Raw genomic sequence first — 57,671 nt, 5'->3', positions numbered from 1 at the left:
AAAGACAAGCAGGCGTAATGCTAAGCTCGGTGGCTGAGTTGGTGGAAAAATTAAAGCATGAAGCAAAGGTGATCTAAATGGCCATACTCCTGATAGCAGAACATGATAACGTCTCGCTCAAAGCCGATACCGCAAAAGCCTTAACCGCCGCTAAAGCCATGGGTACTGATATCCATGTATTAGTCGCAGGCTTTGAATGTAGCGAAGTGGCTAAATATGCTGCGAAATTGGTGGGCACTGCGCAAGTGTTAGTGGCCGATAACGCCGTTTACGCAAAGCAATTACCTGAAAACCTTAGTAAGTTAATTGTCGACATCGCCGCGAATTACACTCACATAGTGGCATCAGCGTCTAGCATAGCCAAAGACTGTTTACCTCGAGTGGCGGCGTTACTGGATGTCGCGCAAGTGTCTGAAATTATCGAAGTGCTTGATAAAGATACCTTCGTGCGTCCAATTTATGCGGGTAATGCCTTAGCGACAGTCAAAAGCTTGGACGCCGTCAACGTCATTACTGTGCGCGCTAGTGCGTTTGCTGCCAGTGCGAGCCAAGATAGCCAAGCGCCTATTCAAGCGCTTGATAAAGTGTTTGCGCCTATGAGTCAGTGGTTATCCCAGGAATTAACAGTGTCAAGCCGCCCTGAACTCGCTAGTGCCAACATAGTGGTCTCTGGTGGACGCGGTGTGGGTAGTCGTGAGAACTTTGCTTTGCTTGAGCAATTGGCCGATAAGTTAGGTGCAGCGCTCGGTGCCTCGCGCGCGGCAGTGGATGCGGGTTTTGTTCCTAATGATTTACAAGTCGGTCAAACCGGTAAAATTGTGGCGCCAAGCCTCTATATTGCTGTCGGTATTTCTGGCGCCATTCAGCATTTAGCCGGTATGAAAGACTCAAAAGTGATAGTTGCTATCAACAAAGATGCCGACGCGCCGATTTTTCAAGTGGCTGATTACGGATTAACCGCTGACTTGTTTGAAGCTATCCCTGAGTTGATTAATTCCATTTAATCTGTGACATTAGTCACGTTAAGCGGTATTGGGTTAGCAATTGCAATACCGCTTATGTTTTTATGTGCGTCACGTCGTTTTTCAGACGTCCTTTGAAGTAGAGGTTGCGCTAGCTAAAAGTAGTGAACATTAGGGTGATGCCTAAGAGTGTTCATAAAAGGAGTTAGCGCCGAAGTAGTTGTACTCATCAAGGTCGGCTACTGGGGTTGTGTCCGAAAGGAGCAACACTGCCATAGTATTCCTGTCAGGGTGATGGGGTTTATTTACTATGGAGCGCTATTGATAGGACAGGTGTTTGATCACTCATAATCATCCCGATTATTTGAGCGATACTGTGTCACCAGTTCAGTTGCCTCCATTCGTATTCAGCGAAGACAATAATAATGACAGTATTAACTTATGCCGATTCGGCACTTTCACTTTTGCCTCCTGTGGTTGCAATCTTACTGGCGGTAATTACCCGCAGAGTATTAGTTTCCCTTGGTGTGGGTATTATCTTGGGCAGCTTACTGCTCACCGATTTCACCCCTATGACCAGTGCCAGTTATCTTGCGAGTAAAGTTACTGCGTTGGTATGGGTTGATGGCGCATTCAACAGCTGGAATTTATATATTCTGGGCTTCTTAGTTCTGCTCGGCATGATCACCGCATTGATTACTGTTAGCGGCGCCGCTCGCGCCTTTGCTGATTGGGCGCGTGCGCGTATTCGCAGCAAACGTGACGCCAAATTATTAACCATATTGCTAGGCTGTGTGGTGTTTATTGATGACTACTTCAACTCACTGGTCGTGGGTAGTGTGTGTCGTCCGTTAACTGACCGTTATTATGTGTCGCGGGCTAAATTAGCCTATCTGCTTGATTCTACTGCGGCGCCTGTGTGCGTGATTTCGCCTGTGTCTAGCTGGGGCGCTTATATTATTGCCTTGATTGGCGGTATTTTAACGACTCATGGCATTGCCGACTCTGGTCATTTAAGTATCTTTATCCAAATGATACCAATGAACTTCTACGCCATTTTCGCCTTGTTACTGCTGATTTGTGTGGCCATGTTTGGCCTAGATATCGGCCCAATGCGTCGCCATGAGCAACTGGCACAAAAAGGTGAGCTGTGGGATGAAAGCAAAGGTACGCCGCCAGGCGCCAATATGGATTTACCTGAGGCAGATACAGGTAAAGTACTGGGGTTATTCTTACCAATAGGCTCATTAGTCGCAGCCACCTTGTATTTTATGGTGAGCTCTGGCGCTGACGTACTGACTGAAAAAGGCATAGCTTTTGATATCATCAAAGCCTTTGAAAATACTTCAGTAAGTTCATCGTTATTCTTTGGTGCCTGTTTTGGTTTTGTGGTCACTCTGATTGGCGTGATAATGCAGAAGCTAGATACCAAGTTAGTGCTTAAGGGCATGACTCAAGGCGCGCTTTCTATGCTGCCTGCGATTTATATCTTACTGTTCGCTTGGACTATTGCTGGCGTAATTGGTCAGTTAGAAACAGGTAAGTACATGGCAAGCTTAGCTAATGGCAATATTCCATTTGCCATGTTGCCAGCAGTAATGTTTGTATTGGCAGGCTTAACCGCTTTTGCTACTGGCACTAGCTGGGGCACCTTTGGCATTATGTTGCCAATTGCCGCCGATATGGCCATGGGCAGCCATGTGAGCATGATGCTACCTATGTTAGCTTCAGTGTTAGCGGGCGCCGTATTTGGCGATCACTGTTCACCGATTTCTGATACCACGATTTTGTCTTCCACAGGGGCGGGTTGTCATCATATTGATCACGTAGTGACTCAGTTGCCTTATGCGCTGATAGTGGCTGTGATCAGCATGGTAGGTTATACCGTACTTGGTTTCACTGAATCTGTGGCGGCGGGTTTTGTGACTTGTAGCGTCTTGTTTGTCTTGAGTGTGATTGCCCTTAAAATTAAGGTAGGTCGCAGCTAAGCGCTCGATTTAGAAAACGATTCAAGCCGTAATCACTGCTCAACGCTTTCAATAAAAACGCAACCCTGAGGTTGCGTTTTTTATGGATGCTAGTTACTGATGATCGCTATCTGTGTCTTTCCCTTTATTGGGTCAGGCCGCGGCGCTCAAGTAACCCTTGTGTGGTTGGCGCTTGGCCGCGGAAGTTTTGATAAGCTTCCATGGGCGCTACTGAGTTACCGACTTCCCGAATAGTTTTACGAAACTTCATGCCGATATCGCGATTCAAACCGCCTTGGGTTTGCACATAGGCAAAGGCATCGGCCGCTAAAATCTCACTCCACATATAAGCGTAATAGCTGGCGCTATAGCCTCCGGCAAAGGTGTGGGCGAAAAAGGCTGAGCGATAACGTGGCGGCACGGCTTCAATGGCTAAACCGTGCTTTTTAAGGGCATGGGCTTCAAAGCTTGCGACATCTTGCAGCGGCGCATCCGCTGGCAGTGAGTGCCACTCCATATCCACTAAGGCTGCAGCCATATACTCTAAGGTATCAAAGCCTTGGTTAAAGCTGCGTGAAGCTAAGAGTTTTTCTAACAACTCTGCTGGCAGCGGTTCACCGGTTTGATAGTGCTTAGCGTAATTAGCTAGTACCTTAGGGTGCGCAGACCAATCTTCTTCAAAGGTCGATGGAAATTCTACGAAGTCGCGTGATACCGCTGTGCCCGATAAGCTTGGGTAAGTCACTTTAGAGAACATACCATGGGTGCCATGACCCATTTCGTGGAACATGGTACTGACTTCATCATAGCTAACAAAGGTCGGCTCACCGTCCGGCGCTTTCTTAAGGTTCATCACGTTAACTACCACAGGCTTATTACCTAATAAGCTTGATTGATTCACGAATGAACTCATCCATGCGCCGCCACGCTTGCCTTCACGGGCAAAGTAATCGGCATAGAAAATCGCCATGCTAGTGCCATCGCTATCAAACATTTCATAGGCTTTAACATCAGGGTGATACACAGGTAAATCCGGTCTTGGCTGCATAGTGACACCATAGAGTTGCTCTAAGGTGAAGAACACGCCATCGGTTAAGACCCGCTCAAACTCAAAGTAAGGCTTGATGCTGGCTTCGTCGAGATCAAACTGCTGTTGACGCACTTTTTCGCCATAGTATTCCCAGTCCCATGGCTTGAGGGTGAAATCGCCACCTGTGCTTTTTATCATGGCTTGAATGGCAGCGGCTTCTTGCTTGGTATTAGCTACTACCGCCGGCACCATAGAGCCAAACATGGAATACACAGCTTCTGGCGTTTTAGCCATTTGCGGCGCTAAGCGGTAACTGGCCCAATTATCAAAGCCCAGTAACTGCGCGCGCTCGCTGCGTAACTGCGCTAAGCGTGACACTATAGATGCGGTTTCATCATCACCACTTAAGCCGCGCTCGGCCGATGCTTGCCAAATTTGCTGGCGTAACTCGCGGCTATCAAGGTTTGCCAATATAGGTTGGCGCGTCGTGTTGGTGATTTGCAGCTGGTATTGGCCATCAAAGCCAGCGGCTTTAGCATCGGCCGCTGCCGCGCGAATTTGTGCATCAGTTAAACCTGCGAGCAAATTCTTATCAGTCACTAATACCGCCGCACTTTTACTGCCGCGCATAATGCGTTGACCAAATTCATTGGTGAGGCTGGAATGCTCTTTATTGAGCTCACGTATTTTAAGCTTTTGCTCTTCATTCAGTTTGGCGCCCGCCAAAACAAAATTCTGATGATAGACCTCAACTAAGCGAATTTGCTCAGGGGTTAATCCAGAACTTAAACGCTGATGGTACAGAGTTTCAATCCGCGCAAAGAGCTCAGGGTTGAGGTTAATATTGTCAGAATGCGCGGCCATTTTTGGTGCCATGTCAGATTGCACTTGGCGCAAGACATCATTAGTGTTGGAACCGGCTAAGTTATAAAACACCGCGGAAGCGCGAGTTAATAGGGCGCCGCTGCGCTCCATCGCCACTAAGGTATTGTCAAAGGTTGGCGCTGCAGGATTGTTGGCAATAGTCAGAATTTCTGCGTATTGCTCTGCCATGCCTTGAGTTAAGGCCGGGGCGAAATGCTCATCGTTAATTTGGCTAAAGTCAGGCGCTTGGTATTGCAAGTGACTGACTTGAAGGAGTGGGTTTTGCTGCATTTGTTGCACCTGTGCGGGTGAATTGGCTTGGTTTACTTGGCAAGCAGTAAGGCTTAACGCTGCGCCTATGGCTAGCGCAATCAAGGTTTTATGCATGAGAGTATACTTCCGTTCTATGATTTTTTTTAAGACAGCATAAGATTTATGTGTCGCACTCTTTTTTATCGGTGCTTAGTGAGGTTAACACGGTAACTCGGCAATGTTAATTATGTAATCAAACATCACATCTTGTTGTTTTACTTGTGCGAATTTAAGAAGGTTTGATTTATGTATGTTCTGGCAATAAAAAGATGGTCAATATCGTGAAATAGCCAGTCATTAACGCGGATGATTTATTGCGGGCTTGTGGTTACAATAGGGCATTAGAGCGAGAGGAGTCGGCCATTGGCACAGCTATATTTTTACTACTCGGCGATGAATGCCGGTAAATCTACATCATTACTGCAATCATCTTATAATTACCGCGAACGTGGCATGCACACCTTAGTGATGACGGCATCCATAGATAACCGTTACGGCGTGGGTAAAGTGGCATCCCGAATTGGTATCGAGTCTGAAGCGCAAGTCTTTAGTGGCGATGATGATTTAGTGAAATTAATTGGCGAGTCGCATCAGCAGCAGCACATTCACTGTGTGTTAGTGGATGAGAGCCAGTTCTTAAGTAAAGAGCAAGTGCGCCAATTAGCCTATGTGGTTGATAAGCTTGATATCCCAGTATTGTGTTATGGCCTGCGCACCGATTTTAGGGGCGAATTGTTTGTCGGTAGCCAATACTTGTTATCTTGGGCCGATAAATTAGTTGAATTGAAAACCATTTGTCATTGCGGCCGTAAAGCCAACATGGTGGTGCGTCTTGATGGTAATGGCAAAGCGTTACGCGAAGGCGAGCAAGTGGCCATTGGCGGCAATGAAAGCTATGAGTCTGTGTGTCGTAACCATTTTCGCGAATTGATTTGGGACGATATTCAAGGCTAACCTTTATATTAAGTTAAGCGCGCCAGGATGGCGTTCTTCGCCGGTCGCCTGCGAGCATCACCAATAAGGATAGCAAGGTGATTAGACAAGCATATATTCAAGGGCTAGCGTTAGCGGATGATGCGCCCTTACTTCTCTATTTACGTAGCCATGCTTGGCACGTACAAGTCTGTGAATACTGGCCTCAAACCGGTTTACTTATCTTAGGGATAAAATCCCCTACTATCCCCATAGATGCCATAGTGCAAACCATGAGCCTGTTAACTCCCTTCCTTGGCAATAATAGCCATTTGCTGGCCAATCATAGTTTCTTGATAGTCACCAGTGGCAATCAACCTGAGATATATGGCGTAGATCCATTATCTATCGAAGCGTTAGAGTGGCCATCGCGGGATAGTCGCACTGTGCTCGCGCTTGAAACTTGGTTGATAAGTCATTTTGGCGATGTGAATCGGCTTGATACACTTAGGCTCAGCCAACTTAAGCCTTTAGTCGCGCAGCAAGTATGGCGGCAGTGGCGGTGGCGTGATCACTTTGGTCAAGTGCAACACCATTATGGCCAATTAACGGCAGTGTATCGCCGTCAAAGTCAGCATTTTGTGCGTATTGATAATGACTTAGAAATACCGGTAGAGCAGCTTATTGGGCTGGAATAGAGGTCACTCTAATCGAGTGACCTCTGCTGTGGCTGCTGTGATTTAGACCTGCGAAATCAAGGCTGCTTAGTACCAGGAATAAGCTCAAAGTTAGGGCTAAAGGCCACCATCAAACTTTGTAAATCCTTAAAGTGCTGCAATTCCCCGCTATGTTTTACCTTGCCTGCCTTGATTTGATCGTCAAAGCTTTGGCTCGCCATGATGACCGCTTCTAAATCGCTGCGCTTGATGGTTAAAGTCAAATCTGGCTCCTTAGCTTGCACCCCTTTGATATTGGTGAGTGTGCCATTGCTAAGTTCTATGACGTATTGCTCGCGCACATCAGGCAATATCAGATTAATAACAAACTGTTTGGCTTCGGCTTTTTTGCTATCAAGCATCACCCCTAGAAAATCTAACCATAAGTCCGTTGACATGGCCTTAGTTAAATCTGGGCTGGCGGTTTTGGGCGCATTACCTTGTGGAATGCCAGAGCGTAATTCATAGGTGGCAGCTAAAAAGCTGTTACGTACACTGCTACTTTCTTGCTGATAACCAATTTGCTCAAACACATCGGCGAGTAAATTTTTAGCCGGGCGGTTATCAGGCTCAGCGTATACCAACTTATTTACTATTTCTTGCGCGAGCTTATAGTCACCCTTGTCGTAAAGCTCTTGACCTTTAGCCAAAATTTTAGCACTTCCACCCATCATTTCGACATATAAGGGCGCTGAGTCTGACGGTGACAATGGAATTAAGGTGGCTGGATTGCCATCCCAATAGCCTAAGTAACGATTAATGACCGCGCGGCTATTGTGGGCTTCAGATCCATGATAACTATGGGCAGCCCATTGTTCTTGCAAACTCTTAGGCGGTTTATATTGGTTGTGGATTTCATTAATGGTGACGCCTTGGTTGGCCAAGTGCAGCACTTCATTATTAAGATTGGCATAAATGTCGCGCTGGGCGCGCATGATTTCTTGGATGCGATCATTGCCCCAACGTGGCCAGCTGTGTGATGCAAACATCACATCGGCGTTGGTGCCGTAGCGATACAAGGCTTCATTGATGCCTTTTGACCATTGCAGTGCATCACGCACTAATGCGCCGCGCAGGGTATAGATGTTATGTACTGTGCCTGTGATATTCTCCGCCGCCCAAAACGCATTCAACTGCGGAAAATAAGTGTTCATTTCCACGGGCGCTTCTGTGCCCGGCGTATTTTGAAACTCCATAGTAATGCCATCGATAGTCAGGGTTTCAAATGGCTCACTGATGGTAGTGTTAGGGGCGATGAGGCCAATATTACCGGCGGCAGTATTTTTACCTATGGCTTGGTCGACATGACCAAATGGACTGCGCGGCAGTAATACGCCGTATTGGAAAAACATGCGGCGGGTCATAGCGTTACCCGCATAGACGTTTTCTGATACCGCATGTTGCAAAAAGCCCTCGGGGGCTATGACTTTGACCTTGCCAGATTTAACATCGGCCTCATCCACCACGCCGCGGACACCACCAAAATGGTCGGCATGAGAATGTGAATACACCACGGCCACCACAGGGCGCTCGCCTAAGGTTTGATTGATAAATGCTAGCGCTGCTGCCGCGGTTTCTTTCGCGGTTAATGGGTCGAAAACTATCCAGCCGTTATCGCTCTTAATAAAGGTGATATTGGCAAGATCGAAGCCGCGAATTTGATAAATTTTATCCGGCATGACTTCATAAAGGCCATAAGCCATATTCAATACCGCTTGGCGCTGCAAAGAAGGGTGAATGCTGTCAAATTCTTTGCCCTCTAATAACCAATCGTAACTGCCCATGTCCCAAGCCACTCCGCCTTTTTCGGCTGGGATTTGCTTATATTCTGGGGCGGCGATAAAGCCGCGTTTAGCTTCGTCAAAATCTCGGGTGTCGTAAAGCGGCAGACTGGCTTTATTGTCCGCTCTTTGCTTGAGTGTGGTTTCAGTTGGCAGCTTACCTTGCGGATGAAAGTGTTTATTTAAGGCGGCATTGGGGTCGACGGTTACAGCGCCGCTAGCTGCGGCCAAAACAGAAGATGAGAGTAAACAACTACCTGTTAAAATGAGGGATATCCATGGTTTCATGATGAGCGTCCTTGTTAAAATCAACTTTGAAATTAACATTTTGCCAACGCAAGTCAACTTTCTAAGGCTCAAGATGTTTGTTACTTCACTCAGATAGCTTTTATTGTAACTCTCTAATTTGTAAGCGAACTTGCTGACGATTTTCTTCTATGGCCGCCACAATGGCGGTAACACTCGTTTCTTCCTTATTAATGCCTTGCCACTTTTGTTGCCATTGCTCGCGCAATGCTTGGCTAGCGCTGCGCACTGGCGGGCTTGCTATCATAGCTAAATCATTAATTAAGCCGACTTTGACCTAGCCTTGGCGCGGATTACCAAGGATGCGGTCTTGATCGTAATAAGCGGCATACACAATCAGTTCTAATTCAGATAATTGCTTAAGCATTTCAAAGCTAGCATCGCGAATATTGGCGTTGTGCTCTGTGACCTCCATGCGCCACACATTGTAAGAAAACCCCAAGAAGGCAAACATTAAGCTAAAGATTGCGGTTAACTGAAACCAATGTCGTTTTTTCCATGTCATTGCAGTGCTCTTTATGGACTCGGGTGGGGATTAAGTTGTCTTGTGCCACACTTACTCTGTATTAAGTCCTAACTTGGTTAGTCGTTAAGCCGCGGTAAGGCAACAGTAAACATGAGTTAGTCATTGATTATAGCCGCTTAAAGGAGAGGGGATGGCAAGCTGGTGGCAAAGGGGCGCGCTCTTAGTGTTGATACTACCTATGCTGGCAATGGCTGAGCCTTGGCGGCAACCTAGTTATATTGAGCAAGCTTTTATGACAGTCGCTTTAGGGCGCGAGTATCAACAAGATGTTGATTACTTAGTTAAATGGCAGCAAGGCTTGCGGGTATTTATTCGTCATCAAGTAAAAGTTGAGCCGCTGCATGTCACCCTCGTCACCTATCATCTTGAACATTTGGCTGAGATCACAGGCCTTAACATTGATTTAGTGACCGAAGAGACTGCTGCCAATGTAGTGATTACTTTTACCGAACAAGCTAAGTGGCAGCCCTTGATAGCCTCTGAGCTTGGGCTTGATACCAGTAAGCTACTGCATGGCAGTGTGTGCCTTGCTAATATCGCGGAAAAAAATGGCCGGATTGAATTTGCCCGCGTCTATATTCCGGTGGATTTAGCGCGCTTTCATGGCAAATTAGCGGCGTGCGTAGTGGAAGAACTCACCCAAATCTTGGGGCTTCCCAATGATAGTGACACAGTATTCCCATCAATTTTTAACGATAACAGTGTCAATAATCTACTGACTGGGCTGGATTGGCTGCTGCTAAGACTCTTATATCAGCCTGAGTTAGTGGTAGGGAGTCGCTATGGCGCAGTGCAAGTGCAAACTCGCGCCATTTTGCTGCGCTGGCAACAAGATGGCACGCTTGTTAACGCCGTTCAGGCGGTACGCCGCGGAAAGTTATATCCGTTATTAGGTTATTAGCTTTAAGACCCAAGCACTTAGACCTAAGCCCCAATACCTAAACTTCAATACCTAAGCCTCAATACCTAAGCCCCAATACCTAAACTTCAATATCTAAGCTTCAATAACTAAGCCCCAAGATCTAAGCTTCAACATCTAAGCATTAGACGGATAACGCCTGCCAAGATAACTTAAACGAGGGCTTAAGCTAGGCGTTAATCGAGCAAGGCTAACTGCTTCACTAATTCACTAACGCTTGGCCGCGCACTTAATGGCACTTGCCAGCAGGCATTGCGAATAGCGAGCAGTTCGGCATCGCTGTCATTGCATACACTCAGTAAATCATCTATCACGCAGCCTAAGGCACGCACTTCAATGGCTTGAATGGCAGTAGCGTGCTCGTTACTGAAACGAGCTAAAGGCGTTGCCGCTCCCATATCCCCAAGCATTAGCTCATGGTCTTGATTAATCAGCATGTTATGGGCATAAATATCGCCATGTGTCAGGCCTTGCTGATGTAAGTGATTAATGACATCCACGGTTTGGCGAATTAAATGCCGCACTTGCTTTTGGCTGAGCTTGATATCGGGCGCAAAGGTATCGCGGGTGCAAGTGACTAGGCTCGGCGGTAAGCCCAAATTGTAATAATTGGCGGGCACTAAGCGCAAAATTACCCCAGCTTGCTCACTGTCTTGTTCGGCTTGATTATTGGCCTTGATGCTTGCCAAAGTGCTAATGAGGTTAGGGTGCTCGCCTGCTTGAATGCAAGCGGCTAATTCATCGCTTGGGTAACCGTCGCTGGTGACTTCGCCTTTAAACAGCTTGATGGCGACATCCATGCTTTTATCTTGTCGCTGCCACACGCCCTGATATATCACCCCTGAGGCACCTTGACCTAATACATGGCCTAAACGCAGCGCTGAGTGCTCAACTTCTGGTAAAACGCTATTAACGGCACCAGTTTGGGTGCAAGGATTACCCGCCAGCGCCAACCACGACAGTTTAGGTAAATTCAGTAAAAACTCTGGGATTTCGGTCAGTTGATTGGCAGATAGACGCGCCAGTTGCAACTCAGTGCATTGACTCATGCTTGCTGGCAAATGCGTGATTTGATTGCCAGCTAAGGCTAATTTTTGCAGTCTCCTACAAGAGCCTAAGCTTTGTGGCAACTCATTAATTCGATTATTAGTTAAAATTAACCAACGGCATTGGGGCGGAATTGACGACTCGCTCACGGTTTTAATCTGGTTAGATTTGAAGCCGATCATCTCAAGTTTAGGGCATTGGCCTAACACATCTGGCAAGTGATCAAATAAGTTGTCTGACATAAACAGGATTTTTAATTCAGTCAGACAAGCAAACTCGGCAGGCAAAGTGCTCAGTTGATTTTGCGATAAATCAAGCCGCTGCAAGCTATCGGCGAGTTTAAATATTTCAACTGGAAATTCAGTCAGTTGCTCATGGATTCTGATGTCAGTGGCGCCATCTAATAGGCCAGTTCTAAGTTGTTCTAAGGTATGCAAGTCGCGCTCCTTGAATTAGCAAGGCCGACAGCCTAAATGACCGCTGCCTATGGGTCAAATCTTGAGACCTAATTATCTAGGCTATCTAGGCTATCTAGGAGGGCGCGCGAAGTCGTCACTTGAGGCGCATTATGATCGCACTAGCAGAAATGTAATTTTATACCACTTTGTGCGGTGTAGATGACAATTTGATGTGCCAAAGGTGTTGTTAAGTTACATTTTGGGGTGAAATGTGACGACCGCAACGGTATATGCATGAACAAAGATTTACCATTAGCCATCTCAAAGTTAAGTGGTTGAAAGATATGATGGCAGGGTCGGTAAACCAGATTATTACGATCAAAAAAGGCTTAGATTTGCCCATTACAGGTGCACCTGAGCAAGTGATCATCAATGCCAATGTTCCCAAGCAAGTAGCATTACTTGGTGAAGAATATATTGGCTTGAAACCCACCATGTTGGTGGAAGTCGGTGACAAGGTCAAAAAAGGCCAAGTCTTGTTCGAAGATAAGAAAACCCCTGGGGTGATGTTTACAGCACCAGCAGCCGGTATTGTGAGCGCGATTAATCGCGGTGAACGCCGTGTATTGCAATCGGTAGTCATAGATTGCGACGGTGATGAAGCGATTCGCTTTACCCAAACCGATGATATAAAAAGTTTAACTGATGATGAGATTAAAACTAACCTCATCCAAAGTGGTATGTGGACTGCGCTGCGCACCCGCCCATTTTCACGCGTACCCGCATTTGATGCTAGCGCGAGCGCCATCTTTGTCACTGCGATTGATACTAATCCGTTAGCGGCAGATCCACGCGTAGTTATAGCCACTCAAACTAAGGCGTTTGCCTTAGGTCTTGAAGCCTTGTGCCGTCTGCAAGCATGCCCAGTGTATGTTTGCCAAGACAGCGGTAGCGACATTATCGCGAATGCCCCAAGCGCTGTGCAGCTGCGCCGTTTTGCGGGCGTGCATCCAGCAGGCTTAGTCGGCACTCATATTCACTTCATTCAAGCGGCTAGCATTGAGCGTCCGGTATGGCATATCGGCTATCAAGATGTGATTGCTTTTGGTCAGTTATTTTTATCTGGCGAGCTGTATCAAGAGCGCATAGTCGCCTTGGCAGGCCCTGGCGTGATTAAGCCCACCTTAGTGCGCACTCAGTTAGGCGCTAACTTAGGGACCGTAACCGCTGGCGCTATCAAGTCAGGCGTTCAACGTGTGGTTTCAGGTTCTGTGCTTTCAGGCCATACGGCTACTGGCGTGCAAAACTACTTAGGTCGATTCCATCAGCAAATTTCTGTGCTGGAAGAAAACAGTCAGCATGAAGTTTTGTCATGGGTTAAAGGCGGTAGCGATAAGTTCTCTATCACTCGCGCTGTGTCCTCAGGCTTTGGTTTAGGTCGTAAATTATTTGAATTTACCACTCATGCCGGCGGTGATGCTCGCGCCATGATGGCCTTTGGTCAGCTCGATAGAGTGATGCCGCTTGATATTCTTCCAACCTTGTTGGTGCGCGATTTAGTGGTACGCGACACCGATGAAGCCCAAGCATTAGGGGCGCTGGAGTTGGATGAAGAAGACTTAGCCTTATGTACCTTTGTCTGCCCAGGCAAATATGATTTTGGTAAAGAACTTCGTGCCTGTTTAGATATCATCGAGAGAGAAGGGTAATGACTACACCATCTAAAAAGCCTGATTTGCAGGATGACTACTACGCGCCAGGACACGCGATTAAGGGCTATCTGCGTTCGCTATATTTAGCCAACGGCCGTAGCACTCAAGGCCAAGTTCATGTGCGTGATGCCATTGATGTTAAACGTACCATGACCTTAGTTGGCCTGTGTTTACTGCCAGTGATTTTGTTTGGTATGTATAACTTAGGACTGCAAGCGCAGCTGGCTTTGGCCGCAGGCGCGCAGCCATCGACTAACGCAACGTTAGCGATTTTTTATGCCTTATTTGGCCAATTAAACGCTGATAGTGGCCTAGTGGCGCTGTTTGCTTATGGCCTGAGCTGCTACTTGCCTATCTATCTGACGGCCTTAATCGTCAGTCTGTTTTGGGAAGGGGTATTTGCTAAGGTGCGTAATCAGCAGTTACACGAAGGCTTCTTCGTTACTGCCTTGCTGTTTACCTTGATTATTCCAGTGGGTACGCCGTTATGGCTGGTGGCCATGGGCATTACCTTTGGCGTTATCGTGGCTAAAGAAGTCTTTGGCGGCATGGGTTACAACTTCTTAAACCCAGCTTTAGCCGGTCTTGCGTTCATCTACTTTGCTTACCCAACCCAAGTAGGGCCAGCGGCGCAGTTAGTGGCGGTTGATGGTTTTAGTGGTGCAACTCACTTAATGCAAACCGCAGCGGGCAAATTAAGCTTTGCTGATTACGCCTGGTATAGCGCCTTTACGGATGCCAACTGGTGGAATGCCTTCTTAGGTTTTACTCCGGGCGCCATTGGTGAAACTAGTACCTTAGCCATTTTAATTGGCGGTAGCTTATTACTGTTAAGTCGTCTGGCTAACTGGCGCATTGTGGCGGGTGTGTTTGTGGGCATGGTGTTAACCGCCAGCTTATTTAACCTGATTGGTTCTGCTAAAAACGACATGTTCGCTATGCCTTGGACTTGGCATTTAGTCACGGGCGGCTTTGCGCTGGCCATGATGTTTATGGCGACCGATCCTGTGACTACCTCGTATACCCGTCAAGGTAAGTGGGCTTATGGCTTGTTAATTGGTGCTATGGCGGTATTCATTCGCGTACTTAATCCAAAGATGTCTGAAGGGATTATGTTGGCGATTTTATTTGCCAACCTGTGGGCGCCCATTTTCGATTACTTAGTCGCGCGCGCCAATATCAAACGGAGACTGAAACGCCATGGCCTTTAATAAAGACTCGGTGCTTGGCACCATGGTTTTTACCATCAGCTTATGTCTGGTGTGCTCATTTATGATCACCGGCACTGCCGAAGTGCTTAAAGAGCGCAAGCTAGTTAAAAAGCGTGATGAACTGCAACGCAATGTGTTGATGGCCGCTGACATTAATCTTGATGGAAAAGATTTCAGTGACGTATTTAACAGCCAAGTTACCCCTATGCTGGTGGCGTTAAATACTGGCGACATAGTGCCCCAGGACAACTTGTTAGATTTTGATGAGCGCATGGCCGCCATTAATCCTGAAACCTCAAGCAAGCCAAAGAAAGACACGGCTAAAATTCGCAGCCGCGCAGATGCGGTGCGGGTGTTTGAAGTGCTGGATGATCAAGGCAAGCTAGTGACCTTAGTCGTACCTATTTACGGTAAAGGCTTATGGTCGATGATTTATGGCTATGTAGCGCTGGAATCAGATCTTAATACCATACGTAACGTGCTGTTTTATGAGCATGGTGAGACTCCTGGTATTGCTGATTTCGTGACCGACCCTACTTGGTTAGCCCAATTTAAGGGCAAGCAGATGTTCGATGCTAAAGGTCAGGTTGCCCTTAAGATCATCAAAGGCGGCGCGCCTGAAGGTGATGTGCATGGGATTGATGCCGTGAGCGGCGCGACAGCAACGGGTCGCGGTATTCAGCGTACCTTAGAGTTTTGGTTTGGTAAGGAAGGCTTTGCCACCTACTTTGATAAGTTAACTAAGGCGGGGGTGTAATATGAGCAGCTCAGTGTCGACGCGGGAGATCCTCACCAGTCCGATTTTTGCCAACAACCCAGTAGCCATGCAGGTACTTGGGGTATGTTCGGCGTTAGCGGTCAGTAATTCAATGCAAACCGCTGTGGTCATGACCTTGGCCGTAACCTTTGTATTAGTGTTCTCCAACTTATTTATCTCATCGATTCGCCGCTTAATTCCTAATAGCGTGCGTATTATTGCGCAGATGACCATTATCGCTTCGTTAGTGATCATAGTGGACATGGTGTTGCAAGATGTTGCCTATGAACTATCAAAGCAATTATCTGTATTTGTGAGCTTGATTATCACTAACTGTATCATCATGGGCCGCGCTGAAGCGTTTGCCATGAAGCATCCACCGCATTTAGCTGTGATTGATGCGTTAGGTAATGCCATGGGTTATGGCGTGATCTTAGTTGGCGTAGCCTTTGTGCGTGAACTGCTAGGTTCTGGCACCTTATTTGGTCATGAAATCTTAACCACAGTTGAAAATGGCGGCTGGTACTTAGCAAACCAGATGTTTACCTTGCCACCGAGCGCCTTCTTCCTGATCGGTTTTATGATCTGGGGCATTAACGTGGTGCAGCGCAAGCGCAAATAAGGAACCGAGATGGAACATTATGTGAACCTGTTCATGCAGGCTATTTTTATCGACAACATGGCGCTGTCGTTCTTTATGGGCATGTGTACTTTTTTAGCTGTGTCCAAAAAAGTATCCACCTCATTTGGTTTAGGTGTGGCGGTAATTGTGGTGATGACCATAGCCGTGCCGCTTAACCAAGTGATTTTTGTCAATGTCTTAGCCCCAGGCGCGTTGGCGTGGGCGGGTTTCCCAGAACTTGATTTAAGCTACTTGCAGCTCATTACCTTTATCGGTGTGATTGCCGCATTAGTGCAAATTTTAGAAATGGTGCTGGATAAGTATTTACCTAGCTTACATCAGTCATTAGGCATTTTCTTACCGTTACTGACAGTAAACTGCGCGATTTTTGCGGGCGTGATTTTTATGGCGAACCGTAATTATAACCTAGCTGAATCCGCCGTGTTTGCTATGGGTTCTGGCATAGGTTGGGCGATGGCGATTGTATTGCTGGCAGGTCTGCGTGAGCGCATGAAGTTCAACGCAATTCCTGAAGGCTTACAAGGTATAGGTATCACCTTTATCACCACTGGCCTGATGGCTTTAGGGTTTATGTCCTTTGCTGGGATCACCTTTTAAGGGATCGGCGTGCAAGAGTTAACATAAGGGTTTTTTTATGGAAATGGCAATTGGCATCGGCATGTTCACCTTTGTGGTGAGTTTGTTGGTGATGGTGATTTTAATCGCCAAGAGTAAATTAGTCGCCAGTGGCGATGTGCATATCGGCATTAATGATGATGCCGACAAAGGCATAGTGACTCAAGCCGGCGATAAGTTGCTGGGCGCGTTAGCGAGTAAAGATATCTTTATTCCATCGGCATGTGGCGGCGGCGGTACTTGCGGTCAGTGCCGTGTGACTGTGAAATCCGGTGGCGGTGAAATTCTGCCGACAGAACTTGATCACATCACCAAGAAAGATGCGAAAGAGGGCTGTCGTTTAGCCTGTCAAGTAGCAGTTAAAGGCGATATGGAACTTGAAATTGAAGAGGAAATCTTCGGCGTCAAGAAATGGCAATGTGAAGTTATTTCTAACAATAACCAAGCAACCTTCATTAAAGAATTACTGCTGAAATTGCCAGAAGGTGAAGAAGTTCGCTTTAAGGCTGGTGGTTATATTCAAATTGAAGCGCCAGCCCATGTGGTGCGTTACTCAGACTTTGATATTTCGAGTGAATATCGCGGTGACTGGGAAAAGTATGGCCTGTTTGATCTAGTATCAACTGTCGATGAAGACGTGCTGCGCGCCTATTCTATGGCGAACTACCCAGATGAAAAGGGTCGCATCATGCTCAACGTGCGTATCGCTACGCCGCCAAGCAATGACTTACCGCCAGGCAAGATGTCATCTTATATCTTCAACTTGAAAGCCGGTGACAAGGTCACTATTTCAGGGCCGTTTGGTGAGTTCTTTGTTAAAGAGACTGACGCTGAAATGGTGTTTGTGGGTGGGGGCGCCGGTATGGCACCTATGCGCTCACACATCTTTGATCAGTTAATGAGTAAGCATACCAAGCGTAAAATGAGCTTTTGGTACGGCGCGCGCTCGACTCGCGAAGTCTTTTATCAAGACGATTTTGATAAGCTGGCCAGCGAAAATGAAAACTTTGTGTGGCATGTGGCTTTATCCGATCCTCAGCCAGAAGATAACTGGAGCGGTTATACCGGCTTTATTCATAACGTCTTGTATGAGCAATATTTAAAAGATCATAAAGCGCCTGAAGATTGTGAGTTCTATATGTGTGGCCCTCCAATCATGAACTCGTCAGTGATTAACATGCTGGAAAGTTTAGGGGTTGAACCTGAAAACATCTTACTCGATGATTTTGGTGATTAAGCTGCGTTAATTCTCGCAATTTATTAAGCGATATAACAATCCGCCTTAGGGTAATGCCGTTCACTTAGTGTGAACGGCATTTTTTTTAGGCTTAATGGAATACTTGTTTTTACTCATTTTTAACGCACGTGGATAGGCTCTATCCCGTTTCCCATCTAGCTTGAACTGACTCGCATTACGCACTATGTCCAAGACATCTCTCGGAACATTCCCTGGCGTTTGAGATGGCAGCTGAGTTAATTTTAAAATGATATAACTCGACGCATCTCTAAAGCTTAATTGGTTCGGATGTAACGACGGTAAGCTTTTAGCCATCAACACCATCTTGTATCTGATGAGGTTATAGGCCAACAGTACCCCCCACAATTCTTGGATAACCAGCTCTGGCAATTGACTGCGTAGCGTAAAGCGACTCTCCAGCAGATGCTGCTTCATCTCCCGATAGCCCACTGCTATCTCCCATCGATAGGCATATAAATCCACTATCTCGGCCCCCGGATAACGTAAGGGGTCAGTTAATGAGGTCAAAATGGAAACCAACTTACCTTTTACCGTCTTCGTCAGTAAGCGAGCTTCAATATTGTCAGGCAATAGGCCACTTCTTTCTGGCTTGAGCTGTGGTGGTTAACTGCACCAGTTGGTCGTGTTTTCCTAAAGAGCGTACCACTTCATATTGTGTGCCTTTCTTCAACGGCAGCAGCCAGTGGCTGTTAGGTTGAGCCTGTTGCCAGGCGTGCAAAAGCCCCAACGAATAGAAGCCTCTGTCAAACAGAGTCAGGCAGTTATTGGGTATGCTGGATATCAGTTCGGCGGCTAAATTCATTTCACTGACAGCAACAGAATCAAAGGCACTGTTCAATACCAAGTGGCTGCTTAATTCCATCATGCAAACCATACGAATTTGAGGATAGGCAGCATCACCAGCAGCATTGGCGGTTTTGGCAAAGGCCTGGTTGTTTTGCTCACTATCAGGTGTTCGCCACACGACACCATCGACACCGTAGAGGTTGAGTCCACACCAATGAGGATGCTCTGCTCTCTCATGCCAGGTTTTGGCACTTTGCTTAAACACATCCTGAACAACGTCAGAGCCCAGCCGCTTGCGCGCTTGCGTGACAGCACTGCGAGCCACGTAATCCACCTCTTGAGGTAAGACGATATCAAGCTTATTGATGAGAGAGCGGACGGACTCGCCTCTGAACAGAGCCATACCAATCACCGCCCAAATCATGGCATCCATAGGTAACTTACGTCGCCGTAAACTGGCAACACCATGTGAATCAAGGCACGACTGAATTAAATCAGGCTCAAGCACATCGGCCAGACAGGTGAATTCGGTATGGCGATTGATATGAGTACGCGCCAAAGCGTCTGAAAGTTGCATAAAAAATCCGATGACATGGGGTCATCGGATTTTGATCCTTTCAGTGAGATCGTCAAGCAATCTGTCTTAACTGATCGGCATTACTCCCAAGCGGAGGCCTTTTTATTGGGATGAATGCAAACAACTAACTATTTAGTCCGCGCCTTAAATTCCCGGCAAGCATCACCAAAGGCTTGAAATAGGACGACTGAATCGGGATTGTTTTTGGCTTGCCACTCAGGGTGCCACTGCACTCCTAACACAAATTGTTCTAACTGCGGCGCATGAAAGGCTTCAACTAAGTTATCTTCTGCCAAGGCTAGCGGTTCAAGTTGTTTGGCCAAAGTGCAAATACCTTGGCCGTGAAGAGAGTTCACTTCGGTGGAGTCACCGAGTAAGGTATGAAGCCAAGTATTCGGCACTAATTTAATGGCATGGCTTGGACCATATTGCACCGCGAGGCTATCATCCGGATCTTCACGATGATCGTGAAAATTAGGCAGCTTATGTACCTTTTGGTACAAATCCCCACCTAAAGCGACATTGATTTCCTGAAAACCGCGGCAAATACCAAATATGGGTAATTTACGCGCGATAGCGGCATGGATAATGGCAAAATCAACGGTGTCACGATGCTTATCTTGACCTTTATCTGGGGTTAAATTCTCTTGACCATAAAGGCTTGGATCAATATTTGAGGCTGCGCCCGTTAAGCAGATGCCATCGACCATATCTAAGTACTGCTCAATATCTTTAACGCCAAAACAAGTGGGAACAAGCAGTGGAACACAGTCGGCAATCTCGACAATCGGAACCATATATTTATGGGTCATGACTTGATAGGGATGATGGTTACGATTTTGCTGACCCATAGTCATAAGAATGACGGGTTTATTATTGCTCGCGTGCATAGATCACCTTGGTTTGACTACCTTGGGAGGCGCTACACCTTGTCTCATCTAAGAGTAGCAAGGTGTGTATTTAACCACCAGTCTGCCTTGGAGCCGTTCAATATGTCAAACATCAGATGATTATTTTTTACACTGCGCTAATCTGTGCCTGTTTACTTTGCCGAGCGTGTGCACTTGCCTAAATCTGTTAATTTAAATTAGATGCTTTTACGCTAAGCTGCGCAAGCTTAGGCGCAAACATCAGCAAATAACTGATTAGCTAATTGCTGCAGGGTATTACTGCTGGTGTGAGTATGAGCAAAGGTGCGTAAGCCATAAATTCCCATGGCAAAATAGCGGGCTAGATGCTCACTATCGCGTTTTCTGTTTAGTTCACCATTTTGCTGCGCTTGGGCAAATATCTGACTTAGGGCTTGATGCCACTTAGCTAAGCTGGCACTAATAATGTGCTGCACTTCATCATCTTGCTGGGCTAATTCATTCAGTGCCTTAGTGAGCAGGCAACCACTGTCGACTTCGCAGCTTAGACATTTAAGTACTATGTGGTCCAAATATGCCTTAAGCGAGACTAACAGCTTTCTATCGAGCATAAAGAATTGCTGAAATTCTTGGCTTCGGTCTTGTTGATATTGACCTAATGCCGCAAGTAGCAGTCCGCGTTTATTGTTAAAAGCGCAGTAGAGAGAACCAGGATGCAAGCCCGTTGCCTTGGTTAAATCTTGCATGCTGGTATTGCTGTAGCCCTTTGCCATAAAGGCATGCATGGCTGCTCGCAGCACTTGCTCTCTATCAAACTCGGGATTACGCATCAGGCTTAAGTTCTTATCTTTTAATTAACTCATAATACAGTATTTGAATGCTTGTTCAAAATCTAGCTTGTGTGCGGCTAAAAATAGATCTATCTTGAACGTGCATTCAATAACTGGGGTTTGTCATGTTCGCTAATTTATTTACACCTTTTGCGCTTAATAACACTCTCACTCTGCACAACCGAGTTTTAATGGCGCCGTTAACACGCTGTATGGCTGACCATTATTTAGTACCGACACAGGCTATGGTTGATTACTATGCGCGCCGCGCTGATGCTGGGCTGATTATCTCTGAGGCCACCATCATTCGCCCCGATGGCCAAGGTTATCCTAATACCCCAGGGCTTTATACGGCTGCGCAAATTGCAGGTTGGCGGCGAGTAACAGATGCTGTGCATCAACAAGGCGGTAAAATTTTTGCCCAGCTTTGGCATACTGGCCGAGTAGCGCATCCGCATTTTTTTGCAGCTTCTGGCTCAAGTGATGTGTTGGCTCCCTCGGCGGTAGCGGTTATTGGCAGCGTGCCAAGAATGCGCGAATTAACTTATCAAGTACCAAAAGCGGTTACGCATGAAGATATAGCAAGCTTGGTTGAGGATTATGCTAAAGCCGCGGCTAATGCCATTGAGGCTGGCTTTGATGGCGTTGAAATCCATGGCGCTAATGGCTATTTAATCGATCAATTTTTGCATTTTGACAGTAATCATCGCGTTGATGAATATGGTCAAACGCCTGAAAATATGGCGCGTTTCCCACTCGCAGTTGTAGATGCTGTAGCGTTACAAATTGGTGGTGACAGAACGGCTCTGCGTGTATCTCCAGGCGCCTATTTTAATATGGTGGGTGATAGTCGCGATCGCGCCGTATTTGATTATTTGCTCGCGCAACTTGAGTCTCGCTCGCTTGCCTATTTGCATATTGGCATTTTTGATGATGCTATGACGTTTGATTATTTAGGTGGTAGTGCCACGGCGTACGTTAGAAGCCATTATTCTAAAACCTTAGTGGGTGTTGGTGGTTATAGCCCTGAGTCTGGAAGCGCCGCGATTGCTGCCAATAAGTTTGATTTACTCGCCATCGGTCGGCCATTTATTGCTAACCCTGATTATGTCGAGAAAGTCCGTCATGGACAGGAGCTGCTGACTTATAGTGATGACATGCTGGCAAACTTAGTCTAGCTAGCTAATTTTTGCCCAGTGACATTGTGACATTGTGACATTGGGCTTTTACGTCAGCAGGGTTATATCGTGAGCTAATACCAAAGTAGCTTGTCCTATTGCTAGTAGCAGGCAAACAATTTAGCGACTTGATAAATTACGCGAGTAATACTTACTGAGATGAATTAACCCAGCATTCAGATAATAACTGCGCACTGCATGTGAGATTTAATTTTCTGACGGCCCAGAAATAAACAAGGCCATTGAGATGGCTCAATGACCTTCATTCGTATATATAGTAGGGATTATTTCTTAAGAAGACTAGTTGAATTGATTTGAGCTTTCTTAGCTACTTTAGCGGCCTTTTTTTCTTTCGGGGATAATAGAGGTTGTTTCTTAGCGTTCTTTTTACTGTCTTGTCCTTTACTCATGATGTTTCCTTATAGAGATAACTATAAATTAATCAATTAATAATGTAAGCGCACTTAACGACAGCACTTAATATGATGTTAGTTTTCATTAACTCGCAGCATCTTAAGTAAAATCAGTATGCACCTAATTGTGAGCAATTGCTAGCCCCCTGAAACGCTTTACAAATGAAAAAAACTTGCTGGTTGTAGCGCAGTCAAATAGTCACTTTACTAGTTGTAAAGCAGTGCGTTAAGCTTGGTGTTTTAGCTGTGTGGCATGGGTAAAGCTGGGTGGGATAGCTTGTCAACCTAAGTAGCCAGACTTGAGCTAAATAGAGATATATCACCATCAGATACTGCCTAGTAAGGTGCTAGCACTTACTTGTAAGCCTTATTTGTATGATCTGATCCGCTAACTCTGGACACTTAACTAAGCACTATTTTCAATTCAAAATTCTCAGGGCTTAAATAGCCAAGTGAACTATGCCTTCTGGTTTTATTGTAATCAACTTCTATGTACTCAAACACTGTGTGCTTCATGGTTTCCCGGTCCATGATCGGCTCGTACTGAATGGCCTCAACCTTCAATGAATGGAAGAAGCTCTCTGCACAGGCGTTGTCCCAGCAGCAGGCTTTGCGGCTCATGCTTTGGATAAGCTGATTTTTTTCAATCAGATCTCGATACGCATGTGAACAATATTGGCTGCCTTGGTCACTATGAACAATCACTTTTTTTGGAAAACCACGACGAAACAGCGCCATTGTCAGCGCGTCACAAGCCAGCTTAGCCGTCATGCGATTACTCATCGACCAGCCAATCACAGCGCGCGAGTACAAATCGATAATCACCGCCAGATACAGCCAGCCTTCGCTTGTCATCAGATACGTGATATCACCGACCTATTTTTGGTTCGGGCCGCTGGCATCGAAGTTCTGCTCCAGCAGATTTGGCGCTACCGAAAGCTGGTGATCGCTGTCAGTTGTTGTTTTGAATTTACGGGCTGCTTTAGCCACTAAATTCTGTCTTGTCATGCTGTTCATCATGGTTTTCAAATTAGCGCGATCGTAATCTTCGGCGAGGTCGACTTGAATACGCCGAGCGCCAGAGCGTTCCTTGCTCTGGACAAAAATAGCTTTGATTTGCTTATCACGGCTGCGCTGTTTGCGCAAGCGTGTACTCGGCTTTTTGCTTGATTTTCGCCAGGCATAATACCCACTTTGCGTCACGCCAAGCACTGTCGCCATTGGCTTTAGGCGAAACTGGTGCTGGTGTTCGAGCATAAATTCGAATCGTTCTACTTTTGATTCTTCGCGAAGTAGGTGGCCGCCTTTTTTAGGATGGCTAAATCCTCAGCTTGGTCGGCTAACAGGCGTTTTAACTTGGCAACTTCAGCAGCAAGCTCGGCTTCACGCTGGCTAGTTGTCGATTTCTTCTCAATGGCAGAGCGCCAGTTATAACGTTGTGATCCGTAGATTTTGAGCTGCCTAGCAGCTTCAGCAACACCGACACGTTCGGCTAGTTTCAGGGCTTCAGCTTTAAATTCAGCCGTGTGGGTCTTGCGGGGCTTTTTGATTGTCATATTCACCTCGTTAAGTCATTTTACTCACTTAGCGTGGTGTCCAAAAGTATTGGATCAGATCAATGATGGGGGGACTATCACAAACAGCAAAATAATTTAGGCAATTTATACATTAAACAAAATCTGGTCTCCCCACAGGGACTCGAACCCCGATCGGTCGCTTAGGAGGCAACTGCTCTATCCTGTTGAGCTATAAGGAGACCTAGCGATTATACTGCTTTTATGGCTTATTAAAAGCCTAAAAATCTAGTCGGCTGTTTATTAAACAATATTTGGCGAGTATTTGGATTAACTTCAGCAGTTGAGTCATTAGCTAGCATCTATTGCTATTAGTAACTGCTGCAATAATTCATATTCCAGCGTATCCGCCAGTCCTAGCCAATCTTGGCGTTCTTGGGCGCTAAGTAAGCTTTGCATGATAGTGAATAATTCAGAGGTTGGCTGTGCTTGATAATGCGCTTGCATAAGATTGATGCAAGTAAGATATGCCGCGTTCGCTAATCCTTCATTACCGCAGCGGTAATCATGGGCGCATTGCCTTAATAACTGTTGCTCACTCTTATTTAGCATAGGGTCTCCTTGTATGGCTCAGGCAAGGGCTTAATCATGCTTGCTGCCAGTCCAGTAGCAACTTATCAGGCGCTTGATAGTCGCAGCCTGTAATCGCGGCGCCGCGTTGGCTTAATCGCGTAAATGTACACCTTGGATGCTTGCTGATTAATAGCTCTAAGGCGCGTAAATACGAAATAAAATTAAGCGTGGTTGTTATTTTTTCGCCATGACCATTGATGAGCTGATGCTTAGCATGATGATGTTTTATTCCTAGGCTGCCATCTTCCCATGCTGCATGGGTTTTTTCGTCCATAAAGCCAAAATCAGCGCCAAGTAAATACATATTGCTTGTGCCAATTTTTAACGCTAAATCAACAGCGGGATGGATAACGCTGCCATTAGCGTAGAGGCGACAATGGGGCGTTTGTTGCTCTAATTCATCATAAAGAGGGTGGTCAGAATAAGCGGCGTAACGTGGCCCTGGCCAAGCGGCTAATAAATCTGGGCGACTTCTGGGAAAGTACACTAAGGCTGGGTAGAGATGATTGGTGGCGGGCGTTATTTGAATAAGCTCTATGGGAGTTAACTCAGACTCAGTAGCTAACGCCATATTATGGGCAGAGTCATTTCTGGGTTTGAGTTTTGTGACTTGCGCTGTCGCAGGGGTAATTAATTCATCAATACTCACCACTATATCTATAGTAATCTGATAGTTAACTAGCCCTTTTAAGGCGGTATCTAGCGCTATGATTAAGGGTTTTTGTGTGTGGGGCAGGGCGCTCACTTGTTCTAGCCAAGTAAAGTGTTCTTCAAGGCTTGGGCCTGAGGCCAAAATCAGCACGCGCCGATGCTGTGGTATCTGCGGGGCTAACAGCAAAGCATCTGGGTCATGCTGCCAATAGTGGCGGTTTTCCTCAAAGCGTTGCAAGTGAAGCGCGCGGTTGCTCTCGTGGCGGCTATTGGCGTAGCTGAGGTTTTTTTCGTGCCAAATAATATCGCGCTGATAGTAATAATGTGGGTCACAAAAGTGTAAGTCGGCGGTGCAGGCGAGCCAATGGGCGCCTAAACTTGGGCGCGTTGGCGCACTCACTAATTCAAGATTAGGGTGCGTTAGCCACTCTCTTTGGTCGGTATAGGTGAGTAACAGTTTCAATAATTTAAGGTTTAAGCAATGGAGTGTCAGCGCGGCGACTTTTTTGACGATAAGTAGATACCAAGGCGTGTCGCCCATACCTATGCCATAACACTCGACGTGCGGACAGGCTTCATTAATTGCTTGGCACCAAGCTGCCGCTTCTTGGTAGCGGTCATGGCGGCTACTGAGCTGAATGCCATTAATGCTTATAGTTTGCTCAAGCCCTTGGGTTAACTCGACCTTAAACTGCGCATGAATATCGTCAATGGTGAATTCACTAAGTTGCTGCGCAAGCTTAGGCCAGCGCCTCTCAATTATGCTGAGTTGGCTATCAAGCAGTGATGTCTGTGCCATGTAAATTCCATTTTAGTGCGAGCTTAATTCACTTAATTTATTTTGCTGCTAACGGTTTTGGTATTGACTGTATTGCTATTAACTGGGTTTAAGCGAGCTTGTTCAAAGTTACCGCTTAACCAGCTATTTAAGTTATTGCTTAACCACAACATCTTGTACTTGAATACCACCGGTGCCAAGCGCTTCCTCAAACACGCCGCTGGCACTGAGTTCACTCACTTGATCTAAGCGGAAGGTTAACTGGCTTGGGGTTGCTAGCGAACGCATGCCACTGAGCCTATCTGTGATATCGCGTTTTAAAATTATTTCGACTGTATCTTGCAAGTTCATGCCATGGCGACGGCCAAGATTGATGACTAATCGATTGCCTTCCATAGCCACTATTTGCCCGAGGGTTGGCCTGCATACTAATTCGTTATCTAAGTCTTTAATGGCATCAATTAATAGCGCATCTATGCCTTGCCCATAGCGCGACTTCCAAAATACTAAGCTATTGGGTAACACTTGTTGTTGTTTTTCAAAGGGCCAAGCCGCTTGGTGGGAAAAGATCTTTTGCCAAATAACTTCGCCACTAATGCTGTGAATGAGGCTAAAGGTCACAGCAAAATGGCGTAAGGGATCATTGGCCATCAAGCCAAACATACTCTCAGTGGCTGGAAGCAAGGACATATCTTCGATATTAAGCTGCAAGATATATTGGCTGTCAGTGGTTTTGCCGAGCCAATCGGGCAAGCGATAACCCCGAGTTTGCGCAAGGCTAGTGTCTATGTCCAAGCGGTCATTACTGTGTAATTGTGCAAACGACTTATGGCTGTATGCTTCCATTTGTTTGGCGAGGCGATTGGCAAGCTCGGTTTCAAAGTTAACTAACTGACCATAATTAAGTTGGCTGCGATCTTTAATTGTGGCCTGCGGCACTAAAATTGCGGCCGTAAGCGATGCTGGGGTGCATTGCTCTTCATAGACAGCTTCATCTTGCACTAATAGCGCGATATTTACTTGAAGCTCATCGCCAATAATGAGTTCAGAAATCATTTTCATTGACTGAGTTTGCAGTTGTTGCGCCATATTCCATTGATTATTAATGATATGGCCTTGATCTACCGTGGTTTGGCTTTGCATGGTAAAGCCTTGGCTGAGGCCGGCATAAGTGATGGCTTGCTTAATGGCTTCTTGGCGGGCAGCATCGATATTATCGTTTTGAATACTCGCTTGCCCAGTGGCATTAACCCAGCGCGCTGCCGTAGCATCAAAGCTTATGCTGATGCACAGTAGGCTTAGCAATAATAATGACTTGGTTTTCACTCTTATCTCCTTAGCGTCAAGGGCTTGACTGCATGAGCATCCATTGGCGTATCTTTTTATGGCTTAATTTTGCTAGCTGAAGCAACAAAGAGCTGATTGTGCTAGCTATCTGCTGACATTGTTTCGATGTCAGAGTGTCAATGCCTGTGTTAGTTAGCGATGTAAGCAATAAACATGCCCGTGTTTGCAATCATCAATATAGGTATAAAGCTATGCGCTTAAATGGCAGTGATGGTTGGAGTTTTTGACTATGCTGCCGTTAATGCTATTGGAGGCGCATGTGTTTGAGTGTTTTAGATAAAGAGTTTTAGCTGCTGCTTTGAATCTAGGCCGTATGAAATTTGCTATTTGGGCATTTGAGATGAGTATATAACTGTTGGTTCTTGGGCTTGGTTTGATTTTTCAATCTTGGAAAGCCGAAAGCCTCATCATAAATACCTAACGCTAGGCAAGTTTAAACGCTTGCTGATTGCACCTCGGTATTAGTTTATCAATTACCCTATTTTGGTATTAGGTTTGCATAATTAACGCCAGAGCAGTTAAGCCAGATGAAATAGGGGCGCGTGTTATTTCATTATTTTGAAATATTCGCGGCCGAAGTAAGAGGGATGATGATGAAAAAGTTGCTGAAAGTGGCATTGTACGGCATCAGTGTGCTGGCATTAGCCAGTTGCACCCTTAAAGCCAAAGAGCCACCGCCTTTGCCGCTGGGTCACTTACAAGATGGCAATGGGTTGCCGCCTACGGCCGTAATGGATCATTTGGCGGCGCGCATAGTGAATGACTTAGTGCGCCATCATAAAGACTATATTTTCAGTAAGATGATGTTAGTGGCAACCCCAGTCACAGTATCAGAATTTAATCAGAGCAGTGATTTCGGCCGGCAACTGCAACAAAGTTTGATGACATCTTTACAGCAGCAAAAGTTTAATGTGGTTGATATTAATTTGGCGCAAAGCATGCGGATATCGCCCCAAGGTGACTTTATCTTAAGTCGTGATTGGCAACAATTACGTGACGATGCCTTAGTGGAATACGTGTTAGTGACTACTTACTCTTTTAATCAAAGTGGCATGCAGGTTAATAGCAAGATAGTGGACTTAGCTTATCAGCAGCTAATGTCCGCGGCGGCGGCTCACGCCTCATTGGCTGAATTTGGCGCCTATTTAGAACCATCAAGAACCAGCGTATCTGAGAACGGCATCATTTATCGTTATAGCAAACCCGGCGAAGGCAAGGTTAAGCTCATAGGAGGAAGTAATGAGTAATTTAGGCTTATTATCTGTGCGACGCACAGGGCTACTGGTGTTGGTCGCGAGTTTGTTTTTGATGGGGTGCAGCAGTAACGATAGATACGTGCAATGGGAAACCGAAGCGCCCAGTGAGTTTCCGGTATTAACAGCCACAGGTTATGCACCGCTTATCCAATCAAGAGCGAAAAACTCAGCTGAGCAGATGCTCATGGCCATGCAAGCCTCCAAAATTGCCGCTTATCGCGAATTAGCTGAGCAAGTGTATGGCCAACATATCAGCGCCTCTAATCAGATGTCGCAATGGATGGTGGCAAACGATGAAGTCAAAGTATCGGTAGAAGGATTAATTCGCGGCGCTAAAGTAGTGCGCAGTTATCCAGCGGGTGAGCATTATGTCACTGAAGTCGAGATGGATTTCGCGATCGTTTGGCAGTTATATCAGCAGCAAAATCGTCCGCAACGAATTAAAGAGGTTACTTATTTCTAATGGGATGTTTTAGGTGGCTGCTGATTCAGCCGTCTTGGCTGAACAGGCTATTTTTCCAATAAGTGACCGCTATTAGCATAGCTAAATGCGTGGCTACTTATACTTCAAGATTATTGCCTAAGGTGGCGATTGTGCTGGTTTTACCTTTGCCATCATAAGTGAGGCTATTGGCATTGCGACTGGCTTGCAGAGCTTGGGCGAGGCGGTTGAGGCTGGCGATATTAAGCTCAATCAAACTGGCATTGCGTTGATTTAAGTCTTGGCAAATTACTAATAACTGACGACATTGCGCCACTTGCGCCGCAAGCGCGGTATCTGAGGTCAGTAAGATGTGCTGCGGATGGGAAGCTAAGGCTTGATCCGTTTGGGATAAGTTATCAAGCAGGCTATTTTTTTCGGCGGCTAACGTTAATAAGGCATCAGCCTGCTTGGCTGTTAAAGCCGCAGTTTCTTGGGCAATAACCAGCTCAAGTTGCTTAAGGCAAGCTTGCTGGGTATCAAGCAGCGTAGTTAAGCTAAGTTGTTCAATAGTCATTCAAATCCTGCATCTGTTTTTCAAATTCAACTATGTTAGCCGCCAAGCGTTCAGGGTCTATCTTATAGCGCCCTTCAGAGATGGCGAGTTTGATTTGATCAATTTTCTTTTGATCTATGTCAGGTGAGCCGGCCATTTTAGCGCTCGCGCCTTGTAGCTGCTGCGCTTGCGGCGTCAACTTGACTGAGTCCGTGTGCACAGTCGTCGCCTGAGGTTGAACTGGCGCATTAGCATTTCCTGTTTGAGGAAGCGCCGCTTGTTGAGACTTGCTGTATACCTGAGTATTGCTGGCAGAATTCAGCTTGGAAAAATCAATCGCCATAATTGGCTCCAATAGCATGCGTTTACAATGTATCTAGTTATCGACCAAAAGCGTTATGACTTAACTTTTTTTTCGATAAATATTTAAGTCGTTAATAAATCAATAGTAAATATTCAGCGAGCAAATAACTTACATATTTATTTCAACTGTTCCCACTTTAGTCACGACGGCTTTAATCAATTTTTGCGATTGAGCGTTCTTAATCTGAATATGTTCACCGAGCACACCATTACTTTCAGCAACGCCTTGAGTGCGAATCGTAAAATTAGTGCTCTTAGCAATAATAGTGACACTATCACCTTCACACACAAAACATAAATTTTCAATAAACACCGGACTTGCTTGGCTAATTCGCCGTTTGCTGCGACTGCCTATGATGGGTTCAAGCTCACTAAATTGCTCGCCTCGCAGCTGACTCTTCTCGATCATGGCAATATCTAACATCTCGCTAGTCAGTAATTCGCCCACATTAATGGGACGCCTGGCAACGACCACAGGAAAGCGAATATCAACTTTGACTGCGACAAAAATCTGCCACGGATAATCAAGTTCGGGGCTATTACAGCTAATTTTGACGGTATTATTGCGACTGATAGCGCGCTTGGCAGCAACTTCGGCACGAATGGCGCCGCTGCACAGTGGCAATTTTACCCGCGCGTTAGGTGTGTGGGCTTGTATGGATATTTGCGCGCCAGTAATAGGTTCTACCTTAGTAGCAATGGCATCGGTTGCCAGTCGCTTAATGTCTGCCGCCGTTGGGCGCACAGCCGTGTTGGCGCTGTCACTATTGGCCGCCGCGGTGAGGTTAACACTGAATGCTAACGCGATAATTATCCATATGCTTGTTGTCATAGTGTCAAATCTGGCTTATTTTTCAAGAATGCACCTATACTTCAATCAGTCATTTCACGGTTAATGATTTTTTTAAGGTTTTTAGCGTCATAGTTTCGACGCTGCGCTATAACTAATGTAAATAAAGCAAGTTATGTGCCTATACTCTTTACGAGTAGGAAGGGAATCAAATAGTAACAAAGGCAATGATATGGCAAATATTCTTGAATCTGTAAATCAGCGTACTCAGCTGGTCGGTCAAAACCGATTAGAGTTGTTGCTATTTAAACTCAGTGGCAAACAAAGATTCGGTATCAACGTTTTCAAAGTCAAAGAAGTACTGCAATGCCCGCCGTTAACGACTCTGCCTAAGCTCAGTCCATTAGTGCGTGGTGTGGCTCATATCCGTGGTCAAACTATTTCTGTGATTGATTTAAGTGCGGCAACTGGAGGGAAACGCATTGAAAATGTTGATAATTGTTTCATCATCATTGCGGAATACAACCGCAGTATTCAAGGCTTCTTAGTCAATTCTGTTGAACGTATTATTAACATGAATTGGGGCGCCATTTTGCCGCCACCTGATGGCACGGGGCGTTTTTCGTATTTAACCGCTGTGACTGAAATTGAAGGCGAACTAGTTGAAATTCTCGATGTAGAAAAAATTCTCGACCAAATATCCCCAGTCAAAACCGAAATTAGTCAAGAAACTGCCGACTTACTTAATATTGATCGCGATAAAAATTATCACATCATGGTTATCGATGATTCGGCTGTGGCCCGTAAGCAAATCATTCGCTCGCTTAATTCGTTGCAACTTGAAATTGATACCGCCAAAGATGGCCGCGAAGCACTCGATATGCTGAGAGCTCGGGCCGAAACTTGCGATGATGTTTCTAAGCAAATTCCGTTAATTATTTCAGATATTGAAATGCCAGAAATGGATGGCTATACCCTGACCGCTGAAATTCGTGATAACCCTAAGCTTAAGCATATCAAGGTAGTGCTGCACACCTCGTTAAGCGGTGTGTTTAACCAAGCTATGGTTGAGAAAGTCGGGGCAGATGACTTTATTGCTAAATTCAACCCAGATGAATTAGCGCAAGCGGTGAATAAACACCTCTGCTTATGACGTGCCGGCCTAGCTGCACTATTTGATAGGTATTGTGAGAATGAATAGGGGTTTATTTTGTCAAACAAAACTCTAACTGATAACGAATATCGTCAGTTTGCACAATTTTTAGAACAACAAAGTGGCATAGTGTTAGGGGACAACAAGCAATATTTAGTCTGTAGTCGTTTAAGCCCATTAATGGCAAAGTTTAATTGTGACTCCTTGTCACTGTTAGTGAAAATGGCTATGGGCTCGCTCGACCGTCAGCTGCGCGTCGATGTCATTGATGCCATGACGACCAATGAAACCTTATGGTTTCGCGATAAATTCCCATTTGAGTTAATGGCCGAGGTGATTTTGCCTGAGTATGCGGCGCTCGGTAAGCCGCTAAAAATTTGGTCGGCGGCTTGTTCCTCTGGGCAAGAGCCTTACTCGCTCGCTATGACCTTGATGGAATTTCAACAGCGCCGACCTGGGACGTTAAACGGCACTAGTATAGTTGGCACAGATATTTCGCCGTCCATGCTTGAGCGCTGCGGCGTGGCAGAATACGACCATTTAGCGCTGGCTCGAGGATTGACTGAAGAACATAAACGCCAATTTTTCGAACCTTTGCCACATCAAAACCGCATGAAAGTGAAAGATAATGTCCGCAAACTAGTGACCTTTAAACCGCTTAACCTGTTAGACAGTTATTCTTCTATGGGCAAGTTTGACGTTATTTTTTGCCGCAATGTGTTAATTTATTTTGGCTCGGAGGCAAAGATTAAAATCTTGCGGCAATTTGCTGCCGCGTTAAACCCTAAAGGGATATTGTTTTTAGGGGCTTCAGAGTCGTTGGCCGGTCTTAGTGATGATTTTGACATGGTGCGCTGCAATCCTGGGATCTTCTACCGCAAACGCTAAGCCCATACTTGACAAAAAACCACAGCTAATCCTGTGGTTTTTTGCTTTTAGCTCAGCTAACCCATTGATTTAGTAAATTTGCTGCCGTCATTTCTTTTCTGGCACATCAATTGCTTTATGTTTGCTAACAAAGTCGGGAGGCAAGATTATGGCGATCAGTTTCGATAAAGCATTAGGAGTGCATCAGTACACTATCGGTGTGCGCGCGCAGCGAGCTGAAGTGATAGCTAGCAACATAGCAAACTCAGATACTCCAGGCTATAAGGCCAGAGATGTTGATTTTTCCATGGCGATGCAAGCGGCCATGGGTACACAATCGACTGCCACTATGCGCCTGCCCATGAGCCAAAGCCATGACAACCACTTTGATTTGCAATCTAAATTGGCTCCTGAACTTAAGTATCGCAATCCTAATCAAGCCGACACCGGGGATGGCAATACCGTGGAGATTCAGCATGAACAAACAGCGTTTATGCAAAACTCGCTGGAATATCAAATGTCATTAGGATTTCTCGACAGTAAGTTTAGTGGCCTAACAAAAGCATTAAAAGGTAATTAATCATGAGCTTATTTAATATTTTTGACGTTTCAGGTAGCGGCATGACGGCGCAATCGATTCGGATGAATACCACGGCGAGTAATATTGCCAACGCCGATGCCGTGTCCAGTAGCCAAGATAAAACCTATCGCGCCCGTTATCCGATATTTGAAGCCGCTATGGCCAAAGCGAGTCATCAGCAGCAACATGGCCAAGGTGTAGTGGTTAAGGGCATAGTGGAAAGTGATGAGTTACTGCAAAAGGAATATTCCCCCGCACATCCTATGGCTGACGCCGATGGCTTTATTTATAAGCCCAATGTCAATGTTATGGAGCAAATGGCGGACATGATTTCCTCTTCGCGCTCGTATCAAATGAATGTGCAAGTGGCAGATGCTGCCAAATCTATGTTGCAGCAGACACTGCGTATCGGTAAATAATAGGAGGTAAGTCGTGAACCTGGTTAATCCATTGGGTACCGGCCCCTTACCGGCAAATAGCCAATCTAACCTAGGTTCGGCTATTAGCAAAAATACGACAGTGACGACCAATCCGTTTTTAGACGGCATTCGTTTACCAGAAGATGCTAAGACCCCTGAACCTAAAGGCCAAGAACTGACACAAGCGGATTTCTTTGCCTTGCTGAGTCAACAGTTATCCATGCAAGACCCATTTAAGCCTGTGGGTAATGATCAGATGATTGCGCAGATGGCCTCGTTTTCAACCGTGGATGGCATTGCCAAGCTCAATGCTGAAATTGTAACGCTTAATAGTGTGATGACGTCCAGCCAAGCGTTGCAAGCGTCTGGTTTAGTTGGGCAAAAGGTGTTGATCCCATCAGCCACCACCCATGTGAGCGCCGAAGATCCTAATGTTAATGCGGTAGTCACTACCCCCCAACCTATTAAAGACATCATGGTGCGGGTTGAAGATCAAAAAGGTCAGCTAATCACTACCTTTGCGGTGGATGGCAGCGCGGGTGGTAATGTCGACTTCGGTTGGGATGGCAAAAATAGCAAAGGCGAGTTAGTCGCTGCGGGCAATTATGTGTTTAAAGCGAGCGGTAAGCTTGATGGTAAGTCACAAGCATTACCAGTATCGAGTTATGCCCATGTGACCAGTGTGTCACTGGGCAATGCAACTACGGGGGCCATTCTGAATCTTAAAGGAATCGGCGGAGTCAAACTCGGTGACGTACTTGCCGTTGCTGAAAACAAATAATGCCGCGGCGGCAAAGCCTTGCCGCCAAGTCGAGTTGAAGTAGAGGTTTACTATGTCATTTAATATTGCACTTAGTGGTATCGCTGCCGCCCAGAAAGATCTTAATACCACAGCGAACAACGTGGCAAACGTCAATACCGTAGGTTTTAAAGAGTCGCGCGCCGAGTTTGCCGATGTCTATGCCAACTCGATTTTCTCTAGCGGTAAAACTGCGGTCGGTGGCGGCGTGACTACCACTCAAGTGGCGCAGCAATTTCATCAAGGCAGTTTAAAGTTCACCAGTAACGCCCTTGATATGGCCATTAGTGGCGGCGGCTTTTTTGTGACGTCAACTGGCTTAGGTAACCAAGACTTTGCTTATACTCGCGCTGGTGCCTTTAAAATTGACTCAGGTAATTATTTAACCGATGCCGCCGGTAATTTCTTGCAAGCGTTTCCAGTGGATAAAGACGGTAATTCAACCTCAGTAAGCTTAACCACCACAGCGCAAGTGAAAATTCCAGATACGGCCGGTAGCCCAGTAAAAACGGCGGAAGTCGGCATACAGATGAATTTGAACGCGGGCGAAGATGTTAAAAAACCATCGCTATTTGACCCAAACGATCCTGATACTTTTAATAACTCTACCTCAGTGACTTTTTATGACTCACTGGGGGAGCCACACATTATGACCAGTTATTTTGTGCGACCAGAAAATGGCGCCTATACCGGCGAAAGTAACTGGGTAGCCTTTTATGCGGTAGATGGCCTGCAAGTAGATGTCTCTGGCGCCGCTGGCACCTATCAAACGGATACCGATGCCGACGGCACGCCTGATACGGCAGCGTCGGCAACTAACGCGGGCGGTTGGAAAGGCGCGGTAGTTAAATTTAATGATACTGGTGTGTACACCGGCAGCTCTCCAGTCACTATTACCACCGAAGAGCTGGGCGTCAATGGCGCTGGCGTACTGGGTGCTGGTGCCGATGGCACTCAAGCGTTAACAGTTAAATTTAATAGTCCGACTCAATTTGCCTCACCCTTTGAAGTAACTGAGTTGACGCAAGACGGTACTACCGTTGGCCGCTTAACTAACGTTGAAGTGGGCAGCGATGGCCTAGTGACAGCCAGTTACTCTAACGGCTCGACTGTGCCGTTAGCTCGGGTAGCGTTGGCACGCTTTGCTAATGAGCAAGGCTTAACTCAAGCTGGCAATACTTCGTGGAAGGCAAGTTTAGACTCAGGCCCGGCGTTAGCTGGGGAGGCTAAATCTGGCACCTTTGGCGATATTCGCTCATCGGCGCTTGAGCAATCCAACGTAGATTTAACCACTGAATTAGTGGATTTAATCTCGGCGCAGCGAAACTTCCAGGCTAACTCGCGCACCCTTGAAGTGAATAACACCTTGCAGCAAACCGTATTGCAGATACGTTAACTAACAATGGTTAGTTAATAATAGTTAGTAGCAATGCGCGCGCCTTATTAGGCCGCGCATTGCACTTCTTGCTGATGGTTCCAATCAGTTAGCCCTCACCCCTCAGCCGCCCCTTAAACACCTACGTCAATCCAGTTACAACCCCAATCTGCCAGCAAGCTTAAGTGACAACCCATGCTTAGTTGCCATTGCAACGCTAAAGGCGACGCAGGGGATAGATGGCACAGAGCTTGCTTTCTTATCCTGTATTCAGACGCCAGTAGAAAGATTGACGGAGCAGCATGGATAAGTTCATTTATATCGCCATGAGTGGAGCCAAGCAGAATATGCATTCGTTGGCCATTCGCGCTAACAACCTAGCCAACGCCAATACCGACGGTTTTAAAGCCGATATCGAGCAAGCGCGCTCAATGCAAGCCTTTGGCCATGGCTTGCCAACTCGGGTGTTTGCCATGACAGAAAATCCTGCCGCCGATTTTACCCCAGGCAGCATTCGCACTACCGGCCGTGATTTAGATGTCGCTATCAAGGATAAGGGCTGGTTTGCGGTGCAAGCGGCTGACGGCAGTGAAGCTTATACCCGTTCTGCCAGCTTACAAATCGATGAATCTGGTTTACTGCGTAATGATCGCGGTAATCCTGTCATGGGCGATGGCGGGCCGATTGTACTGCCCATCCCCATAGAAAAAGTCCAAATTGCCACCGATGGCACGATTTCTGTCAGACCTCAAGGGGCGGCGGCCAATGTAATCGAAGAAGTCGGGCGCCTTAAGTTAGTTAACCCGGATGAGAAAAATCTGATGCGCGGTGAAGATGGCTTATTTCGGCAAATGTCGGGCGAAATAGCGCCTGTGGATGAAGCCGTGTTAGTTCAAGCGGGCGCCGTTGAAGGCAGTAATGTCAATGCCGTCCATGAAATGGTGTCGCTTATCGACTTGCAACGTCAATTTGAAATGCAGGTAAAAATGATGAAAACCGGCGAAGAAATCAATCGCGCCTCCACCGCATTAATGCGCATTAGTTAGGAGTAGAGGATATGCATCCAGCACTATGGATTAGTAAGACCGGGCTTGATGCTCAGCAAACCGATATTGCCACTATTTCTAACAATGTCGCTAACGCTAGCACCATAGGTTACAAGAAAAGCCGCGCCGTATTTGAAGATCTCTTGTATCAAACCGTCAATCAACCGGGCGGCATTAGTGCGGCCAATACTAAGTTGCCCAACGGCTTAAGCATAGGTGCGGGGACTAAAGTGGTGGCCACTCAAAAAGAGTTTACCCAAGGCAATATGCTCACCACAGATAATTCTTTGGACATGATGATTGAAGGCCCTGGTTTTTTTGAAGTTGCTCTGCCAGATGGCACCACAGCTTATACCCGCAATGGTCAATTTAACTTGGATGAAAATGGCCAAATAGTGACCCCAGGTTCTGGTTATGTCCTGCAACCCCCGATCACAATTCCGGATGATGCCTTATCTATTACTGTCTCTGCTGAAGGCGAAGTGTCAGTTAAAACCCCTGGTAATGCTGAAAATCAGGTGGTAGGCCAGTTTAGTGTTTCAGACTTTATTAACCCATCCGGCCTCGACCCAATAGGACAGAACATGTATCTAGAAACTGGGGCCAGCGGTACACCTATTCAAGGCACGGCCTCGTTAGATGGTTTAGGTATCATACGCCAAGGGGCACTTGAAACCTCAAACGTCAATGTCACCGAAGAGTTAGTTAATTTAATTGAGAGTCAGCGGATTTATGAGATGAACTCCAAGGTGATTTCGGCGGTTGATCAAATGCTTAATTACGTGACTCAAAATCTGTGAGGTAGGCTGATGCGCAGCTCATTATCTATCCTAGCCATCTTGGTTGTTACCGGATGCGCCGCCACCGGTGATAAACCCATTGCCGATGACCCATTTTACGCCCCTGTCTATCCTGAATCGGCGCCGACTAAAGTAGTGGCCACAGGCTCTATTTATCAAGAGAGTCAGGCCAACAGCCTGTTCTCTGATATTCGCGCCCTTAGAGTCGGTGACATCATTACTGTGGTGTTGGCTGAATCGACTCAGGCCAAAAAGAGTGCCAATAACGAGATTAGTAAGAGCTCAGATTTGAGTATCGACCCGCTGAAAGTCATGGGGGGCAATGTCACCATTAATGGTAAACCTCTTGATTTAGCTTATAACGATAGTTTTAACACTAGTAGGGAATCGGCGGCCGATCAAAGTAACAGTTTATCGGGGAACATTTCTGCCAACGTGATGCAAGTGCTGAGCAATGGCTATTTAGTCATCCGCGGCGAAAAATGGATCAGTATTAATAATGGTGATGAGTTCATTCGCGTTACCGGCATAGTGCGCCCGCAAGATATCAGCCCAGATAACACCATAGCCTCTAATCGTGTGGCCAATGCCAGAATTCAATACAGTGGTACCGGCACCTTTGCGGAAGCGCAAAAGGTTGGCTGGTTAAGCAGTTTCTTTATGAGTAGCTGGTGGCCTTTCTAAGGAATGCATCATGAACAGTCTGTCGCAGTGTGTTACCAATCTCACATCATTCAGCTTACGAGTTTTAAGCTTAGGCTTATTAAGTTTTTCACTCGTTTCGGTGGCGCTACCTGTTCATGCCGAGCGCATTAAGGATATTGCCAATATTCAAGGGGTGCGCTCTAACCAACTCATAGGCTATGGGCTGGTGGTTGGTTTACCTGGGACGGGTGAAAAAACTAGTTACACCGAACAAACCTTTAAAACAATGCTTAAAAACTTCGGCATTAATTTACCCGATAATGCCCGCCCTAAAATTAAAAACGTGGCCGTGGTTGCTGTGAGCGCCGAAATGCCGGCCTTTATTAAGCCCGGCCAAACCATGGACATTACAGTCTCAAGCGTCGGTGAAGCCAAAAGTTTACGCGGTGGCACCTTGCTGCAAACCTTTTTGAAAGGGGTGGATGGTAATGTCTATGCCATAGCTCAAGGCAGTTTAGTGGTCAGTGGTTTTAGCGCCGAAGGCTTAGATGGCTCTAAGGTGATTCAAAATACCCCAACCGTTGGCCGCATTCCTAATGGCGCCACAGTCGAGCGCACCGTCGAAACGCCATTTTCCAGCGGCGATTATCTCACCTTTAATTTGCGCCGCCCAGATTTCACCACCGCTAAGCGCTTGGCGCAAAGCATTAATGATTTACTGGGACCGGATATGGCGCGCCCGCTGGACGCATCATCGGTGCAAGTCACCGCGCCGCGGGATGTATCGCAGCGCGTGTCCTTCTTATCGACGTTAGAAAATATTGAAGTGGAGTCAGCCGTTGAAGTCGCCAAGATTATCGTCAATTCGCGTACCGGCACTATCGTGGTGGGCCAAAACGTGCGCTTATTGCCGGCGGCGGTCACCCATGGCGGCTTAACTGTCACGATTGCCGAATCATTAAATGTGTCGCAGCCCAATGCTTTGGCTAATGGGGAGACTGTGGTCACGCCTGAAAGCACCATAGATGTGTCGGAAGAAAATAATCGCATGTTCTTATTTAACCCAGGCACCACCTTGGATGAGTTAGTGCGGGCGGTCAATTTAGTAGGCGCTGCGCCCTCTGATGTATTGGCGATATTAGAAGCGTTAAAGATGGCAGGCGCCTTGCATGGAGAGCTTATCATCATCTGATTATTGTCACTGTGTCTTATGGAAAAGCTCGCTAACTCAAGTCACTATTTGGATCTCGCAAGCTTAGATCAACTAAGATCCCGCGCTCAAAAAGACGATAAGGCCGCCTTGAAAGAGGTGGCCGCCCAGTTTGAAGGTATCTTCGTTCAAATGCTCATGCAAAGCATGCGCGCCGCCAATGCCGTGTTTGAATCCGACAGCCCATTTAACAGTGAATACACTAAATTTTACGAGCAAATGCGCGATCAACAAATGGCCGTAGAACTCGGTAATCAAGGCAATTTAGGCTTAGCTGACATGATGGTGCAGCAATTAAGTGCAGATGGCGCAGGCATTACTCCGGCATCGGCCCTTACGGGTGCTCAGGGGCGAATGATTGCCGATGCTAGCTTGCCAAGCGGCACAAATGGACAAGTGAATTCCACGGCCTCAATCCACACGACAGGATTTACTCCCTACAAAATTGATGCCGTCGCCCTTGATAGCCGCGCCGCGCCAATTTGCAGTTCAGATAGCAGTGCCACTGACACCCTCAAGCGCGAACTCGATAAGCTCTTAAGTGCGAATGACTTGGCTGCCATCGCTAAGCCGCTCAAGCATACGCGCGCTAAGGCGCAAAGTGATCAGTTTGATACTGAATGGCGCTCGCCGATGGCGGTAATAGCGCCGCAGGGCGCATCGCCTTCAACCCCTAGCCATTTTGTAAAGCAGCTTTACCCCCATGCAGTGGCCGCCGCCAAGCAACTTGGCACTACCCCAGAAGTGTTATTGGCGCAATCGGCGCTAGAAACCGGTTGGGGGCAAAAAATGGTGAAGACCCCAAATGGTGAACCCAGTCATAACTATTTCAATATTAAGGCCGATGGCCGCTGGTCTGGGCAAAAAGCCCAAGTATTGACGCTGGAATATGAGCGCGGCCAAGCCGTGAAGCAATCGGCCAATTTTCGGGTCTATGACGGTATTAAACAAAGTTTTGATGATTTTGTCGGCTTAATTGAAAACAACGAACGCTACCAAGGCGCGCGTGCACAAGCCGCTTCCCCCCAAGCTTTTATTCGCTCCTTGGCACAAGCAGGTTATGCCACCGACCCGCAATACGCGCGCAAAGTGCTGCGAGTCATGGAAGCGGTTAAGGCCTTAATTCCAGCAGAAGGCCAATAAGCCATGACTAACATGTCAAGGAGTCAGCTATGAGCGTGGATTTACTCAATCTTGCCCGCACTGGGGTGATGGCATCGCAATCACAGCTAGGCGTGACCAGTAATAACATTACTAACGTCAATACCAAGGGCTATCACAGGCAAGTGGCGCAGCAAGATACCTTAGGGACGCAGCGCATTGGCGGTAATTTTTATGGCACCGGCACTTATGTGTCTGACGTTAAGCGTATTTACAATGACTTTGCCGAGCGTGAATTGCGTATAGGTCAAAGCAGTTTAAGCGCGGCGCAAACCCAAGATAAAAAGTTGAGCGAACTAGATCAATTGTTCTCACAAATCGGCAAGGCCATTCCTAATAGCTTGAATCAACTGTTTGCCGATCTTAATGGTTTAGCTGATTTACCGGCCGATTTAGGTCTGCGCGGCTCAGTGCTTAATAATGCTGGTGAAGTCGCTAAGGCGATTAATCAGTTGCAATCGACCTTAAATGGTCAACTGCAGCAAACCAATGATCAAATAGTGGCGATTACTGAGCGAGTCAATCAAATTGGGGTTGAGCTTGCCAATATTAATCGCGAGTTGATGAAGTCCGGCGGCCAAGATACGGCGCTGCTTGATCATCAAGATGCCTTGTTTCAAGAATTAAGTCAGTTTGCGCAGGTGAGTGTTATCCCGCTAGAAACCGGCGCCAAGAGTGTGATGCTCGGCGGCAGTATCATGCTAGTGTCAAATCAAGTGCCTATGACCCTAGGCACAGAGCAGGGCAGTCCATTTGCAGAAGAGTTGCGCCTTAATGCCAGTTCTGGTGGCCAGTCGATTGCGGTGAAAGGCGAGAATATTGGCGGGCAGTTAGGCGCCTTATTTAATTATCGCGATAACAGTCTATTGCCGGCAGCCCGTGAAGTCGGCCAGCTAGCCTTAGGCATAGCCGCCAGTTTCAATCAGCAGCAAGCGCAAGGATTAGATCAAAATGGTCAAGTAGGTGCGCCGATTTTTAGAGACATTAACGACCCGTTAATGTCGGTGGGGCGCGTGGGCGTCGATACTGGCAATGCCGGCACTGCGGCGTTAACTCTGACCATAGATGATATTAATCAATTGGCAGGCACTGAGTATCAGCTTAATTACACCACAGCGGGTGGTTATCAACTGCGCGATACTGCGTCCGGCGCTACGACAAGTTTAACCTTAGCGGGGGGCGTGTTAAGCGGCGGCCCTGGCTTTAGCCTTAATATCACCAGCGGCGCTATGGTGGATGGTGACAGTTTTACCTTGCGACCAAGCGCTGGCGCGGGCGCTGGCATTGCCATAGTGATGACTGACCCTAAAGGTATCGCCGCGGCGTCTCCTAATATGATGGCTGCCGCGGCCAATTCTGGCACCACAGAGCTTAAGTTAACCTCAGTGACTAACAGCAATGCAGCCAATTTTCCCACTACGGCCAATAAACTCACGCTCACTATCAATACTGGCGCTAGTACTTATCAAGCGTTTGATAGTAATGGTGCGTCATTAGGCACGTTTGCCTATACGCCGCCAACTATCTCAGCCTTTGGTTTTACCCTTGACGTAACTTCAAGCGGCGCCGCCACAGACACTTTCACCTTAAATTTCAGCAGTAATAGCGGCGATAACACCAATATCGAGGCCATGGCCAAGCTTGCTGATAACAAGCTGATGAACAATGGCAAGAGCACCTTAATGGATGTGTTTGAGAACACTAAGTTAGATGTTGGCAGTCAAGCGAAAGCCGCCGATGTCAAATTAGGTTCGGCCGCAGCCATTTATAAGCAGGCCAAAGATAGAGTGGAAAGTGAGTCGGGCGTCAATCTTGATGAGGAGGCGGCCAATCTCATCCGTTTTCAGCAATCTTATCAAGCGGCGGCGCGAATTATGACCACAGCCCAGCAAATTTTTGACAGCTTACTCAGTTCAGTGCGTTAAGGGGGATAGATGCGTATTTCAACCTCGCAGTTTTACCAACAAAATCTTAATAGCGTGCTGCAAAAGCAAGGCAGTACCGCTGAGCTTTTGGCCAATTTAAGCACAGGCAAAAAGGTCAATACCGCCGGCGATGATCCAGTGGCAGCCATAGGCATAGATAATCTGAAGCAGCAAAATGCCTTAGTGGGCCAGTTTATGAAGAACATAGATTACGCCACCCAGCGTTTATCCTTTGCAGAAACCAAATTAGGTAATGCCCAAAGTATTGGCATCAATATGCGTGAGCAGATGCTAAGGGCAGTCAATGGCACCTTGGGCTTGAATGAGCGGCAAACCCTTGCCGATGATATGCGTGCCAGTCTTGATGAGTTAATCAATATTGCCAATAGCCAAGATGAATCCGGCAATTATATTTTTGGCGGCTTTCAAACCGATATACCGCCGTTTGCGTTTGATAACAATGGCAATGCTATTTATAGCGGCGATGATGGCGCGCGCCAATCCATAGTCGCCAAAAATAGCAGCATAGCCACCAACATCAGCGGTGATAAGGCCTTTATGAATGCCGCTAATGCCTTGGGAGATTTTAGCGTCAACTATTCGCCGTCCTTAACCGGGGACACTCGGGTGAAGCAGGCAAATATCACCAACCAAGCGACTTATGTGGCTGACGATTACACCTTTAACTTTATAGCGGGCGGCACAGGGCTAGATCTAGAAGTGCGCAATTCTGCCAACACATTAGTGACGACAGTCACTAATGTTGACACTACTAACTCTGTGAATTTTAACGGTATTGAAGTGCAGTTTGGCGGCACGCCTAAGGCTGGGGATAGCCTAACGTTGACGCCGCAATCCCAGGTGAGCCTGCTCGACACCTTGAATCAAGCCATCAGTTTATTGACCACAGATGCCGTGAATACTCCAGCAGGAACTGCGCAGTTGGCACAGCTATTGCAAAATACTGACAACGGATTGGCACAATTGAGTGTTGCCCAAGGTGAAGCAGGAAATTCACTTAAGCAACTGACGAGCTACCGCGGTCAACATGTGGATGAGCAATTAGTGAATACTAGCGCGCTCTCAGTGTTGGAAGATTTGGATTACGCATCGGCGTTTAGTGAGTTTACTCAGCAACAAGCGGCGTTAGATGCGGTCTCGAATGTGTTTGGCAGAGTGGGTTCGGTGTCCTTGTTTGACTTTATTTAGCAACAAGTATGAAGCCTTTCTACCAGCAAGAAACAACTGAAATTGGCCAAGCTTATGAGCCTTGGCGGTTAAACTAGGAAGAGGAACTCAACATGCCAATCGTAGTCAATACTAACGTGACTTCCATGAAGGCTCAGAAAAACCTGAATATGTCGAACTCTGGTTTGGCAACCTCCATGGAACGCTTATCTAGCGGTTTGAAAATCAACAGCGCCAAAGATGATGCGGCGGGTCTGGCGATTTCTGACCGACTAAACAGCCAAGTGCGCGGTTTAGATATGGGTATGCGTAACGCTAATGATGCTATCTCCATTGCCCAAATCTCTGAAGGCGCCATGCAAGAGCAGACCAACATGCTGCAGCGGATGCGAGACTTGACCATTCAGGCCAACAACGGTGCCAACAGTTCTGACGACTTGCAATCGATTCAAGAAGAGGTCACTCAGCTCATCGCTGAAATTACCGCGATTGGTAACACCACAGCCTTTGGTAATACTAAATTGATGACTGGCGATTTTTCAACGGGTAAGACCTTCCAAGTAGGTCATCAAAATGATGAAGACATTCAAATTAAGGTGAAAGAAAACAACTCTGCCACCCTGTCTGTGGCTGGGGTTGATGTTAAAAGCTCGGCAGGGCAAACCAGTGCTCTGACTAAAATCGATGCCGCCATTAAGTCAGTGGACACGCAGCGCGCTGATCTCGGAGCGATTCAAAACCGCTTGGCCCATAACATAGCTAACAGTGCTAACACTCAAGCTAACGTTGCCGATGCGAGAAGCCGGATTGTGGACGTGGACTTTGCCAAAGAAACCTCAACCATGACTAAGAATCAGGTATTGCAACAAACGGGCTCTGCCATGTTAGCGCAGGCCAATCAGTTGCCACAAATTGCCATTTCCTTACTTGGCTAAGGGATTGTCAAACTAAAAAAGACGCGGTTGTCGCGTCTTTTTTGTTTTATAACAACTACTTATTTTTTTTCGTTCGTCATTTTTGATTTTTTCGCTAAAGTTCGCCAAACCGCCGCCGTTACAGTAAGTGTAATGAGTGATGACCCGCCTGGCTTAACAAGCAAGACAGGCAAGTTTGGCAGCCAGGTAAAGAGGAAATTAATTATGGCTATTACAGTAAACACCAACGTAACTTCGATGAAGGCACAAAAAAACCTGAATATTTCAAATAGCGCATTGGCCACTTCGATGGAGCGTTTATCGAGCGGTTTACGTATCAACAGCGCTAAGGATGATGCTGCAGGTCTTGCCATTTCAGACCGCTTAAACAGCCAAGTGCGCGGCTTAGAAGTCGGTATGCGTAACGCAAATGATGCTATCTCCATTGCTCAGATTTCTGAAGGCGCCATGCAAGAGCAAACTAACATGCTGCAGCGGATGCGTGACTTGACCATTCAAGCCAACAACGGTGCCAACAGTACCGATGACTTAGTGTCTATCCAAGAGGAAATTACTCAGTTAGCCACTGAAATTACCGCTATCGGTAATACTACCGCCTTCGGTAGCACTAAGCTGCTCAATGGCGATTTTTCAGCCGGCAAGACTTTCCAAGTAGGTCACCAAAATGATGAAGATATCACTGTTAAAGTGACCACTACCACAGCAAGCTCTTTATCTGTCAATTCGTTGTCAGTCGCCTCTTCAGCAGGGCAAACCAGTGCCTTAACTAGAATTGATGCCGCGATTAAGACCATTGACACTCAGCGTGCTGAGCTCGGTGCGATTCAAAACCGTCTAGCTCATAACATTAATAACAGTGCCAACACTCAGTCTAACGTAGCTGATGCAAGAAGCCGGATTGTGGACGTGGACTTTGCCAAAGAAACTTCGGCCATGACCAAGAGCCAAGTACTGCAACAAACAGGCTCTGCTATGTTAGCCCAAGCAAATCAGATGCCGCAGATTGCCTTGTCATTACTCTAATAGCGCTCAAGGTCGGTAATGCAAGGGCGCTTCTCATGAAGGCCCTTTGCTGTTTTCGACGTGTGAACTCAGTAGGCATGTTAATTTGTGGATAAGGTGAGAAATGGCTATGGATATCAATATAGCAACTTCAACCGTGATACCGGCGCAAGATAAAGGGCCGCATCCGAGTCGTTCAATGTCTGTCACTGCAGAAAATAAAACGCAACCCTCTAATTTGGTGCAGAATTTGCTTAAGAAAGAAGAGCAAGCTGACTCAGAGGCATCAGCAAAAGAGAAAGCTCGCGATAACTCAGAGGCATTAGATAAGGTGGTCGAGGATATGACCTCCATGATGTCTATGATGCGTAAGGGCTTAGCTTTTAAGGTTGATGATACGTCTGGTCGCTCTGTAGTGAGTGTGATGGATGTAGATTCCGGTAATATCATTCGGCAAATCCCCAGTGAAGAAGCGCTGGAGCTGGCTCAGAAACTGTCTGATGTCACCGGATTGCTGATGAAAACCGAAGCCTGAGACTCGCTCAGGCTTTATTTTTTCAGAGGTAGTTATGGCGCTCACGGCAACAGGATTAGGCTCTGGCCTAGACATTAATAACATTGTCAAAGTATTGGTTGATGCTGAAAAACTGCCCAAAGAGGCTGCGTTTAATAAAGCTGAAGATCAAATCAAAGCTAAAGTGTCGGCGATAGGCAAGCTTAAGAGCGCCTTATCGACCTTCCAAGATGCGTTGGCTAAGCTGCAAAATGGTAAGAACCTAAATCCGCGTACTGTCTCTACCGGTAACAGCACTTACTTTACGGCAAGCGCCGATAAATTTGCGCAATCAGGCAGTTATAGCATCAAGGTCGAACAATTGGCTGCGGCTCATAAGGTCGGTGGCGCTTTTACCACGAGCGCGAGCTCAACCGTTGGCGAAGGTTCGCTGACCTTTGGTGTGGCGGGTAAACAGTTTAGTGTCAATATTGCGGCGACAAACGATCTCAATGACATAGCAACAACTATTAACAGTGCCAGTGATAATGTGGGGGTGAGCGCCTCTGTGGTGACCACCAATGGCGGCTCGCGTTTAGTCTTTAGCAGTAAAGAGACGGGCCTTGCAAATGCCATGACAGTGACAGCCACGGATACTACAGGCACAGGTCTTAATGACATGTTTAATGGTGTGAATCAAAGCGAGTTACAGCCTGCGAAAAATGCCATCGTTTACATAGATAACCAGCGTTTAGATTCAGCGTCCAATACCCTATCAAGTGCCATTACTGGCGTGAGCGTCAAATTAACCGATGCCGATGTGAATAAGACATCCACGCTAACCGTGAGCTTAGATACTGCGACGGTAAAATCTAACGTTCAAGAGTTTGTGGATTCTTATAATAGCTTGATGACTGAGGTTAATCGGCTCTCGGCTTATGATGTTGACAAGAAAACCGCCGCCGCCTTACAAGGCGATTCTATGGTGCGCTCACTTGAATCTCAGCTTAGGAGTATGGCCAGTCAAAGAGTGACGACGGATGGCAAAAGTACCGCCTTGTATGACATAGGTATTGGAATTGACCGCTATGGCAAGATGTCTGTCGATAACACTAAGCTTGATAAAAGCATAGCGACCAACATGAGCGGCATTGAAGGTTTGTTCGCCACCAAAGATACTGGCCTTGCCAATAAGCTAGATACTATGGTGAAAACCTATGTGAAGTCCGGCGGCGTAATTGATGGACAGAACAAAAGCTATACCTCGCAGCAACAGCGTTTAACCGATCAAAAAGAAGCGTTCGCCCGTAAAATGACCCAGTTGCAAGCGCGCTTAACTAAGCAGTTTAATGCTATGGATTTAGTCGTCGGTAGGTTAAATGCTCAAGGTTCTGGGATTATGGACAGGTTAAACTCATTACCTGGGGTTGTGAGCTCTCGTTAATTTTGCCCAGTTGACTCGAGATATTAAGCGTGAAATAACACAAGGATAGGCCTATGACATCCCAGCAGTCAGCACTTGCGCAAGTGAATCAGGACGTGGCAGCCACCCTAGCAGCGCTTGCTAATACCCCTGCAGAAGATGTTAATTCAGACGACTTGGTCTCTAAATTGCAAGAGCTTAGCTTGCAGCGTCAAAATATATTGGACGTGCTGCTCGCCGATGAAACCTTAACCGATGTTTCATTTTGGCAAGAGCAATGGCAACTGACTCAAACCTTTAGCCAAGGGGCAATCGAGGCGCGAGATCACAGACAGTCCTTGCTCCATGCTGGTCGTCAAACGACGCGCCATATTAATATGTATCAGTCGATAGATGATAATAGGTAGGTGTTTATGAGAGGGTCATTACAATCATATCGCAAGGTTTCGCTCGACAATGAAATAGCGTCGGCATCACCTCATCGTATTATTCAGATGATGCTCGCTGGTGCGTTAGAGCGCCTAGCTCAAAGTCGTTATGCCATCGAAAATAAAGATATTCAAACTAAGGGAATATTACTGAGTAAAGCCATAGGTATTATTAATGGCCTTAATAGTAGCCTTAATATGCAAGCGGGTGGTGAAATTGCTAATAATTTAAGCGAGCTGTATGCGTTTATGTTGCGTCGTATTACCTTTGCCAATATCAATAATGATCTGCAAGCAATTGATGATGTTATGACCATTTTACGCGATATTAAGGAAGGCTGGGATGCCATTCCTGATAGTGAGCATCATCTATCAGTTAATTCTGAGCTCGTATAAGCGTGGGTTTTTTGTCTCTATATTGGTTGAAAATAAGGATGCTGTGGTGATAACAGTAGCAAGGTCGCAACAATTATTTTGCTGGGTAGCTGATTATTCTAAAATGGACGTCATGAATCATCAGTGACAATTATGATTTGTCACTTGCTAATGGCGTCCTGTTAATACACTATTCTTACTAAAGATATTAAGATTAAATAGTTCCAAGGTAAGTAACAGCAAGCATATTAATAACGAATGCGACTATCCTCATGAGCTTGATGGCCTACTGAATGATGCAAATAGATCAACGAATAATAATTATTGCTAATGCTTGTGAGCGTCTGCAGCGTTTAACTCATATCCTCGAATTTCTCGGTGAAAGAGTTGAGGTGATTGCGCCCGAACAATTATCAACATTAGCCTCAGAGACCCGCTTTCGCGGCGTCATTGTTTGCCCGCAATCACTGCCCCTTGACGCGATGCAAGCCTATGCGAGCGCCGTTCCTTGGCAGCCGATGTTAATGATGTTTGATGCTGCGGGTCTGACGCGCGGTCACAGTAATATCCTTGGCATGATAGATGAGCCGCTTAACTATCCACAGCTCACAGAATTACTGCATATCTGTCAGTTATTTGTACAATCCCAGCGCGCTGAAGTTGTGACTAGCGCCAATCAAACCAAACTATTTCGCTCGCTGGTGGGCCGCAGTGACGGCGTTGCCGCCGTTAGGCATTTGATCAGTCAAGTGGCGACTTCGGATACTAGCGTGTTAGTGCTTGGACAATCGGGCACTGGTAAAGAGGTGGTCGCGCGTAATATCCATTATTTATCGGAACGCCGTGATGGCCCGTTTATTCCGGTAAACTGCGGCGCGATACCGGCAGAGCTATTAGAAAGTGAATTATTTGGTCATGAAAAAGGCTCATTTACAGGGGCGATTAGCGCCCGTAAAGGCCGATTTGAGTTAGCTGAAGGCGGCACCTTATTCTTAGATGAAATTGGTGATATGCCGCTGCAAATGCAAGTAAAACTGCTGCGAGTATTGCAAGAGCGCACCTTTGAGCGTGTGGGCGGCGTTAAGTCGATTCAAGCCAATGTGCGAGTGGTGGCGGCGACCCATAGAAATTTGGAACAAATGATCACCGACTCGACCTTTCGAGAAGATTTATATTATCGCCTCAATGTGTTTCCAATTGAAATGCCATCCTTGTCTGAGCGCGCCGAAGATATTCCATTATTGCTGCAAGAGTTGGTGAGCCGCGTCTTTAATGAAGGCCGCGGTAAAGTTAGATTTACTCAGCGCGCCATCGAGTCATTAAAAGAGCATGCTTGGACAGGTAACGTCCGTGAATTATCTAATCTGGTTGAGCGTTTAACCATACTGTTTCCTGGCGGCTTGATTGATGTCAATGATTTACCGCTTAAGTATCGTCATATTGACGTGCCTGAATATGAAGTCGCATGCAGTGAAGCCTTGCAGGAGCGCGACGTGTTATCAGCCATCTTTAATGATGAAGAACCCATTGAATTACCTGAGCATCGCTTCCCAAGTGAACTGCCATCGGAAGGGGTTAACTTAAAGGATTTATTGGCTGAGCTTGAAATTGATATGATACGTCAAGCTTTAGAACAGCAAGACAATGTGGTGGCTCGCGCCGCGGAAATGCTCGGCATTCGCCGCACCACGTTAGTGGAAAAAATGCGTAAATATGGTTTAAGTAAAGACTAATGGCTTAAGCGTCAATCCATATACTCAGTACATAAAAAGAGGTGAAAGCCTCTTTTTTGCTTCTATTTCAAAGCTTTATTTTTGGCACAAAGTCTGCATTATCCCTGCAAGCGTAAGTATTTTGACGGGGTTAATATGGTTCATCATTCTCTTGCTACTGTGGTCGCCATTGACCCACCAACCAAGCCCTATACCACCAAAAGTGCGGCCAATATGTCGACGCGCATGGATCATATTCTGCAAGCCATGCCATCTGGCATCATTATTCTGGATGAAGCTGGCATAGTGACCCAAGCCAATGCTGTGGCTTATTCCTTGTTGGGATTGCCGCTCGATGGCTTGCGCTGGCTTACTATCATAGAGCGGGCATTTGCGCCCAAAGATGATGATGGCCATGAAGTGTCACTGCGCGATGGTCGGCGGGTAAAGCTTGCCATTACGCCGTTATCGCCAGAACCTGGACAGTTAATTGTGCTCACAGATCTCACTGAAACGCGGCAATTACAAACTAATTTATCTCACCTTGAGCGTTTATCGGCGCTCGGAAAAATGGTCGCTAATTTAGCCCATCAAGTACGCACCCCATTAACCGCCGCCATTTTATATGCATCAAACCTCAAGCAAGCGCGCTTAAGCGCAGAGGCGCGCAGCCGCTTTAGCGATAAGTTATTAGACCGGCTTAATGATTTAGAGCGTCAAGTGAATGACATGCTGCTAATGGCGCGCGGCCAAGCCAATGGTCAAGCGCAAGACATAAGCGCTGAAGCGTTAATGCAGCAAGTCATGGAACAGTGCGAGCCAATAGTCACTAAGCAGGGCGCCATGATCAGTGTGGCGGTGCAGCAAGATAGCCGCATTCATGTCAACGTTAATGCCATGGCATCGGCGCTTGGAAATCTCGTCAATAACAGCTTAGAAGCGGGCGCGAGTGATATTCGCCTAGTCGTCATGCCCGATGCCACTGAGCCTACTAAACGGGTGCAGTTATTGGTGGCGGATAATGGCCGCGGCATAGATAAAAAATCTCAAGCGCAAGTATGCGATCCTTTCTTTACCACTAAAGCCCAAGGCACTGGGCTTGGACTTGCCGTGGTGCAATCGGTGGCGCAGCAACATGACGGCCGCTTGACCTTAAGCGCCGCCCCTGGGCGCGGCGCGATAGTCGCGCTCAGTTTGCCAACACTTATTAATCAATCAGCCTTAGTGTGAGTCAGCCTATGAACGCCGGAACGATTTTATTGGTCGAAGATGATAGCCACTTACGTGAAGCGTTAGTTGATACATTACTGCTAGCGCACTATCACTGCATTGAAGTGGTAACGGCAGAAGATGCCATCTTGGCGCTAAAACAGCACTCAATAGATATGGTGATTAGTGATGTGCAAATGCCGGGTATTGGCGGCATGGGCTTACTGGCTTACTTACAAAAAAATCATCATCAATTGCCGGTGTTACTGATGACAGCCTTTGCCAGTATTGATAGCGCTGTTGATGCCATTAAATTAGGCGCCGTTGATTATTTAGCTAAACCCTTTGCACCTGAAGTGCTGCTCAATCAAGTGAGCCGCTATATGCCAAATGCCGCGCCCATTGCAGGGCCTGTGGTGTGCGATGATAAAAGTATTGCGCTCCTTAATTTGGCTAGCCGCGTCGCCGTTTCTGACGCGTCGGTGATGATTTTAGGTCCGAGCGGCTCAGGTAAAGAAGTGTTAGCGCGCTATATCCATCAGCATAGCGCACGCAGCAATGCGCCATTTGTGGCGATTAACTGCGCCGCGATTCCTGAAAATATGCTTGAAGCCACCTTATTTGGTTACGAGAAAGGCGCATTTACTGGCGCTTATCAAGCGTGCCCTGGCAAGTTTGAGCAAGCCGAGGGCGGCACTTTACTGCTCGATGAAATCTCTGAAATGGATTTGTCGTTGCAAGCTAAGTTGCTGCGGGTATTGCAAGAGCGCGAGGTCGAGCGTTTAGGCGGCCGCAAAACCATAGCCCTGAACGTGCGGATTTTAGCGACCTCAAACCGTGATTTAAAAACTGCGGTGGATAATGGCGAGTTTAGAGAAGATTTATACTATCGCATCAATGTGTTCCCGCTCACTTGGCCGGCCTTAAAAGACAGGCCGCTGGATATTTTACCGCTGGCACGACATTTATTGACGCGCCATTGTGAGCATAATCAGAGAGTCGCGCCTGAACTTGATGATATCGCCTGTCGGCGCTTATTAGGCCATCGCTGGCCTGGCAATGTGCGCGAGCTTGATAACGTCATGCAAAGAGCGCTAATTTTGTGCCAAGGGATAAATATTAGCGCCATAGATATCATTATCGATACTCAGGAACCCATAGCCTTTAATGCTCAAGAACAAGAGCCAGTTAATAGCGAAGGGCTAGGGCAAGAGTTGCAAGCCCAAGAGCATGTGATCATTCTTGAAACGTTAAATCAATGCCAAGGTAGCCGTAAGTTAGTGGCTGAAAAGCTCGGCATTAGCGCCAGAACTTTGCGCTATAAAATGGCTAGAATGCGCGAGCTTGGCATGGCGATTTAGGGGAACTTTAAGCACTGAGCACTGAGCACTGAGCATTAAGCATTAAGCTCACTGTTCAAGGCTTAACGCCGTAAGCTTAGTGAAATTGGCTCTGACCGAGTGTTCTTCCCAAGCTTAAATTACCTGACTTAACTCACTTGCCTTAAACCGCAGCGTTACATCGCTGCGGTTAGCTAACATCCAATCAATAGCATTGAAACAACAACATCCAATCAATCACCTTCCTCTGACCTGCCTAAGCCGCCTTACATATCTAAGTTGATGTCAGCCATACCAATTGTCTTAAACCAAAGCCGTCACTAGAGTGTTGGCAAACTAATTGCATCGAGAGATAACTACTCGCCAAAGAGTCAAGTTGCCGTCAGGAGGCTATGATGCAAATTACTACTAACCCCTTGTTTGCTGAAATGCAGGCCATCAAAGCTGAAATTTCCCCGTCGACCAACCTATTACCTGAGTCAATGCGTCAGGTTAATAACACTCAAGGTGCCGATTTTTCGCAATTGCTCAATCAAGCCATAGGTGCTGTCAATGAGTTGCAACATAACTCCAGCAGCTTGGCGACGCGTCTGGAAATGGGTGACACCCGCGTGAGCCTATCTGATACCGTCATCGCACGTGAAAAAGCCAGTGTGGCTTTTGAAGCAACCCTACAAGTTCGCAATAAATTCGTTGATGCTTATAAAGAGATTATGAGCATGCCAGTGTGATATCAAGCCGCGGCTAAGTGATGTCAGCGCTTGATATGTAAGGCGCTGCTATCAAAGGTTCTGGACAGCTAAAAAAATCAGGAATGATATTGTGAGTACAAACGTGATCACTGGCGCCGATGCTGCCACCATAAATGCCGATAATGGCGCCGCTCAAGAACATGAATCAGGCAAGAGTAGCCGTTTTGGCGGCAGTGATGTTTTGCGTCAAATCACCATGATTTTAGCATTAGCAATTTGTTTAGCTGTGGCTGTGTTTATCATGATCTGGGCGCAAGAGCCTGAATTTAGACCTTTACCTAAAATGGATACTCAACAAATGGTTGAGGTCCTTGATGTGCTCGATAAAAACCGCGTTGACTATAAGATTGATGTGGATGTGATTAAGGTGTCTGAAGAGCAGTATCAAAGCGTTAAGATGTTACTGTCCCGCGCCGGTGTTGAAACCGCGACCAGTAGCGCTGATTTCTTAACTAAAGAAACCGGTTTTGGCGTCAGTCAGCAAATGGAGCAAGCACGGTTAAAGTTCAGCCAAGAGCAACATTTAGCCAAGGCGATTGAAGAGCTTACCAGCATTAGCCGGGCTAAGGTGATTTTAGCTCTGCCTAAAGAGAATGTGTTTGCGCGCCATCGCAGTCAGCCAAGTGCCACTGTGGTAGTGACTACTCGGCGCGCTGGGTTAGCTCAAGGCGAAGTTGATGCTGTGGTCGATATTGTGGCTTCAGCCGTTGAAGGGTTAGAGCCATCGCGGGTGACAGTAACCGATGCTAATGGCCGCTTATTAAATTCTGGCAGTCAAACTGGCGTTTCAGCCATAGCGCGGCGCGAGCAAGAATTAGTGCAGCAAAAAGAAGCTGAATATCGCGCTAAAATTGAAGCGATTTTAATCCCTATCCTTGGCCCTGAAAACTTTACATCTCAAGTTGACGTTAATCTTGATTTCACCGCGGTTGAAGAAACTTCTAAGCGCTTTAATCCAGAAGTGCCTTCCCTTAGAAGCGAAATGACGGTTGAGAATGAATCAAGTAGCGGCAGTATTGGTGGCATCCCTGGCGCCTTAACTAATCAACCACCTATGGATGCCAATATTCCGCAAGATGCCACCGAGGCTGCTAAAACCAGTACCAGTAATGGCAGTTCACATAAGGAAGCGACTCGTAATTTTGAGCTCGATACCATCATAAGTCATACCCGTCAGCAAATTGGCACAGTTAAACGCGTCAGTGTGTCGGTGGCAGTGGATTTTAAACCAGGACCTGCTGCTGAAAATGGCGACATTACTCGGGTTGAGCGCACTGCCGATGAACTTAACAATATTCGCCGCTTGTTAGAAGGCGCGGTAGGGTTTAGCAGTGATCGCGGCGATAGTATAGAAGTCGTGACAGTTCCCTTTATGGATCAACTGATTGAAGCGGGTCCTGAGCCAGTACTGTGGGAACAGCCTTGGTTCTGGCGGGCGGTTAAATTGGCCTTGGGCGCCTTTGTGGTGTTAGTGCTTATTTTAGCTGTGGTTAGGCCTATGCTTAGAAAGCTGATTTACCCAGATGGCCAACCTTTACCTGACGAACTTAGGCTTAACAATGAATTGGCCGACATTGAAGATCAATTTGCCAGCGACACCTTAGGCATGCTTAAGGCCAATGATTCGGAATACTCCTATCGGGAAGATGGTTCCATCCAAATTCCAACGCTACATAGAGATGATGATGTGATTAAGGCTATTCGGGCATTGGTGGCCAATGAACCTGAATTATCGACTCAAGTAATTCAAAGATGGTTGGACGAAGATGGTGGACGATAAAAAAGTTGAAAAGGAAGCGTTTAATATTGCCGACATGAGCGGCATAGATAAGACGGCTATTTTGCTCCTTAGCCTGAGCGAAGCCGACGCTGCCTCGATTATGCGGCATTTAGAGCCCAAACAAGTGCAGCGCGTCGGCATGGTGATGGCGGGCATGAAAGATTTTAATCAAGATAAAGTCATGGCTGTGCATAAGAAATTTCTTGATGACATTCAAAACTTTACCGCTATTGGTTTTAACAGTCAGGAATTTGTGCGCCGCGCCTTAATGTCGGCCTTAGGTGAAGAGAAGGCCGGTAACTTGATTGAACAAATTGTCATGGGCGGCGCCTCTAAAGGCTTAGAGTCATTAAAATGGATGGACGCCAGACAAGTGGCCACCATCATTCAAAATGAGCACCCACAAATTCAAACCATTGTTTTATCCTATTTAGACTCAGATCAAGCGGCCGAGATATTCTCGCAATTTCCTGAAAATACTCGCTTAGATTTGTTGATGCGTATCGCGAACCTTGAAGAAGTGCAGCCCGCTGCTTTGCAAGAACTCAACGATATCATGGAAAAACAATTTGCCGGACAAGGCGGCGCGCAGGCGGCCAAAATGGGCGGCCTAAAAACGGCAGCGGATATTATGAACTTCCTCGATACGGCGGTGGAAAGCCAGATTATGGAAACCATGCGCGAAGCCGATGAAGAAATGGCGCAGCAAATTCAAGACTTGATGTTTGTGTTTGAAAACCTGATAGATGTGGATGATCGCGGTATTCAGGCAATATTGCGTGAAGTTCAGCAAGATGCCTTAATGAAAGCCCTTAAAGGCGCCGATGACGGGCTTAAAACTAAAATATTGGGCAACATGTCTAAACGCGCCGCCGAACTGCTGGCTGATGACTTGGAAGCCATGGGGCCTATTCGCTTAAGTGAAGTGGAAATCGCGCAAAAAGAAATTTTGGCGATTGCGCGCCGCTTAGCGGATTCAGGTGAAATCATGTTGGGTGGTGGCGGCGGAGATGAGTTCCTCTAATGGCTGAAAAAATCACCCGCTATCTGGTGCGCCCAGAAGAGCAAGACGAGTTTGATGCTTGGCGCATGCCTGATGTGAGTCATGATATTGCCCGCCCAGATAAAGACTTATTTGGTCATGTCCCAGGGGAGCTAGTATTACCCCTTGATAACGATCTCACCATGATGCCGCCAACCATGGCTGAACTTGAGCAAATTCGCCTCGAAGCCGAGCAAGAAGGCTTTGCTGAGGGACGAGCGCAGGGACTAGAGCAGGGGCTAGAGGCGGGGCGCTTAGAAGGCTTAATGCAAGGCCATCAACAAGGCTTTAGTCAAGGCGAGCAACAAGGTTACGAGCAAGGCATGGCCAAGGCTGTAGAAATGATGACGCGCTTTGATGGCTTGATTAGCCAGTTTATGGCGCCGCTATCTTTGCTGGATGATGAAATTGAATATCAGTTATTGCAGTTAACTCAAGCCTTAAGCCAGGCCGTAATTGGCCATGAATTATCCATAAAACCTGAACATATTCTTCATACCCTAAAACAAGGGATAGCCGCTTTACCCTTAGCCAGCAAAGCCATAGCTATTCACTTGCATCCCGATGATATTCAATTAGTTACCACCTTATATGGCGCCGAGCATATTGAGCACAATGGTTGGCAATTGCAAGCCGACCCTTGTTTAGGGCGCGGTGATTGCCAAATTGTTTCGGGTCGCTCTTTAGTGGACTTAAGTTTGCAGCAACGCCTGCAAGCCGTACTGGCGCAAACCAGTGCGCAAATGCAGCAGTTATCCAATCAAATTAATGATAAACAAGCCACACTTGCGGCGCGCTCAACAAGCGCCGCTACCGCTTGCGATCATAGTGATGGCACTGACACTAGTGACAATGAATTAGCAAGTGACAGTGAGCCTAATTCAGTTGTCACAGAGGCATACACCATTGAGTTAGATAACTTAGATGCTAGTACTCAAGTGATGCGGGAAGACTAATGACTAGTCGTCTGCAGCACCTTAAACAGAGCTTAACTCAGCATTTGCAGCAGCAACATCCGTTTCGCGCAGTGGCGTCTGGGCAGTTAGTGCGGGTGGTGGGGCTCACTTTAGAAGCCAGTGGTTGCCGCGCGCCTGTGGGCAGTTTATGCAGCATA

Annotated in this window: 56 protein-coding genes, 1 tRNA gene, 2 pseudogenes and 1 riboswitch (2 of these 60 cut by a window edge); of the genes and pseudogenes, 42 read left to right on the top strand and 17 right to left on the bottom strand. The window is 46.7% G+C overall.

Translation table 11 applies throughout. The features are described from left to right. The 3 genes from AC1HDP_RS07625 to AC1HDP_RS07615 form a co-directional block, all read left to right on the top strand. Window positions 1–77, top strand: the 3' end of a protein-coding gene (locus AC1HDP_RS07625; RefSeq protein WP_479638292.1) for an electron transfer flavoprotein subunit beta/FixA family protein. 673 nt of this gene lie to the left of the window's left edge; the window shows 77 of its 750 coding nt (coding positions 674–750); the start codon falls outside the window, past its left edge; its stop codon occupies window positions 75–77. Then, window positions 78–1,004, top strand: coding sequence for an FAD-binding protein (locus tag AC1HDP_RS07620; RefSeq protein WP_479638291.1), 927 nt, complete (start codon window positions 78–80; stop codon window positions 1,002–1,004). A gap of 90 nt (window positions 1,005–1,094) precedes the next feature. Further along, a riboswitch (Lysine riboswitch) is annotated at window positions 1,095–1,291 on the top strand. 96 nt (window positions 1,292–1,387) lie between these two features. Beyond that, entirely contained in the window at window positions 1,388–2,950 is a 1,563-nt protein-coding gene (locus AC1HDP_RS07615) for a Na+/H+ antiporter NhaC family protein (RefSeq protein ID WP_479638290.1), read from the top strand. Window positions 2,951–3,074: 124 nt separating this feature from the next. Here the strand turns inward: AC1HDP_RS07615 and AC1HDP_RS07610 are convergent, their stop codons facing one another. Next, a complete protein-coding gene (locus tag AC1HDP_RS07610; RefSeq protein ID WP_479638289.1) occupies window positions 3,075–5,210 on the bottom strand; it encodes a M3 family metallopeptidase in 2,136 nt (711 codons plus the stop codon). A 288-nt stretch (window positions 5,211–5,498) separates the two neighbouring features. Between AC1HDP_RS07610 and AC1HDP_RS07605 the strand changes: the two genes are divergently transcribed. Further along, a complete protein-coding gene (locus AC1HDP_RS07605) occupies window positions 5,499–6,089 on the top strand; it encodes a thymidine kinase (RefSeq protein WP_140933235.1) in 591 nt (196 codons plus the stop codon). Between the two features lie 77 nt (window positions 6,090–6,166). Then, on the top strand, window positions 6,167–6,745 hold the full coding sequence (locus AC1HDP_RS07600) for a hypothetical protein (protein WP_479638288.1): 579 nt from the start codon (window positions 6,167–6,169) through the stop codon (window positions 6,743–6,745). Between the two features lie 56 nt (window positions 6,746–6,801). Here AC1HDP_RS07600 and AC1HDP_RS07595 read toward each other — a convergent pair whose 3' ends face one another. From AC1HDP_RS07595 to AC1HDP_RS07585, 3 genes are all read right to left on the bottom strand, one after another. Beyond that, window positions 6,802–8,832, bottom strand: coding sequence for an alkyl/aryl-sulfatase (locus AC1HDP_RS07595; protein ID WP_479638287.1), 2,031 nt, complete (start codon window positions 8,830–8,832; stop codon window positions 6,802–6,804). Between the two features lie 100 nt (window positions 8,833–8,932). Further along, window positions 8,933–9,097 carry a hypothetical protein gene (locus tag AC1HDP_RS07590; RefSeq protein WP_479638286.1) on the bottom strand — a complete coding sequence of 55 codons (165 nt, stop codon included), beginning with the start codon at window positions 9,095–9,097 and terminating at the stop codon, window positions 8,933–8,935. A 30-nt stretch (window positions 9,098–9,127) separates the two neighbouring features. Continuing rightward, window positions 9,128–9,355, bottom strand: coding sequence for a hypothetical protein (locus tag AC1HDP_RS07585; RefSeq protein ID WP_479638285.1), 228 nt, complete (start codon window positions 9,353–9,355; stop codon window positions 9,128–9,130). Window positions 9,356–9,506: 151 nt separating this feature from the next. Here AC1HDP_RS07585 and AC1HDP_RS07580 point away from each other — a divergent pair, with 151 nt between their 5' ends. Then, a complete protein-coding gene (locus AC1HDP_RS07580) occupies window positions 9,507–10,277 on the top strand; it encodes a DUF2927 domain-containing protein (RefSeq protein WP_479638284.1) in 771 nt (256 codons plus the stop codon). A 194-nt stretch (window positions 10,278–10,471) separates the two neighbouring features. On the opposite strand, the gene AC1HDP_RS07575 is transcribed toward AC1HDP_RS07580, so the two are convergent. Further along, a complete protein-coding gene (locus tag AC1HDP_RS07575; protein ID WP_479638283.1) occupies window positions 10,472–11,779 on the bottom strand; it encodes a leucine-rich repeat-containing protein kinase family protein in 1,308 nt (435 codons plus the stop codon). Window positions 11,780–12,087: 308 nt separating this feature from the next. On the opposite strand from AC1HDP_RS07575, the gene AC1HDP_RS07570 reads away from it, so the two are divergent. The 6 genes from AC1HDP_RS07570 to nqrF are packed head-to-tail and all read left to right on the top strand — an operon-like array spanning window position 12,088 to window position 17,915. Beyond that, complete coding sequence (locus tag AC1HDP_RS07570; protein WP_479639848.1) at window positions 12,088–13,449, top strand: Na(+)-translocating NADH-quinone reductase subunit A; 1,362 nt, start codon at window positions 12,088–12,090, stop codon at window positions 13,447–13,449. Next, the gene (locus AC1HDP_RS07565; protein WP_140933229.1) at window positions 13,449–14,663 is read left to right on the top strand and encodes an NADH:ubiquinone reductase (Na(+)-transporting) subunit B; all 1,215 of its coding nucleotides are present in this window, start codon (window positions 13,449–13,451) and stop codon (window positions 14,661–14,663) included. Before AC1HDP_RS07570 ends, AC1HDP_RS07565 begins: the two co-directional genes overlap by 1 nt. After that, the gene (locus AC1HDP_RS07560) at window positions 14,653–15,420 is read left to right on the top strand and encodes a Na(+)-translocating NADH-quinone reductase subunit C (protein ID WP_479638282.1); all 768 of its coding nucleotides are present in this window, start codon (window positions 14,653–14,655) and stop codon (window positions 15,418–15,420) included. The genes AC1HDP_RS07565 and AC1HDP_RS07560 overlap by 11 nt, the downstream gene beginning before the upstream one ends. Window position 15,421: 1 nt before the next feature. Next, window positions 15,422–16,042 (top strand): NADH:ubiquinone reductase (Na(+)-transporting) subunit D, encoded by a 621-nt coding sequence (locus tag AC1HDP_RS07555; protein ID WP_140933227.1) that lies wholly within the window; start codon window positions 15,422–15,424, stop codon window positions 16,040–16,042. A gap of 9 nt (window positions 16,043–16,051) precedes the next feature. After that, window positions 16,052–16,660 (top strand): NADH:ubiquinone reductase (Na(+)-transporting) subunit E, encoded by a 609-nt coding sequence (nqrE, locus tag AC1HDP_RS07550; protein WP_140933226.1) that lies wholly within the window; start codon window positions 16,052–16,054, stop codon window positions 16,658–16,660. A gap of 37 nt (window positions 16,661–16,697) precedes the next feature. Beyond that, window positions 16,698–17,915 carry an NADH:ubiquinone reductase (Na(+)-transporting) subunit F gene (gene nqrF / locus AC1HDP_RS07545; RefSeq protein ID WP_479638281.1) on the top strand — a complete coding sequence of 406 codons (1,218 nt, stop codon included), beginning with the start codon at window positions 16,698–16,700 and terminating at the stop codon, window positions 17,913–17,915. 60 nt (window positions 17,916–17,975) lie between these two features. Here the strand turns inward: nqrF and AC1HDP_RS07540 are convergent. The 3 genes and pseudogenes from AC1HDP_RS07540 to AC1HDP_RS07530 all read right to left on the bottom strand — a co-directional run bounded on the left by AC1HDP_RS07540 (window position 17,976) and on the right by AC1HDP_RS07530 (window position 20,998). Continuing rightward, window positions 17,976–19,299: pseudogene (locus tag AC1HDP_RS07540) on the bottom strand (IS4 family transposase). A gap of 128 nt (window positions 19,300–19,427) precedes the next feature. Next, window positions 19,428–20,189 (bottom strand): gamma-glutamyl-gamma-aminobutyrate hydrolase family protein, encoded by a 762-nt coding sequence (locus AC1HDP_RS07535; RefSeq protein ID WP_479638280.1) that lies wholly within the window; start codon window positions 20,187–20,189, stop codon window positions 19,428–19,430. A gap of 227 nt (window positions 20,190–20,416) precedes the next feature. Next, window positions 20,417–20,998: a TetR/AcrR family transcriptional regulator gene (locus tag AC1HDP_RS07530; protein ID WP_479638279.1), complete on the bottom strand. Its 582-nt coding sequence runs from the start codon at window positions 20,996–20,998 to the stop codon at window positions 20,417–20,419. Window positions 20,999–21,123: 125 nt separating this feature from the next. Between AC1HDP_RS07530 and AC1HDP_RS07525 the strand changes: the two genes are divergently transcribed. Continuing rightward, window positions 21,124–22,176 (top strand): alkene reductase, encoded by a 1,053-nt coding sequence (locus AC1HDP_RS07525; RefSeq protein WP_479638278.1) that lies wholly within the window; start codon window positions 21,124–21,126, stop codon window positions 22,174–22,176. A 284-nt stretch (window positions 22,177–22,460) separates the two neighbouring features. Here the strand turns inward: AC1HDP_RS07525 and AC1HDP_RS07520 are convergent, their stop codons facing one another. The 6 genes and pseudogenes from AC1HDP_RS07520 to AC1HDP_RS07495 all read right to left on the bottom strand — a co-directional run bounded on the left by AC1HDP_RS07520 (window position 22,461) and on the right by AC1HDP_RS07495 (window position 27,491). After that, entirely contained in the window at window positions 22,461–22,586 is a 126-nt protein-coding gene (locus AC1HDP_RS07520) for a hypothetical protein (protein ID WP_276613145.1), read from the bottom strand. 405 nt (window positions 22,587–22,991) lie between these two features. Continuing rightward, window positions 22,992–24,145: pseudogene (locus AC1HDP_RS07515) on the bottom strand (IS3 family transposase). A gap of 124 nt (window positions 24,146–24,269) precedes the next feature. Then, window positions 24,270–24,345, bottom strand: a tRNA-Arg gene (locus tag AC1HDP_RS07510). Window positions 24,346–24,454: 109 nt separating this feature from the next. After that, window positions 24,455–24,715 (bottom strand): hypothetical protein, encoded by a 261-nt coding sequence (locus AC1HDP_RS07505; protein ID WP_479638277.1) that lies wholly within the window; start codon window positions 24,713–24,715, stop codon window positions 24,455–24,457. 34 nt (window positions 24,716–24,749) lie between these two features. Further along, on the bottom strand, window positions 24,750–26,186 hold the full coding sequence (locus AC1HDP_RS07500; RefSeq protein ID WP_479638276.1) for a 6-hydroxymethylpterin diphosphokinase MptE-like protein: 1,437 nt from the start codon (window positions 26,184–26,186) through the stop codon (window positions 24,750–24,752). A 132-nt stretch (window positions 26,187–26,318) separates the two neighbouring features. Further along, window positions 26,319–27,491, bottom strand: coding sequence for a flagellar assembly protein T N-terminal domain-containing protein (locus tag AC1HDP_RS07495; RefSeq protein WP_479638275.1), 1,173 nt, complete (start codon window positions 27,489–27,491; stop codon window positions 26,319–26,321). A gap of 608 nt (window positions 27,492–28,099) precedes the next feature. Here AC1HDP_RS07495 and AC1HDP_RS07490 point away from each other — a divergent pair. Together AC1HDP_RS07490 and AC1HDP_RS07485 are read left to right on the top strand one after the other, a co-directional pair. Continuing rightward, a complete protein-coding gene (locus tag AC1HDP_RS07490; protein ID WP_479638274.1) occupies window positions 28,100–28,759 on the top strand; it encodes a FlgO family outer membrane protein in 660 nt (219 codons plus the stop codon). Window positions 28,760–28,775: 16 nt separating this feature from the next. Then, entirely contained in the window at window positions 28,776–29,231 is a 456-nt protein-coding gene (locus AC1HDP_RS07485) for an LPP20 family lipoprotein (protein WP_479639847.1), read from the top strand. Window positions 29,232–29,328: 97 nt separating this feature from the next. Here the strand turns inward: AC1HDP_RS07485 and AC1HDP_RS07480 are convergent, their stop codons facing one another. From AC1HDP_RS07480 to flgA, 3 genes are all read right to left on the bottom strand, one after another. Beyond that, window positions 29,329–29,766: a flagella synthesis protein FlgN gene (locus tag AC1HDP_RS07480; RefSeq protein ID WP_479638273.1), complete on the bottom strand. Its 438-nt coding sequence runs from the start codon at window positions 29,764–29,766 to the stop codon at window positions 29,329–29,331. Further along, window positions 29,756–30,088 (bottom strand): flagellar biosynthesis anti-sigma factor FlgM, encoded by a 333-nt coding sequence (gene flgM, locus AC1HDP_RS07475; protein WP_479638272.1) that lies wholly within the window; start codon window positions 30,086–30,088, stop codon window positions 29,756–29,758. Before flgM ends, AC1HDP_RS07480 begins: the two co-directional genes overlap by 11 nt. A 129-nt stretch (window positions 30,089–30,217) precedes the next feature. Beyond that, window positions 30,218–30,940: a flagellar basal body P-ring formation chaperone FlgA gene (flgA, locus tag AC1HDP_RS07470; protein WP_479638271.1), complete on the bottom strand. Its 723-nt coding sequence runs from the start codon at window positions 30,938–30,940 to the stop codon at window positions 30,218–30,220. A 190-nt stretch (window positions 30,941–31,130) separates the two neighbouring features. Here flgA and AC1HDP_RS07465 point away from each other — a divergent pair, with 190 nt between their 5' ends. The 27 genes from AC1HDP_RS07465 to fliI form a co-directional block, all read left to right on the top strand. Continuing rightward, on the top strand, window positions 31,131–32,051 hold the full coding sequence (locus AC1HDP_RS07465; RefSeq protein WP_479638270.1) for a chemotaxis protein CheV: 921 nt from the start codon (window positions 31,131–31,133) through the stop codon (window positions 32,049–32,051). A gap of 57 nt (window positions 32,052–32,108) precedes the next feature. Beyond that, a complete protein-coding gene (locus tag AC1HDP_RS07460; RefSeq protein WP_479638269.1) occupies window positions 32,109–32,939 on the top strand; it encodes a CheR family methyltransferase in 831 nt (276 codons plus the stop codon). Between the two features lie 148 nt (window positions 32,940–33,087). Next, the gene (gene flgB / locus AC1HDP_RS07455) at window positions 33,088–33,498 is read left to right on the top strand and encodes a flagellar basal body rod protein FlgB (protein WP_479638268.1); all 411 of its coding nucleotides are present in this window, start codon (window positions 33,088–33,090) and stop codon (window positions 33,496–33,498) included. A 2-nt stretch (window positions 33,499–33,500) separates the two neighbouring features. Next, entirely contained in the window at window positions 33,501–33,917 is a 417-nt protein-coding gene (flgC, locus tag AC1HDP_RS07450) for a flagellar basal body rod protein FlgC (protein WP_479638267.1), read from the top strand. 13 nt (window positions 33,918–33,930) lie between these two features. Continuing rightward, window positions 33,931–34,698, top strand: coding sequence for a flagellar hook assembly protein FlgD (locus tag AC1HDP_RS07445; RefSeq protein ID WP_140933205.1), 768 nt, complete (start codon window positions 33,931–33,933; stop codon window positions 34,696–34,698). A 52-nt stretch (window positions 34,699–34,750) separates the two neighbouring features. Further along, window positions 34,751–36,112 carry a flagellar hook protein FlgE gene (gene flgE / locus AC1HDP_RS07440; RefSeq protein WP_479638266.1) on the top strand — a complete coding sequence of 454 codons (1,362 nt, stop codon included), beginning with the start codon at window positions 34,751–34,753 and terminating at the stop codon, window positions 36,110–36,112. A 281-nt stretch (window positions 36,113–36,393) separates the two neighbouring features. After that, entirely contained in the window at window positions 36,394–37,137 is a 744-nt protein-coding gene (gene flgF, locus AC1HDP_RS07435) for a flagellar basal-body rod protein FlgF (protein ID WP_479638265.1), read from the top strand. Window positions 37,138–37,148: 11 nt separating this feature from the next. Beyond that, complete coding sequence (gene flgG, locus AC1HDP_RS07430; RefSeq protein ID WP_479638264.1) at window positions 37,149–37,937, top strand: flagellar basal-body rod protein FlgG; 789 nt, start codon at window positions 37,149–37,151, stop codon at window positions 37,935–37,937. A 9-nt stretch (window positions 37,938–37,946) separates the two neighbouring features. Further along, on the top strand, window positions 37,947–38,621 hold the full coding sequence (gene flgH, locus AC1HDP_RS07425) for a flagellar basal body L-ring protein FlgH (protein ID WP_479638263.1): 675 nt from the start codon (window positions 37,947–37,949) through the stop codon (window positions 38,619–38,621). 10 nt (window positions 38,622–38,631) lie between these two features. Beyond that, a complete protein-coding gene (locus AC1HDP_RS07420) occupies window positions 38,632–39,774 on the top strand; it encodes a flagellar basal body P-ring protein FlgI (RefSeq protein ID WP_479638262.1) in 1,143 nt (380 codons plus the stop codon). 18 nt (window positions 39,775–39,792) lie between these two features. Further along, entirely contained in the window at window positions 39,793–40,935 is a 1,143-nt protein-coding gene (gene flgJ / locus AC1HDP_RS07415; protein WP_479638261.1) for a flagellar assembly peptidoglycan hydrolase FlgJ, read from the top strand. 29 nt (window positions 40,936–40,964) lie between these two features. Then, window positions 40,965–42,878: a flagellar hook-associated protein FlgK gene (flgK, locus tag AC1HDP_RS07410; RefSeq protein WP_479638260.1), complete on the top strand. Its 1,914-nt coding sequence runs from the start codon at window positions 40,965–40,967 to the stop codon at window positions 42,876–42,878. A 9-nt stretch (window positions 42,879–42,887) separates the two neighbouring features. Continuing rightward, window positions 42,888–44,087, top strand: coding sequence for a flagellar hook-associated protein FlgL (flgL, locus tag AC1HDP_RS07405; RefSeq protein ID WP_479638259.1), 1,200 nt, complete (start codon window positions 42,888–42,890; stop codon window positions 44,085–44,087). 92 nt (window positions 44,088–44,179) lie between these two features. After that, the gene (locus AC1HDP_RS07400) at window positions 44,180–45,001 is read left to right on the top strand and encodes a flagellin N-terminal helical domain-containing protein (RefSeq protein WP_140933195.1); all 822 of its coding nucleotides are present in this window, start codon (window positions 44,180–44,182) and stop codon (window positions 44,999–45,001) included. A gap of 204 nt (window positions 45,002–45,205) precedes the next feature. Further along, window positions 45,206–46,024, top strand: a complete 819-nt coding sequence (locus AC1HDP_RS07395) for a flagellin N-terminal helical domain-containing protein (RefSeq protein ID WP_479638258.1) — start codon at window positions 45,206–45,208, stop codon at window positions 46,022–46,024. Window positions 46,025–46,133: 109 nt separating this feature from the next. Beyond that, window positions 46,134–46,538, top strand: coding sequence for a flagellar protein FlaG (locus AC1HDP_RS07390; RefSeq protein WP_479638257.1), 405 nt, complete (start codon window positions 46,134–46,136; stop codon window positions 46,536–46,538). Between the two features lie 34 nt (window positions 46,539–46,572). Continuing rightward, entirely contained in the window at window positions 46,573–47,940 is a 1,368-nt protein-coding gene (gene fliD, locus AC1HDP_RS07385) for a flagellar filament capping protein FliD (protein ID WP_479638256.1), read from the top strand. Between the two features lie 53 nt (window positions 47,941–47,993). After that, entirely contained in the window at window positions 47,994–48,326 is a 333-nt protein-coding gene (locus AC1HDP_RS07380; protein ID WP_479638255.1) for a flagella biosynthesis chaperone for FliD, FliT, read from the top strand. Between the two features lie 6 nt (window positions 48,327–48,332). Continuing rightward, window positions 48,333–48,743, top strand: coding sequence for a flagellar export chaperone FliS (gene fliS, locus AC1HDP_RS07375; protein WP_140933190.1), 411 nt, complete (start codon window positions 48,333–48,335; stop codon window positions 48,741–48,743). Window positions 48,744–49,015: 272 nt separating this feature from the next. Beyond that, complete coding sequence (locus AC1HDP_RS07370; protein WP_479638254.1) at window positions 49,016–50,455, top strand: sigma-54 interaction domain-containing protein; 1,440 nt, start codon at window positions 49,016–49,018, stop codon at window positions 50,453–50,455. A gap of 135 nt (window positions 50,456–50,590) precedes the next feature. Then, window positions 50,591–51,664 (top strand): sensor histidine kinase, encoded by a 1,074-nt coding sequence (locus tag AC1HDP_RS07365; RefSeq protein WP_479638253.1) that lies wholly within the window; start codon window positions 50,591–50,593, stop codon window positions 51,662–51,664. A gap of 8 nt (window positions 51,665–51,672) precedes the next feature. Continuing rightward, window positions 51,673–53,004: a sigma-54-dependent transcriptional regulator gene (locus AC1HDP_RS07360; RefSeq protein ID WP_479638252.1), complete on the top strand. Its 1,332-nt coding sequence runs from the start codon at window positions 51,673–51,675 to the stop codon at window positions 53,002–53,004. A gap of 374 nt (window positions 53,005–53,378) precedes the next feature. Continuing rightward, complete coding sequence (gene fliE / locus AC1HDP_RS07355) at window positions 53,379–53,714, top strand: flagellar hook-basal body complex protein FliE (RefSeq protein ID WP_479639846.1); 336 nt, start codon at window positions 53,379–53,381, stop codon at window positions 53,712–53,714. Window positions 53,715–53,805: 91 nt separating this feature from the next. Next, window positions 53,806–55,515: a flagellar basal-body MS-ring/collar protein FliF gene (gene fliF / locus AC1HDP_RS07350; RefSeq protein ID WP_479638251.1), complete on the top strand. Its 1,710-nt coding sequence runs from the start codon at window positions 53,806–53,808 to the stop codon at window positions 55,513–55,515. Next, entirely contained in the window at window positions 55,502–56,539 is a 1,038-nt protein-coding gene (fliG, locus tag AC1HDP_RS07345; protein WP_479638250.1) for a flagellar motor switch protein FliG, read from the top strand. Before fliF ends, fliG begins: the two co-directional genes overlap by 14 nt. Then, window positions 56,539–57,513, top strand: coding sequence for a flagellar assembly protein FliH (gene fliH / locus AC1HDP_RS07340; protein ID WP_479638249.1), 975 nt, complete (start codon window positions 56,539–56,541; stop codon window positions 57,511–57,513). Before fliG ends, fliH begins: the two co-directional genes overlap by 1 nt. Beyond that, window positions 57,513–57,671: the start of a flagellar protein export ATPase FliI gene (gene fliI, locus AC1HDP_RS07335; RefSeq protein ID WP_479638248.1), read on the top strand. It continues 1,185 nt past the right edge of the window; 159 of the gene's 1,344 nt are visible here — the first part of the coding sequence; it begins with the start codon at window positions 57,513–57,515; the stop codon falls past the right edge of the window. The genes fliH and fliI overlap by 1 nt, the downstream gene beginning before the upstream one ends.

The organism is Shewanella sp. ISS20 (genome assembly GCF_056522965.1).
This window is presented reverse-complemented; position numbering and strand designations above follow the sequence as displayed.

Bases quoted from the DNA above. Each gene is read 5' to 3' on its own strand.
- flgE (WP_479638266.1), top strand. From the start codon at position 34,751: ATGTCATTTAATATTGCACTTAGTGGTATCGCTGCCGCCCAGAAAGAT.
- nqrE (WP_140933226.1), top strand. From the start codon at position 16,052: ATGGAACATTATGTGAACCTGTTCATGCAGGCTATTTTTATCGACAAC.
- AC1HDP_RS07535 (WP_479638280.1), bottom strand. From the start codon at position 20,189: ATGCACGCGAGCAATAATAAACCCGTCATTCTTATGACTATGGGTCAG.
- AC1HDP_RS07525 (WP_479638278.1), top strand. From the start codon at position 21,124: ATGTTCGCTAATTTATTTACACCTTTTGCGCTTAATAACACTCTCACT.
- flgJ (WP_479638261.1), top strand. From the start codon at position 39,793: ATGGAAAAGCTCGCTAACTCAAGTCACTATTTGGATCTCGCAAGCTTA.
- flgG (WP_479638264.1), top strand. From the start codon at position 37,149: ATGCATCCAGCACTATGGATTAGTAAGACCGGGCTTGATGCTCAGCAA.
- AC1HDP_RS07505 (WP_479638277.1), bottom strand. From the start codon at position 24,715: ATGCTAAATAAGAGTGAGCAACAGTTATTAAGGCAATGCGCCCATGAT.
- fliG (WP_479638250.1), top strand. From the start codon at position 55,502: ATGGTGGACGATAAAAAAGTTGAAAAGGAAGCGTTTAATATTGCCGAC.
- AC1HDP_RS07580 (WP_479638284.1), top strand. From the start codon at position 9,507: ATGGCAAGCTGGTGGCAAAGGGGCGCGCTCTTAGTGTTGATACTACCT.
- AC1HDP_RS07555 (WP_140933227.1), top strand. From the start codon at position 15,422: ATGAGCAGCTCAGTGTCGACGCGGGAGATCCTCACCAGTCCGATTTTT.
- AC1HDP_RS07520 (WP_276613145.1), bottom strand. From the start codon at position 22,586: ATGAGTAAAGGACAAGACAGTAAAAAGAACGCTAAGAAACAACCTCTA.
- flgH (WP_479638263.1), top strand. From the start codon at position 37,947: ATGCGCAGCTCATTATCTATCCTAGCCATCTTGGTTGTTACCGGATGC.
- fliD (WP_479638256.1), top strand. From the start codon at position 46,573: ATGGCGCTCACGGCAACAGGATTAGGCTCTGGCCTAGACATTAATAAC.
- flgB (WP_479638268.1), top strand. From the start codon at position 33,088: ATGGCGATCAGTTTCGATAAAGCATTAGGAGTGCATCAGTACACTATC.
- AC1HDP_RS07490 (WP_479638274.1), top strand. From the start codon at position 28,100: ATGATGATGAAAAAGTTGCTGAAAGTGGCATTGTACGGCATCAGTGTG.
- AC1HDP_RS07480 (WP_479638273.1), bottom strand. From the start codon at position 29,766: ATGACTATTGAACAACTTAGCTTAACTACGCTGCTTGATACCCAGCAA.
- flgC (WP_479638267.1), top strand. From the start codon at position 33,501: ATGAGCTTATTTAATATTTTTGACGTTTCAGGTAGCGGCATGACGGCG.
- AC1HDP_RS07365 (WP_479638253.1), top strand. From the start codon at position 50,591: ATGGTTCATCATTCTCTTGCTACTGTGGTCGCCATTGACCCACCAACC.
- AC1HDP_RS07595 (WP_479638287.1), bottom strand. From the start codon at position 8,832: ATGAAACCATGGATATCCCTCATTTTAACAGGTAGTTGTTTACTCTCA.
- flgL (WP_479638259.1), top strand. From the start codon at position 42,888: ATGCGTATTTCAACCTCGCAGTTTTACCAACAAAATCTTAATAGCGTG.
- AC1HDP_RS07565 (WP_140933229.1), top strand. From the start codon at position 13,449: ATGACTACACCATCTAAAAAGCCTGATTTGCAGGATGACTACTACGCG.
- nqrF (WP_479638281.1), top strand. From the start codon at position 16,698: ATGGAAATGGCAATTGGCATCGGCATGTTCACCTTTGTGGTGAGTTTG.
- AC1HDP_RS07420 (WP_479638262.1), top strand. From the start codon at position 38,632: ATGAACAGTCTGTCGCAGTGTGTTACCAATCTCACATCATTCAGCTTA.
- AC1HDP_RS07370 (WP_479638254.1), top strand. From the start codon at position 49,016: ATGATGCAAATAGATCAACGAATAATAATTATTGCTAATGCTTGTGAG.
- AC1HDP_RS07585 (WP_479638285.1), bottom strand. From the start codon at position 9,355: ATGACATGGAAAAAACGACATTGGTTTCAGTTAACCGCAATCTTTAGC.
- flgM (WP_479638272.1), bottom strand. From the start codon at position 30,088: ATGGCGATTGATTTTTCCAAGCTGAATTCTGCCAGCAATACTCAGGTA.
- AC1HDP_RS07590 (WP_479638286.1), bottom strand. From the start codon at position 9,097: ATGATAGCAAGCCCGCCAGTGCGCAGCGCTAGCCAAGCATTGCGCGAG.
- fliS (WP_140933190.1), top strand. From the start codon at position 48,333: ATGAGAGGGTCATTACAATCATATCGCAAGGTTTCGCTCGACAATGAA.
- flgF (WP_479638265.1), top strand. From the start codon at position 36,394: ATGGATAAGTTCATTTATATCGCCATGAGTGGAGCCAAGCAGAATATG.
- AC1HDP_RS07610 (WP_479638289.1), bottom strand. From the start codon at position 5,210: ATGCATAAAACCTTGATTGCGCTAGCCATAGGCGCAGCGTTAAGCCTT.
- AC1HDP_RS07380 (WP_479638255.1), top strand. From the start codon at position 47,994: ATGACATCCCAGCAGTCAGCACTTGCGCAAGTGAATCAGGACGTGGCA.
- AC1HDP_RS07465 (WP_479638270.1), top strand. From the start codon at position 31,131: ATGGCAAATATTCTTGAATCTGTAAATCAGCGTACTCAGCTGGTCGGT.
- AC1HDP_RS07360 (WP_479638252.1), top strand. From the start codon at position 51,673: ATGAACGCCGGAACGATTTTATTGGTCGAAGATGATAGCCACTTACGT.
- AC1HDP_RS07395 (WP_479638258.1), top strand. From the start codon at position 45,206: ATGGCTATTACAGTAAACACCAACGTAACTTCGATGAAGGCACAAAAA.
- AC1HDP_RS07560 (WP_479638282.1), top strand. From the start codon at position 14,653: ATGGCCTTTAATAAAGACTCGGTGCTTGGCACCATGGTTTTTACCATC.
- fliH (WP_479638249.1), top strand. From the start codon at position 56,539: ATGGCTGAAAAAATCACCCGCTATCTGGTGCGCCCAGAAGAGCAAGAC.
- flgK (WP_479638260.1), top strand. From the start codon at position 40,965: ATGAGCGTGGATTTACTCAATCTTGCCCGCACTGGGGTGATGGCATCG.
- flgA (WP_479638271.1), bottom strand. From the start codon at position 30,940: ATGACAACAAGCATATGGATAATTATCGCGTTAGCATTCAGTGTTAAC.
- AC1HDP_RS07400 (WP_140933195.1), top strand. From the start codon at position 44,180: ATGCCAATCGTAGTCAATACTAACGTGACTTCCATGAAGGCTCAGAAA.
- AC1HDP_RS07620 (WP_479638291.1), top strand. From the start codon at position 78: ATGGCCATACTCCTGATAGCAGAACATGATAACGTCTCGCTCAAAGCC.
- AC1HDP_RS07530 (WP_479638279.1), bottom strand. From the start codon at position 20,998: ATGCGTAATCCCGAGTTTGATAGAGAGCAAGTGCTGCGAGCAGCCATG.
- AC1HDP_RS07570 (WP_479639848.1), top strand. From the start codon at position 12,088: ATGGCAGGGTCGGTAAACCAGATTATTACGATCAAAAAAGGCTTAGAT.
- AC1HDP_RS07615 (WP_479638290.1), top strand. From the start codon at position 1,388: ATGACAGTATTAACTTATGCCGATTCGGCACTTTCACTTTTGCCTCCT.
- AC1HDP_RS07390 (WP_479638257.1), top strand. From the start codon at position 46,134: ATGGATATCAATATAGCAACTTCAACCGTGATACCGGCGCAAGATAAA.
- AC1HDP_RS07500 (WP_479638276.1), bottom strand. From the start codon at position 26,186: ATGGCACAGACATCACTGCTTGATAGCCAACTCAGCATAATTGAGAGG.
- fliE (WP_479639846.1), top strand. From the start codon at position 53,379: ATGCAAATTACTACTAACCCCTTGTTTGCTGAAATGCAGGCCATCAAA.